General features: G+C 46.6%; 51 protein-coding genes and 1 riboswitch (1 of these 52 running past the window's edge). Of the genes, 16 read left to right on the top strand and 35 right to left on the bottom strand.

Annotated features, from left to right (window positions below):
• The 8 genes from ORJ00_RS15175 to ORJ00_RS15140 form a co-directional block, all read right to left on the bottom strand.
• Positions 1-1,340: the start of an efflux RND transporter permease subunit gene (locus ORJ00_RS15175; protein ID WP_306140263.1), read on the bottom strand. 1,753 nt of this gene lie to the left of the window's left edge; the window shows 1,340 of its 3,093 coding nt (coding positions 1-1,340); the start codon lies at positions 1,338-1,340; the stop codon falls past the left edge of the window.
• Positions 1,341-1,377: 37 nt separating this feature from the next.
• Positions 1,378-2,499, bottom strand: coding sequence for an efflux RND transporter periplasmic adaptor subunit (locus ORJ00_RS15170; RefSeq protein WP_305976006.1), 1,122 nt, complete (start codon positions 2,497-2,499; stop codon positions 1,378-1,380).
• Between the two features lie 276 nt (positions 2,500-2,775).
• Positions 2,776-4,491 (bottom strand): DUF8614 domain-containing protein, encoded by a 1,716-nt coding sequence (locus ORJ00_RS15165; RefSeq protein ID WP_306140262.1) that lies wholly within the window; start codon positions 4,489-4,491, stop codon positions 2,776-2,778.
• A gap of 131 nt (positions 4,492-4,622) precedes the next feature.
• Positions 4,623-4,973, bottom strand: a complete 351-nt coding sequence (locus tag ORJ00_RS15160) for a DUF4870 family protein (protein WP_027672840.1) — start codon at positions 4,971-4,973, stop codon at positions 4,623-4,625.
• 143 nt (positions 4,974-5,116) lie between these two features.
• Positions 5,117-5,695, bottom strand: a complete 579-nt coding sequence (locus ORJ00_RS15155) for a TMEM165/GDT1 family protein (protein ID WP_306140261.1) — start codon at positions 5,693-5,695, stop codon at positions 5,117-5,119.
• Positions 5,696-5,916: 221 nt separating this feature from the next.
• Positions 5,917-8,970, bottom strand: a complete 3,054-nt coding sequence (locus ORJ00_RS15150; protein ID WP_306140260.1) for an efflux RND transporter permease subunit — start codon at positions 8,968-8,970, stop codon at positions 5,917-5,919.
• A complete protein-coding gene (locus ORJ00_RS15145; RefSeq protein WP_306140258.1) occupies positions 8,967-12,245 on the bottom strand; it encodes an efflux RND transporter permease subunit in 3,279 nt (1,092 codons plus the stop codon). Before ORJ00_RS15145 ends, ORJ00_RS15150 begins: the two co-directional genes overlap by 4 nt.
• Positions 12,246-12,289: 44 nt before the next feature.
• Complete coding sequence (locus ORJ00_RS15140; RefSeq protein ID WP_027672836.1) at positions 12,290-13,363, bottom strand: efflux RND transporter periplasmic adaptor subunit; 1,074 nt, start codon at positions 13,361-13,363, stop codon at positions 12,290-12,292.
• A 305-nt stretch (positions 13,364-13,668) separates the two neighbouring features.
• On the opposite strand from ORJ00_RS15140, the gene ORJ00_RS15135 reads away from it, so the two are divergent.
• Entirely contained in the window at positions 13,669-15,138 is a 1,470-nt protein-coding gene (locus ORJ00_RS15135) for an OmpP1/FadL family transporter (protein ID WP_306140257.1), read from the top strand.
• A 78-nt stretch (positions 15,139-15,216) separates the two neighbouring features.
• On the opposite strand, the gene ORJ00_RS15130 is transcribed toward ORJ00_RS15135, so the two are convergent.
• A complete protein-coding gene (locus ORJ00_RS15130) occupies positions 15,217-16,524 on the bottom strand; it encodes a hypothetical protein (RefSeq protein WP_306140256.1) in 1,308 nt (435 codons plus the stop codon).
• Between the two features lie 315 nt (positions 16,525-16,839).
• On the opposite strand from ORJ00_RS15130, the gene ORJ00_RS15125 reads away from it, so the two are divergent.
• Positions 16,840-17,946, top strand: a complete 1,107-nt coding sequence (locus ORJ00_RS15125; RefSeq protein ID WP_306140255.1) for a phosphoribosylaminoimidazolesuccinocarboxamide synthase — start codon at positions 16,840-16,842, stop codon at positions 17,944-17,946.
• Positions 17,947-18,147: 201 nt separating this feature from the next.
• Here the strand turns inward: ORJ00_RS15125 and ORJ00_RS15120 are convergent, their stop codons facing one another.
• The 6 genes from ORJ00_RS15120 to ORJ00_RS15095 all read right to left on the bottom strand — a co-directional run bounded on the left by ORJ00_RS15120 (position 18,148) and on the right by ORJ00_RS15095 (position 22,127).
• Positions 18,148-18,639 (bottom strand): GNAT family N-acetyltransferase, encoded by a 492-nt coding sequence (locus ORJ00_RS15120; protein WP_306140254.1) that lies wholly within the window; start codon positions 18,637-18,639, stop codon positions 18,148-18,150.
• Positions 18,620-19,447 (bottom strand): alpha/beta hydrolase, encoded by an 828-nt coding sequence (locus tag ORJ00_RS15115; protein WP_306140253.1) that lies wholly within the window; start codon positions 19,445-19,447, stop codon positions 18,620-18,622. The genes ORJ00_RS15120 and ORJ00_RS15115 overlap by 20 nt, the downstream gene beginning before the upstream one ends.
• Before the next feature lie 59 nt (positions 19,448-19,506).
• Positions 19,507-19,971: a nuclear transport factor 2-like protein gene (locus ORJ00_RS15110; RefSeq protein WP_306140252.1), complete on the bottom strand. Its 465-nt coding sequence runs from the start codon at positions 19,969-19,971 to the stop codon at positions 19,507-19,509.
• A gap of 169 nt (positions 19,972-20,140) precedes the next feature.
• The gene (locus tag ORJ00_RS15105; protein WP_306140251.1) at positions 20,141-21,115 is read right to left on the bottom strand and encodes a DUF4097 family beta strand repeat-containing protein; all 975 of its coding nucleotides are present in this window, start codon (positions 21,113-21,115) and stop codon (positions 20,141-20,143) included.
• 9 nt (positions 21,116-21,124) lie between these two features.
• The gene (locus tag ORJ00_RS15100; protein WP_306140250.1) at positions 21,125-21,610 is read right to left on the bottom strand and encodes a hypothetical protein; all 486 of its coding nucleotides are present in this window, start codon (positions 21,608-21,610) and stop codon (positions 21,125-21,127) included.
• Positions 21,603-22,127: an RNA polymerase sigma factor gene (locus ORJ00_RS15095; RefSeq protein WP_306140249.1), complete on the bottom strand. Its 525-nt coding sequence runs from the start codon at positions 22,125-22,127 to the stop codon at positions 21,603-21,605. The genes ORJ00_RS15100 and ORJ00_RS15095 overlap by 8 nt, the downstream gene beginning before the upstream one ends.
• A 441-nt stretch (positions 22,128-22,568) precedes the next feature.
• On the opposite strand from ORJ00_RS15095, the gene ORJ00_RS15090 reads away from it, so the two are divergent.
• Positions 22,569-23,324 carry a pseudouridine synthase gene (locus ORJ00_RS15090; RefSeq protein ID WP_305976042.1) on the top strand — a complete coding sequence of 252 codons (756 nt, stop codon included), beginning with the start codon at positions 22,569-22,571 and terminating at the stop codon, positions 23,322-23,324.
• On the opposite strand, the gene ORJ00_RS15085 is transcribed toward ORJ00_RS15090, so the two are convergent.
• Complete coding sequence (locus ORJ00_RS15085; RefSeq protein WP_306140248.1) at positions 23,265-24,461, bottom strand: MFS transporter; 1,197 nt, start codon at positions 24,459-24,461, stop codon at positions 23,265-23,267. The two genes, ORJ00_RS15090 and ORJ00_RS15085, sit on opposite strands and share 60 nt — an antisense overlap.
• 106 nt (positions 24,462-24,567) lie before the next feature.
• On the opposite strand from ORJ00_RS15085, the gene ORJ00_RS15080 reads away from it, so the two are divergent.
• Together ORJ00_RS15080 and ORJ00_RS15075 are read left to right on the top strand one after the other, a co-directional pair.
• On the top strand, positions 24,568-25,935 hold the full coding sequence (locus ORJ00_RS15080) for an MATE family efflux transporter (RefSeq protein ID WP_306140246.1): 1,368 nt from the start codon (positions 24,568-24,570) through the stop codon (positions 25,933-25,935).
• Positions 25,936-26,011: 76 nt separating this feature from the next.
• Positions 26,012-26,665, top strand: coding sequence for a DUF5610 domain-containing protein (locus tag ORJ00_RS15075; protein WP_305976048.1), 654 nt, complete (start codon positions 26,012-26,014; stop codon positions 26,663-26,665).
• Positions 26,666-26,690: 25 nt separating this feature from the next.
• On the opposite strand, the gene paeA is transcribed toward ORJ00_RS15075, so the two are convergent.
• On the bottom strand, positions 26,691-27,995 hold the full coding sequence (gene paeA, locus ORJ00_RS15070; protein WP_305976050.1) for a polyamine export protein PaeA: 1,305 nt from the start codon (positions 27,993-27,995) through the stop codon (positions 26,691-26,693).
• Between the two features lie 182 nt (positions 27,996-28,177).
• Between paeA and ORJ00_RS15065 the strand changes: the two genes are divergently transcribed.
• From ORJ00_RS15065 to ORJ00_RS15030, 8 genes are all read left to right on the top strand, one after another.
• Positions 28,178-28,543 carry a DUF3718 domain-containing protein gene (locus tag ORJ00_RS15065; RefSeq protein WP_027672822.1) on the top strand — a complete coding sequence of 122 codons (366 nt, stop codon included), beginning with the start codon at positions 28,178-28,180 and terminating at the stop codon, positions 28,541-28,543.
• 150 nt (positions 28,544-28,693) lie between these two features.
• Positions 28,694-29,635, top strand: a complete 942-nt coding sequence (locus ORJ00_RS15060; RefSeq protein WP_051220040.1) for a sugar phosphate nucleotidyltransferase — start codon at positions 28,694-28,696, stop codon at positions 29,633-29,635.
• A gap of 70 nt (positions 29,636-29,705) precedes the next feature.
• Positions 29,706-29,820, top strand: a riboswitch (TPP riboswitch).
• A 115-nt stretch (positions 29,821-29,935) separates the two neighbouring features.
• Positions 29,936-31,858, top strand: coding sequence for a phosphomethylpyrimidine synthase ThiC (gene thiC / locus ORJ00_RS15055; protein ID WP_306140245.1), 1,923 nt, complete (start codon positions 29,936-29,938; stop codon positions 31,856-31,858).
• A gap of 2 nt (positions 31,859-31,860) precedes the next feature.
• Positions 31,861-32,976: an FAD-dependent oxidoreductase gene (locus ORJ00_RS15050; RefSeq protein ID WP_306140244.1), complete on the top strand. Its 1,116-nt coding sequence runs from the start codon at positions 31,861-31,863 to the stop codon at positions 32,974-32,976.
• Positions 32,973-33,170, top strand: coding sequence for a sulfur carrier protein ThiS (thiS, locus tag ORJ00_RS15045; protein WP_306140243.1), 198 nt, complete (start codon positions 32,973-32,975; stop codon positions 33,168-33,170). The genes ORJ00_RS15050 and thiS overlap by 4 nt, the downstream gene beginning before the upstream one ends.
• 2 nt (positions 33,171-33,172) lie before the next feature.
• A complete protein-coding gene (locus tag ORJ00_RS15040) occupies positions 33,173-33,976 on the top strand; it encodes a thiazole synthase (RefSeq protein WP_306140242.1) in 804 nt (267 codons plus the stop codon).
• Positions 33,966-35,567 (top strand): thiamine phosphate synthase, encoded by a 1,602-nt coding sequence (gene thiE, locus ORJ00_RS15035; protein ID WP_306140241.1) that lies wholly within the window; start codon positions 33,966-33,968, stop codon positions 35,565-35,567. Before ORJ00_RS15040 ends, thiE begins: the two co-directional genes overlap by 11 nt.
• Complete coding sequence (locus ORJ00_RS15030; protein WP_305977467.1) at positions 35,557-36,306, top strand: HesA/MoeB/ThiF family protein; 750 nt, start codon at positions 35,557-35,559, stop codon at positions 36,304-36,306. Before thiE ends, ORJ00_RS15030 begins: the two co-directional genes overlap by 11 nt.
• A 17-nt stretch (positions 36,307-36,323) precedes the next feature.
• Here the strand turns inward: ORJ00_RS15030 and ORJ00_RS15025 are convergent, their stop codons facing one another.
• From ORJ00_RS15025 to ORJ00_RS15005, 5 genes are all read right to left on the bottom strand, one after another.
• Positions 36,324-37,589 (bottom strand): Nramp family divalent metal transporter, encoded by a 1,266-nt coding sequence (locus ORJ00_RS15025; protein WP_306140240.1) that lies wholly within the window; start codon positions 37,587-37,589, stop codon positions 36,324-36,326.
• A gap of 100 nt (positions 37,590-37,689) precedes the next feature.
• Positions 37,690-38,631 carry a protein translocase subunit SecF gene (secF, locus tag ORJ00_RS15020; RefSeq protein WP_306125399.1) on the bottom strand — a complete coding sequence of 314 codons (942 nt, stop codon included), beginning with the start codon at positions 38,629-38,631 and terminating at the stop codon, positions 37,690-37,692.
• A gap of 10 nt (positions 38,632-38,641) precedes the next feature.
• A complete protein-coding gene (secD, locus tag ORJ00_RS15015) occupies positions 38,642-40,495 on the bottom strand; it encodes a protein translocase subunit SecD (RefSeq protein WP_306140239.1) in 1,854 nt (617 codons plus the stop codon).
• A gap of 91 nt (positions 40,496-40,586) precedes the next feature.
• A complete protein-coding gene (locus tag ORJ00_RS15010) occupies positions 40,587-40,901 on the bottom strand; it encodes a hypothetical protein (RefSeq protein ID WP_306125397.1) in 315 nt (104 codons plus the stop codon).
• 217 nt (positions 40,902-41,118) lie between these two features.
• On the bottom strand, positions 41,119-41,811 hold the full coding sequence (locus ORJ00_RS15005) for a tellurite resistance TerB family protein (protein ID WP_027672818.1): 693 nt from the start codon (positions 41,809-41,811) through the stop codon (positions 41,119-41,121).
• A 155-nt stretch (positions 41,812-41,966) separates the two neighbouring features.
• Between ORJ00_RS15005 and ORJ00_RS15000 the strand changes: the two genes are divergently transcribed.
• Complete coding sequence (locus tag ORJ00_RS15000) at positions 41,967-45,221, top strand: S41 family peptidase (RefSeq protein ID WP_306140238.1); 3,255 nt, start codon at positions 41,967-41,969, stop codon at positions 45,219-45,221.
• A 90-nt stretch (positions 45,222-45,311) separates the two neighbouring features.
• On the opposite strand, the gene ORJ00_RS14995 is transcribed toward ORJ00_RS15000, so the two are convergent.
• The 3 genes from ORJ00_RS14995 to ORJ00_RS14985 are packed head-to-tail and all read right to left on the bottom strand — an operon-like array spanning position 45,312 to position 47,642.
• Positions 45,312-45,989 (bottom strand): LytR/AlgR family response regulator transcription factor, encoded by a 678-nt coding sequence (locus tag ORJ00_RS14995; RefSeq protein ID WP_306125394.1) that lies wholly within the window; start codon positions 45,987-45,989, stop codon positions 45,312-45,314.
• Complete coding sequence (locus tag ORJ00_RS14990) at positions 45,983-47,485, bottom strand: sensor histidine kinase (protein WP_306140237.1); 1,503 nt, start codon at positions 47,483-47,485, stop codon at positions 45,983-45,985. Before ORJ00_RS14990 ends, ORJ00_RS14995 begins: the two co-directional genes overlap by 7 nt.
• A 1-nt stretch (position 47,486) precedes the next feature.
• The gene (locus ORJ00_RS14985; RefSeq protein WP_169338573.1) at positions 47,487-47,642 is read right to left on the bottom strand and encodes a hypothetical protein; all 156 of its coding nucleotides are present in this window, start codon (positions 47,640-47,642) and stop codon (positions 47,487-47,489) included.
• A gap of 62 nt (positions 47,643-47,704) precedes the next feature.
• On the opposite strand from ORJ00_RS14985, the gene ORJ00_RS14980 reads away from it, so the two are divergent.
• Both ORJ00_RS14980 and ORJ00_RS14975 read left to right on the top strand, forming a co-directional pair.
• Entirely contained in the window at positions 47,705-48,574 is an 870-nt protein-coding gene (locus ORJ00_RS14980) for an ABC transporter ATP-binding protein (RefSeq protein ID WP_305977002.1), read from the top strand.
• Entirely contained in the window at positions 48,561-51,758 is a 3,198-nt protein-coding gene (locus tag ORJ00_RS14975; protein WP_306140236.1) for a M1 family aminopeptidase, read from the top strand. The genes ORJ00_RS14980 and ORJ00_RS14975 overlap by 14 nt, the downstream gene beginning before the upstream one ends.
• Before the next feature lie 163 nt (positions 51,759-51,921).
• Here the strand turns inward: ORJ00_RS14975 and ORJ00_RS14970 are convergent, their stop codons facing one another.
• The 10 genes from ORJ00_RS14970 to ORJ00_RS14920 all read right to left on the bottom strand — a co-directional run bounded on the left by ORJ00_RS14970 (position 51,922) and on the right by ORJ00_RS14920 (position 57,568).
• Positions 51,922-53,055, bottom strand: a complete 1,134-nt coding sequence (locus ORJ00_RS14970) for an alpha/beta hydrolase (RefSeq protein WP_306140235.1) — start codon at positions 53,053-53,055, stop codon at positions 51,922-51,924.
• Positions 53,052-53,408 carry a VOC family protein gene (locus ORJ00_RS14965; protein ID WP_305977005.1) on the bottom strand — a complete coding sequence of 119 codons (357 nt, stop codon included), beginning with the start codon at positions 53,406-53,408 and terminating at the stop codon, positions 53,052-53,054. Before ORJ00_RS14965 ends, ORJ00_RS14970 begins: the two co-directional genes overlap by 4 nt.
• Positions 53,409-53,524: 116 nt before the next feature.
• Entirely contained in the window at positions 53,525-53,785 is a 261-nt protein-coding gene (locus ORJ00_RS19040) for a PLDc N-terminal domain-containing protein (protein ID WP_027672811.1), read from the bottom strand.
• A gap of 520 nt (positions 53,786-54,305) precedes the next feature.
• The gene (locus ORJ00_RS14950) at positions 54,306-54,527 is read right to left on the bottom strand and encodes a hypothetical protein (protein WP_305977007.1); all 222 of its coding nucleotides are present in this window, start codon (positions 54,525-54,527) and stop codon (positions 54,306-54,308) included.
• Between the two features lie 92 nt (positions 54,528-54,619).
• Positions 54,620-55,021, bottom strand: coding sequence for a hypothetical protein (locus tag ORJ00_RS14945; RefSeq protein WP_084153672.1), 402 nt, complete (start codon positions 55,019-55,021; stop codon positions 54,620-54,622).
• 131 nt (positions 55,022-55,152) lie between these two features.
• Positions 55,153-55,566 carry a hypothetical protein gene (locus ORJ00_RS14940; protein WP_306140234.1) on the bottom strand — a complete coding sequence of 138 codons (414 nt, stop codon included), beginning with the start codon at positions 55,564-55,566 and terminating at the stop codon, positions 55,153-55,155.
• A gap of 123 nt (positions 55,567-55,689) precedes the next feature.
• Positions 55,690-56,079: a hypothetical protein gene (locus ORJ00_RS14935; protein WP_305977663.1), complete on the bottom strand. Its 390-nt coding sequence runs from the start codon at positions 56,077-56,079 to the stop codon at positions 55,690-55,692.
• A 91-nt stretch (positions 56,080-56,170) separates the two neighbouring features.
• Positions 56,171-56,755 (bottom strand): L,D-transpeptidase family protein, encoded by a 585-nt coding sequence (locus ORJ00_RS14930; RefSeq protein WP_305977662.1) that lies wholly within the window; start codon positions 56,753-56,755, stop codon positions 56,171-56,173.
• Positions 56,752-57,180 carry a hypothetical protein gene (locus ORJ00_RS14925; RefSeq protein ID WP_306140233.1) on the bottom strand — a complete coding sequence of 143 codons (429 nt, stop codon included), beginning with the start codon at positions 57,178-57,180 and terminating at the stop codon, positions 56,752-56,754. Before ORJ00_RS14925 ends, ORJ00_RS14930 begins: the two co-directional genes overlap by 4 nt.
• On the bottom strand, positions 57,170-57,568 hold the full coding sequence (locus ORJ00_RS14920) for a hypothetical protein (RefSeq protein ID WP_305977660.1): 399 nt from the start codon (positions 57,566-57,568) through the stop codon (positions 57,170-57,172). The genes ORJ00_RS14925 and ORJ00_RS14920 overlap by 11 nt, the downstream gene beginning before the upstream one ends.
• Positions 57,569-57,671 lie beyond the last annotated feature (103 nt).

The following is a 57,671-nucleotide window of genomic DNA, read 5'->3' as shown; positions in this document are numbered from 1 at the left end:
ACATAAACAGAAACCAGGGTCACTGTCATCGCAATAATAGGCCCGCCGAGTTCTCTCGCTGCTACCAATGCGGCTTTAAACGGTTTTAAGCCATCTTGTATATGGCGCTCAATGTTCTCTACCATTACGATGGCATCGTCCACCACCAAGCCCACGCTTAGTACAATGGATAACAAGGTAAGCAGGTTTAACGAGAAACCAAACACCTTCATCACAAATACCGCACCAATCAGTGATAAAGGTATGGCTACTAACGGGATTAATACTGAGCGGCTAAAGCCCAGAAATAAGAAAATAACAATGACTATAATCAGTAACGTTTCAGCCAGTGTTTTAAGCACGTCATCAATGGCTGCCTGAATGTATTTGGTAGCATCGTAAGACACTTCGCCGGTGAGACCGGAGGGTAACTCCGCCTGGATCAGCGCCATCTCTTCTGTAACGGCTTTAATTACATCCAGGGAGTTAGCTGTGGGTGAAACAAACACCCCCATAAATACCGCGGTCTCGCCAGAGTAGTTAACGTTGGTATTGTAATCGTCAGCCCCTAATGCAATGTCTGCCACATCTGCAAGCCGAACTACACCGTCATCATTCTGGCGCAGCACTATGCGCCTGAATTCATCAACGGTTTTCATGTCTGTGTTGGCGCGCAAATTAACCTGGGTATAGGCGCCACGCGTCTGGCCTATAGCCGCCTGCACATTGTTATCGCTTAATGCTTTGCGAACATCAGAGGCCGTTACCTTAAACGCAGCCATTTGCTCAGGCTTCAACCAAATTCGCATGGCAAAAGTACGGCCACCTAGAATATCGGCTTTTTGCACACCAGCAATCGCAATTAAACGCGGCTGTACCGAACGGCTCAAAAATTCAGTAATTTGGTTTTGTTCAAGAATATCCGAAGAAAAACTCAAATAAGCCGAGGCAAACTGGCTATCTGCAGCTTCAACCGCAATAGACGGTAACTCAGATTCTGGTGGCAGTTCGCCCCGCACCTGATTAACCTTGGCACTTATTTCCGTCATCGCTTTAAGTGGGTCGTAGTTCAGCTGTAAATGAGCTGTGACTGTAGACACACCCATAGTGCTTTGCGACTCGATGTAATCAATACCGCCTGCAGAAGCAATAGCGCGCTCTATGGGTGTGGTAATAAAGCCCCGTACCAGCTCGGCATTGGCGCCAATGTACACGGTGGTAATTTTAATCACAGCAATATCCGAACGCGGATACTGTCGCACGGTCATATCGCTCATCGACTGGAAACCGGCTAATAAAATCAACAGGCTTACTACGATGGCAAGTACCGGTTTTCTAATAAAAATATCGGTAAATTTCATAATTATCTCAATACGTTACTTTTCAAACTAACCGATATCAGGCATCAGCCGGTGTAGGTGTAGTGCTGTACTTTGGCGCTGGGCTGTCAGTTTTAATCACACTTTGACCGTTAAACAGTTTGAATGCACCGGAGGTCACCACTTCATCACCAGCTTTCACACCTTCGAGGATCTCAACAAAATCACCGCGCGACGCACCCAAACGAACGAATTGCTGTCGTGCCACTAACCCTTGACCTTCTTTGGCTTTTTCCACGATAAAGACAGTGTCACCATAAGGTGCATAAATGAGTGCCGTCGCTGGCACCACTAACACCTCTGACGGCTGCGCCAGTGTTACATCTACGGCAACGGCCATACCAGGAACGAGTGCTTTGTCACTGTTATCCAACACCGACTGCACAATCGCATTTCGACTGACACTGCTTAATTCTGCAGCAATAGCACTCACTTCACCGTTAACGGTTACACTGCCTTGATTAAGACTAATACTTACCGGCAATCCAATCGTAATTTGACTAAGCGTATGTTGTGGAACAGGAAAGTTAACCCTTACTGTATGACTGGCCTGCAGCGATACCACTTCAGCGCCGGGTTGTAAATCGGCACCAACATCAACCACGCGAATGCCTAAACGGCCAGAAAATGGGGCTCGTAGTATCTTTTTCTCTAGTGTTGAACGCAAACTGTCTACATCAGCCTGAGCAGAATCTAACTGCTGTTTGCTGGTATCAATTTCACTTTGGGTCGCGATTTTGTCACGACGTAGCTCAACCAGGCGATCATAATTTTGTTGCGCCAGTGTTAGCCTGGCCAATGCCGCCCGATGCTGAGCCTGCTCGTTGCTTGACTCTTGTTCCAGAAGCACCGTACCTGCTTCAACAAAAGCACCATTCTTAAACATGATACGCTTAACCTTGCCAGACACTTCAGCAGATATCATCACGCCTTCGTCTGCCAGTACCGTACCCGTTGCTGAAAAACGATTATTCCAGCTTTGCCGCTCTACTGACGTCACACTTACAGATTCCGGTGGCGGTACGAATTGCTCACCTGATGCAATCATCATGGCAATTTGGTTACCTTTTACGCCAGCCAGAACGGCAAACACTACAAGAAGTAGTAAAATGGCAAGAAAAAAAGCTTTAATTTTATTCATAAATTCAACCAGATAGTACGTAAAAAATGCTATTAGCATCATCGCTGTTATGCAATGAGCAACAGGTAACGCTTGCCCGAACATTACAACCGAACACCAACAATATGTGATGCTGACATCAGGGTGGCTGCATCAGTACAGTGCAAACCTTTAACAAGATCAGATAAATTCTAACGACAGGTAGTTTACAGCAAAACCGTGATAAGTTTATGACTAAAAATGTAACAAATAAAGCAGGCACACCGCAACTAGCCTGCTTTATTTACGGATCGGTATTTATTTAAGCCCTAATACGGCTTTACCTTGATTAAATACCACATCAACAGGAATATCTGCCGCAGACAAACGAGCTAAATCATCTGCCAGTTGCGCTTTAATGATGCCTTTGTCAGCAACCAATGCCGCCACACCATCATAATCGCCATTGCCTTGTAAGGTTAAAATTAACGCCGACATAGATGCCATTGCATCTTGCATTTTCTGATAGTTAACCTGGTATGTGCCATCGGCATTGCGCACAAAAGCACCTTGCTCGGCAAAATAGTTAAAACGGATCATATTTGCTTTACCGTGTGCACTGGAAGCGCCAAACCGAACCGAGCGAAAAATGCCTGCCATAAAGGTAGTGTAATAATCTTCCAGTGCGCCATCTTGCAACATGCCCTGCTGCTTTAGTTGCGTAATCATATACAAACCAAGAATATCAGCCTTGCCCTCTTCTAATGCAGAGGCATGTTCTTTTAATGCCTGCCGCACAGTGCCATTATCGTTAATGGTATTTTTAATGCCTAAACCATGTGCTACTTCGTGGAACATGGTGTTGTTAAAAAAGGCGTCGAAGGTGACATGCTTACGTTGCTCTGGCGTAATCAGTAACTCTGCTATGGGTAGCATTATGTGATCAAATTTGGCTTGCATAGCATTTTTTAACTGCAAACGCCGCGTGCCCTTTTCCAATTGCACTTGTTCGTCATTTGGCAGGTTGATAGCAATCGTTTTTGACCCCGCGTTGGAATGCCCCGCATAATAAATAACGTCGTAGGCGTTTAAATCAGCATCCGCTCCGGGGGTTTCCGCCTTATATTCTTCAGCAACCGGTAAGCCTTGCTGCAGTGCCGGTAAAGTTGCTGCATACTTGGCCAACTTCTCACTCCAGCTTAAATCTTTTACCAACACATAAGCTTCAAAGGCAGCACGATAGCCAAACAGCTGATCTTCGTATGTCTCAATGGGGCCAATAACCAGCTCAATCGGGTTATTTTTCATTGCCATCCAGGCAAAATCTGACGGCTGATATTCATCCGTCAACAGTGCCTGTGCGCGTAAATTAAGGTAGCTGGCAAATTCTTTGTCTTGTGCTAATAAAGCCGCCTCAGTTAACAGCTTCGCTGCCGCTTCTAACTCTGTTTTATAGATTACAGAATACGGCACAGTGTGTAGCTTTCCGCTTGTATCACGCTGCACAACTGAATAAAGCCCAGTCTTATCGGCAAAATCGGCTGCTTCAAATTCCGCTTTGGTCATATCCGCCGGATAAAACTGCGCGCCAGGCGCTTTTCTATCAAACCCGGTTAAAAATACTTCATCGCCTTTTAATCTGTCCCAAGGGCCATAATTAATATCGGCAAACTGACGTATTTTCCCTTGCGGTAGTTGGCTAAGAAATGCCGCTTTGTCCTGACCAAATGCCTGGCGCCAGAACAAGTCGTCCATAATTTTTGCTGCATCAATCAGCTTTGCTAACATCAATTGTTGATTAGTACTCAGCGAGGACAAATCAGCGGTAAAGTCAACCGTGTGATAAATGTCTAAACGCTTTTCAAAGTCAGGCAACAAGCTGTAGCTGGCAGCAAGAGAAGCGTCAGAATGTTGCGCCGCATTTTGCGTAGCAGCATCGCTTTGTGGAACGCCATTATTTTCTGTAGGGGAGCAAGCAAAAAGCGTTGTTGCTCCAGCTAACGTAAGAGTAAGCCAAAGGGCGTTATAGCGCATAATGTAATCCTGTTATTATTATCAAGAAACTAATGGGTTTAGGGTAGGTAAAGCGCCCGCTGGTTGCAAGAGCCCAATTGAAAACAATAAAAAAGCGAAGCCTGTGCTTCGCTTTTTTAAAATTAACTGAGTTAGAACAGCCAGGTTTTTTCGTCTTGAACAGCTTCTTGCTTTTCAAGTTGTTTCATCCCTTTTACGCTGCGGATAATGAGCCATACAATCCATAGCAGGTATGTCAACCAACCAATAACAACCATCATTAACACAACGCTAACTAAAATATAAACCAGACCAATCCAAAACGTGCGGATCTGAAAACGATAGTGACTCTGCAGCCATTCTGGGGCATCGCTTTTGTTAATATAAGCCATAACCACACCGACAATACCGGTGACACCAAAAATTATCCCTACCAAATACAAAATATAAACCAGCTTTGCTGTTGAGCTGTTTACTGCCGGCTGTGCATTAATGTCATTCATGACACTCTCTCCTTTATACTGCTGATATTGTTTTTTTGTTAAAACCAGCGTCAACTCCATGTTAAGCAGACACCCCGGTTCCGTTTAGCAAAATAACCGCTAAAACAATATTAATCAATGGCTTCAGCCAACAACACATTTAATTAACCTGGCGTAACCAACTGCTCGGAGCAGATAATATAAATTCCCAGCACTATAAACACACCACAGGCACTGCGCCGTGCCCATTGCAAAGAGACTTTTTGCAGCAACCAACTTCCGGCATAAACCACTGGCACATTGGCCGCCAACATACCCAAGGTAGTGCCAACAATCACCAGCCATACCGATTGCTCAAAACTGGCGGCTAAAATAACCGTGGCAATTTGTGTCTTGTCACCAATTTCAGCTAAAAAGAACAATACGCAACTGGCAAAGAAGGCACCAAATCTTAGTACACCCGTGTCACCACTGTCGTCTTTATCCGGGATAAGCAGCCACAACGCCACCGCAATGAAAGAACCACCAAGCAACCATTGATGCCAGCCGCTGGGAATAAATTGACTTAACCATACCCCTAGCCAGGCAGACGCCGCATGATTTAATAAGGTAGCCACTAAAATACCGGCGATAATAGCGCCTTTAGCACGAAATCGGGCAGCAAGAAACAATGACAATAACTGAGTTTTGTCACCAATTTCAGCAATGGCAACAGCAGTGAAAGAAGACAGGAAAGCGTCCATTAACAGTACCTAAGCGGGAAACAAACAAAAGACACAGTAGCGACTCCCGCATTGGGCCACTAATGTGTCTTAAGTCTCATCAATCAATGCTTTTGCATTGATGCTCTGACCATGTGCTTGAGGCACAAGTATGTTGACCAGAGCGCAGCTAAAAAAACGCTGCAGATTACTCCCTTAAGGCTGGCGTGCAGTGTAAATACAATACACGCCAGAGTAAAGTTTCAATTAAAGACTTTATCCGCCAAGCGCCGTGATTCAGCTCGCCAATGCTTCCAACCTTGGATAAGGTTAATAAGCCCCCAGTATGTTAGCGGCACTAACACCAGGCTGGTAAGCGTAGAAAACAGCAAGCCACCGATTATGGCGATAGCCATAGGCGCATAACTTGGCCCATCACCACCAATTTGGGTCCCGCCCATTGCGAGCGGTAACAACCCCAATACAGTAGTAGCAACCGTCATTAATATCGGCCGCAAACGCGACTCGCTGGCACTAATAATCAGCGCTTTTAACGGGGCGTCAGGGTTTTCTTGTCGGTCCTGGTTAATACGGTCCACCAGTACAATGCCGTTGTTAACCACAATGCCCATTAGCACCAGCATTCCTATCATACCCATGATGCCCATGGTGGTACCCGTGAACAAAAATGCCCAAAACACCCCTACCAACGAAAACAGTAACGAGCCAATAACGGCAGTTGGCAATAATAACGACTCAAATAGCGCCGCCATCACAATATAAATCATCGCTACGGCCAACAGCATATTAATCATCATCACTTGCTGTGACTCGTCTTGACGCTGAAAACTGCCCTGAAAAGACCAACGATAGCCCGGTGGCAAGGTCAGTTGGTCCATCACTTTTGTAATATCCTCACGCGCGGTATCCATTTTATAGTCTTTGGCTAAATTCATCCGAATGGCAATGCCCGTTTGGCGATCAAAGCGTTGGATCCTATCTAAACGTGGCGCAAACTTAAGCTCGGCCAACTGCTCAAGCCTTATGACGATATTGTCTTTGGTTAATATCGGTAGCGCAGCCAGTTCCGTAACAGAATGGCTTACGCGTTCATCATACAAAACACGCATTAACAGCTCGCCTTGCTCCTCGCTCCTAAAGGTGCGCAAGTTAGTGCCTCGCAGTGCCAGTGACACCGCGTTAGCCAGTTGCTGAGCGTTTAAACCATGGCGCTGCAATTGCGGTAAATTTAACCAAATTTGCAGTTCTTGCTGGCCATGGGCAATTTCAGAGCTGACATCCTCCAGGCCGCTTACCGCAGCAAGCATAGGTTCTATTTCGTCTGCCAGTTCCAGTAATACTTCGGTAGAATTACCCAGTAAATGTACCTGCAAGCCACCATTACTGCCCCAGCCAAAGGAGGGTTTTGACCTTACCAGTGCAGGCCAGTCCTTGCGAATGGATTCTTTTAATTGCATTAAAGGCTGTGAAATAGGATCTTTTAAAATTAATATCGAATTGGCCTCTCCTGCACGGTAATAGCTGTAAACAGAGTCGATATCAAACTTATCTTTATTGGCATACAAGTACGTTTCCATAATGTTGACTTCAGCCTCAACTTCATCTTTGGAATAGTTACCTTGTATGTTGTAGTTAAGAAAAATCCTGTCGCTGGACTCATCATCGTCATCGCCGCCGGATACCATGCCAATAGGAATAGCAATACTGGCCAATAACACCAGTGCAATCAGGGTAGACCAGAGAGGATGATACATTACCCAATGCAAGGCGCGGCGGTATCCACGCTCTACTGCCCCGGATTGCACCTCTTTCACCGGTTGCACCTTTAGCATGGTGGTTAACAAAGGAATAAGCGTTAACGCCAGCAGCAAGCTAACAGCCAGACATAGACAAATCGCAATCGCCACATGTTCAAGGAAAATGGTTAATTGCATTTTTTGCCCAACAATATTGGGTAAAAATACAATGGCGGTAGTAGCGGTTCCGGCAACAACCGCCAGGCTCACTCGCCGAACACCTCTGGCGGTTGCGGCTTTAACATCCCCCCCTAAGGCTCGTTCCCGAAAAATACTTTCCGTAACAACCACGGCGTTGTCTACCAGCATACCAATGGCCAGCATTAACCCCATCATGCTTAAAATGTTAAGGCTGTAATTCAGAAAATACATCACCCCTAGCGCGATACAGATAGATACCGGCACCGCAAGTACAACCACCATGGTGGTTCCCACGTGGCGAAGAAATAAATACAGCACGGCAAAAGACAATAAGGCGCCTACCCCACCGGCACTTAATAAATCGGCCAATGATGTTGTTACTCCATCAGCCATATCGTCCATTACATATAAGCTGATACCATTAAACGCAGGATCACTCTTGGCCGCTTCAACCACTTTCATGGCTTCTTTAGCCACCGCTACCAAGTTAGCACCTGACTCCTTAAACACGTTTAAACCCACTGCATAAGTTTGATCTAAATGACGACCGTCTTCGCGTTTGGGCAATTCAAGTTCAACCGTCGCCACTTCGCGTAAACTTAAGCCGGGCCTAAGTGGCAATGATGCAATGTGTTCCAGCTGTTTATACTCGCCCACCGGCTTGACCAAAATACTTTCGAACTGGTTACGCAGCTCGCCAGCGGTCATTGCAAAGTTATTCGCCTGCAACACCTGAACAATTTGCATCGCATCAATATTAAGCGCCCGCATCTTATCCGGGTTCAGCCGTATCACCACCTGACGTTTTTCTACACCATACAACTCAACTTTTGATACCCCTTGCACCCGCTCCAGCGGCCGCTTTATCTGGCGTTCCAATAAATCATAAGCCATGGCGAGATCACGCTCGCTGGAAATGCGTAGCTGGAAGATAGGCATATCATTGGTATTAAACTGAAACACCAACACACGCTCAACATCCTTGGGTAGCAAATGACGTATGCCGTCTAAACGCTCCCGTACCTCAATGCTTTTACTGTTGATGTTTTCTTCCCAATTAAACTCCAGTGAAATCTCGGCACTGTTTTCATTTGACCAGGATCGCATTTGTTTAACGCCAGACACAGTGGCTAACGCCTCTTCAATCGGCCGGGTAATTAAACGCTCAATTTCAGTTGGTGTGGCGTTGTTATAAGGCACATTAATAAAAATTTGCGGAATGTCGATACCCGGAAACTTTTCCAGTGGCAACATGCGACTGGCTATAATGCCAAACACCAGCATCGACAAAAACATCATACAAATGGTTACCGGCCGCGTCAGGGCAAAACGCGTTAACCATAGCGGTTGCTGGCTCATAGCGACGTCTCCGCATTCACTGCGCCAGCACTGGTTTCGGTGCGTGCTGCAATGGTGTCACGACTAACCAACCCATAAAGTACCGGGATAAACAACAGCGTTAATAACGTGGCCAAAGTCAGACCAAAAATCACGGTAATTGCCATAGGTGCCCGTATTTCACTGCCATCACCGCCGCCAATGGCCATCGGCAATAACCCCAGCACTGTGGTGAGCGTGGTCATTAACACCGGACGTAAACGGCTGGCACCGGCCTCAATAATAGCCTGCGTTAAAGCGATACCTTCGCCACGTAATTGGTTGATTCGGTCGATAAGCACAATGGCATTGTTTACTACAATACCGGCCAACATGATTAAACCGATGAATACAATAACCGACAACCGGGTATCCGTTAGCCACAACCCCAATACGGCGCCAGCACCCGCTAAAGGCACGGTAAATAAGATAAGCAGCGGCTGCAGCAGATTTTCAAACTGCGATGCCATAACCAGATAAACTAAAAATACCGCCAGCAACAATGCCATCGTCAATGACGTATAAGCCCGGTGCATTTCTTCACTTTGGCCCATTACCGCAGCTGTTACGCCATAGGGCATGCTCTGCTGCGCTAATATCCGTTTTGCCAACGCAGTAGCCTGTTCTAAATCACCTGATACCAGATTAGCACTAACCACAGCTACCCGTTGCTGGCCAATGCGGGTAATTTCACTGGGGCCCGTTTCACGCTGTATTTCAGCAACAGCAGACAGTGGCAACGGTTTGTCACTCCCTGGGTTGATAATAAGCTGCGCTAATTGCTGCTCAGACTGACGGTACTGTTCAGACAAACGCACACGAATATCGACTTTGCGATCATTAACAGAATATTGTCCGGCGACTTCACCACCAATATAGGCTGCGACACGTTTTGCCACATCGTGTGATGTCATGCCTAACTGCGACAATAAATCATGATTAAAATACAGCGTAATTTCAGGCTGTCCCTGACGCAGGCTGGTTTTAACATCGCTAAAGCCCGACTCTGCTTCCAGCGCATTAACCATCGCATCGGCTGCTGTTTTCAATTGTTTTAACTCATAACCCGACAGCTCAATTTCCAGCGGGGTACTAAAGCTAAACAGTTGTGGCCGGTCAATTTTCACCAACACATCCGGCTTTGCTGCCAGGTAATCGCGCAACAGGCTGATCAATTGTTGCTCATCGGCATCGGTAGCTTCACTGGCAAGTACAATATTTAGCCTGCCCCAATGGCTGCCACCAATACTCGGGTCTACCGTCATTTGTGCGCCAGTACCTGCTTGGGCATAACTGCGTTTAACGATGCTTTGCTCTGCAGCAATACCGGCTAATGCCTTCAGCAGCTCATCGGTTTGCTCTATAGCACTGCCAACGGGCAATTGTACTTCGACATAAAATTCTCCCTGACTCATCGCGGGGATCACATCTGCACCTAAGCGGGGAAGTAAACTAAAACAACCTGCAGCAATCAATAGTGTCAACGTGATGGTTAGCGCTTTTGCTGCCAATGCGGCTTGTAAGGCTCTGCGATACACCCGCTCTAATAGCTGTAACATCCATTGCACGATGTTTAATACCGGCTTAAATATCAGACTTAACAGCCGGCTAATAAGACGAAACACCAAAGTAAATGCACTTAACAGCAGTAAAAATATCCCGCGGATGCCACGGCCTATCATAACGAACGGCCAGGTAAGCCAGTAATACCAGCGCTTAGGTGTTTTTACATCTGCCACAGGTGGGGTAAAATTATCGTGAGCCGCAACCCGTCCCTCGCGTGCCGCCATGGTGGGGATCAACGTTAACGCCACCACGAGAGACGCTAGCAAGGCAAACGTCACAGTAAGCGCTTGATCACGGAACAACTGCCCCGCAATGCCCTCAACAAATACCAAAGGAAAAAATACTGCCACAGTCGTCAATGTTGATGCCGTAATCGCCATCGCCACTTCGCTGGTGCCAATTTTTGCTGCCGTAAAAGGGTCTTTACCCTGTTCTTTGTGACGGGCAATATTTTCTAACACCACAATGGCGTTATCGACCAGCAAGCCAACCGCCAATGCAATGCCGCCCAGGCTCATCATATTTAACGTAATGCCCTGACCGTACATCAAATTAAAAGTAGCAATAACGGATACTGGAATGGAAATAGAGATGATTAACGTCGCCCATATATTGCGTAGAAACAGGTATAACACCAGCATCGCCAGCAATCCGCCCACTAGCGCTGCCGACTTCACATCGTTAATGGCTTGTTCAATAAACTCTGACTGGTCATAGACCAATGTCAGTATATAGCCCGCTGGCAGGCTTTTCTTTAAGGAATCAAGCTGACCAATAAGGTTTTTTGCGACCTGCACGGTATTGGCATCACCTTCTTTATAAATGGCCACCTCAATCGCTTCTTTGCCATCGACATAGGTAATACTTTGTCTATCGACAAAGCTGTCGCGTACTTCGGCAACATCTTTTAAACGAATTTGGCTATCACCCACCTGGGCAATATATAAGTCTTCGATTTGTTTAAGGTCGGCAAATTGATTGATCGTACGAACCAGATAATCATAACTTGATGTTTCTAACCGGCCACCTGATTGATTAATATTTTCCTGCCGCAAGCGCTCACTAATTTGACTAATATCCAGCTGTAACTGGCTGAGTTTTTCGGCATCAACCAGAATTTGTATTTCCTGGCTTAAACCACCATCAGGTCGCACTGCAGCCACGCCAGGTAAAGACTCTAGCCGACGACGCAAATCTTCTTCAGCAAAGGTACGTAAACTAACAAGCTGAGCGGGGTTAAGCGCCGCGCCTTCAGTGGCCTCACGGCTTAATGCAAAACGCACAATCGGGTCTAAATTAGGGTTGAATCGCAGCAACAGAGGTTTTTCAATTTCGAGCGGTAAAAATAACACGTCCAGTTTTTCGCGCACCTCAAGAGCCGCGATATCCATATCAGTGCCCCACTCAAACTCCATCACCACATCAGAGCGGCCTGAGCGAGATACCGACTGCACCTTGCGAACCCCTTTAACAATGCCTATGGCCTCTTCAATTGGCTTACTGACCAATTGCTCCACTTCAGCAGGGGCGGCGCCAACAAACTCGGTGCGAATGGTTAAGCTGGGGTAAGATAAGTCAGGTAACAGGTTTACCGCTAAACGCCCCGCAGCTACCAAGCCAAATAATAAAATTCCTAATGTAAACATCCATATTGTGACCGGACGGGTCACAGCAGTATCAACCAGTTTCATAGCAGCAAGTCCTGTGCATATAATTATTGTTATAAAAGCCTGACTTAGAATTCGCGAACGGCAACCACATTCACCAACGCATCATCTTTAAGTGCTGACTGCCCGGCTATAACCACTTTATCGCCCAAGCTCAGGCCAGATAAAATCTCAACGGTGTTATCTGATTGATATCCAAGCTGCACCGGTTTACGGCTGACTTTATTCTCATCATTTACGACAAACACGGTTTGAGTGTTATCTGTAGTCATTAATGCCCGCTTAGGTAGCAACAACGCGTCCGCTTTTACATCAAATTGCAACTCCACTTGTGCAAACATGCCAGGTTTAAGTTGTTGCTGTTTATTCGCTACTTTTAACACGGCACGCACTGTGCCCGACTGGCCATCTACCACAGGTGAAATACGCACTAATTCAGCGTTAAAGGCCGTCATACCGGCAAACTGCATTAGCGCTTTTTGTCCAATATGGGCTTGTGCCAGCTGCTGCTCGGGTAAATACACCACGGCCTCAAGCTGTTGATTAGAGACCACGTAAAACAATGATTGTGTCGCGTGTTGATTAACCAGCTGGCCAACCTTGGCATATCGGCGTGCCACCACGCCACTGATAGGGGCACGAATTTCGGTTTCTCTTAATGCCAATTCAGCCAAATCTACGCTAGCTTTTAACGCATCGTGTTGCCACTGTAATTTTTCAAACACATCGGCACTGATCAACTGACGTTGATACATTTCTTCCATGCGCTTTAATTCACTTCCCAACCGGCTTAGCTCAGCTTTTTCTTTATTCAGATTAAACTGCTGACGCTCATTATCCAGTTGTGCTAACAATTGCCCCGCTTCTACGGCGTCACCTTCTTCAACAAATATGCGCTGCACGATACCAGTGGTTTTACTGATCACTTCAGCCTCAGCGCGCGCTTCTAGTGTACTGGTAGTACGGTAGCTGCTGCTGATCTCACCGTTACGCGATAGCACCGCTTCCACCGGAATGGCTGCAATAGCCTCAGCCGTCGTTGTAGCCGTCGTACTATTGGCTTGATTACACCCCGTTAACAGCATACTACTGGCAACGAGCATGGCGACGATGGTCATTTTGAAAGGGGATGACGTTTTCATGATTCTTCCTTTGGAAAACAGTATTTAAGCAAGTTAACACAGACAATGCAGCTGCTATGCCATCGTCATAAAAATATTTAAATCTAACAATTTCAATGGCATAGTAAAAATATAATAAGTGTCATTATTCAATGGTCACTTTTAACTTAGTTAAAAATACTAACTATTAGTCATATAAACCACTTTAGCAAAATATGCTTTTATTACATTAACGACTAAACAATCAGCACTTACACTCTAGAGTATGTACTCTAAGGTACGACCTCTTTTATACTGCCGCGTTTTACATTCAACGGGGTATGTATATGATTAGAACAACTGCTATTTCTCTTGCCGTATTTTCTGCGCTTATTTGTCTGTCGGCACAGGCTGAAGGCTATAAATTATTCGAACAATCCGTCAGCAGCATGGGCAATGCTTATGCTGGTCGCGGTGCACAACTTACTGATGCCAGCCTGGTTTACTCAAACCCGGCTGCCATCACAAAGCTTGATGGCACACAATTAACTGGCGGCCTAACGCTGATTAGCGCTAAAACTAATTACGGTAATGCACAAGCACAAAGCGCTAACGGCCAATCAGTAGTTGGTCGTACCGAAGGCGCAAATAGTTTAAATGAATTGGTCCCTTTTGTGTTTTATGCCGACAAACTCAACAATAACATAAGCTGGGGTATCGGCTTTTATGTGCCATTTGGTCTGTCATCAGATTACGATAATGACTTTGTCGGTCGCTATTTTGCCGATGAAACAGCTATTCAGGTGCTAAGCTTACAACCCTCCATTGGCTATAACCTGAATAAACATTGGTCTGTCGGTGCTGGTATCTCAATTAACCGTGCCGCGGGTACCTTATCAAAGTACAAAGATCACAGCGGCCTGTGTGAGCTAGGCGAACAAACAACAAATGCTATGTTCGGTGCACCTGTGTATAACGCAGCTTACTGCAATAGTCATTATGAAGTAGAAGGCGATGATATTGCTTTTGGCTATACGTTAGGCATTCACGCAGAGCCGCTTGACGGCACACTCCTGGCATTGATGTACCATTCCGCAATTCGTTTTAATTTAAAAGGCGACTCTGTCATTACTAACGCCCCGATTACCGGAGCTAATGTGGTCGGTAATCTTAATTTCATGGTTGTAGCCCCTCACCTGCCTGCTATTGATTTATCCACGGGTAAACTGGCGTCACAAAGTAAGCTAACGGAAGCCAGTCAACTGGCGCTAACAACTCCCGCATCAGCGGCATTTAGTGTTGATCAGCAGCTGACAAAGGCGTTGTCAGTGCAATTTAGTGCAGTTTGGACTCAGTGGAGTGAGTTTCAGAGCATCGATATTGTCAGTAACGACGCTAATCCGAGTATTTCGCTTAACACGCAAACTGCAGCAAACCTGAACAACGAAGGGCAAATTGGCTACATTCCAGAGTATTGGCACAACGTGTGGGGCTTTGCTGTTGGAGCAACCTACCAATACCAACCTGACATTACGCTAAAAGCCGGTATGGCATATGATGAAAACCCTATATCAACAAGCCACAAAACGGCCCGCATTCCTACTGACGATCGCTTATGGATTACTGTAGGTACACATTGGCAGTTAAATCAGCATCTTAGTTTTGATATTGCGTACGGTTACTTGTTTACTGGTGACGTTAGCGTGAATGAACACGAATATAATGTGCAAAATGAGCGGCTTTATCAAAGCGGTTATCAAGCCGACTACCGCAATAAAGGCCAATTGTTTTCGCTTGGCGCCAGCTACAGCTTTTAACTTCCTTTAACGTTGATAACGCAAAAGGCGATCTGATGATCGCCTTTTGTTTATTTATTAAACTATTTTACAAGTTCATTACTGCACCAGTTTTAAACGATATCCTGATGGTGCGGCGTCATCTTTTTCTGCCAACAGTGAATAGTGAACCCCTGGCTCTAACATCATGCTGGGTGTTTTATCCAACAAGGTCGTGCTGCCATTGTCCGCAACCTGAACCAATGCAATAGCGTAGTCATCTTTGGGTAAGTTAATGCTTTGCTGCTTTTTAAATTCCAGGTTTTTAATGCTGTATTTGGCCGTACTAATGGTTTCATTTTGACGGACAAAATAAAACTGTAGCTTGGTAAAATCCGGCACCAGATTAGCCACCAGCACATCATGCGCTTGAAGTTGCGGCGTATCACGCTCTAGTACCGTTAATGCTTCAGCCGCTTGGGCTTCATTGTTATACAGCAACACCGCTTTGCTATCACCAGCAGCCAAGCTTAGCAAGGCACTGTTTAATAACACATCACCATTTTCAGTACGCACCGACAGGCTGTAATCACCTTGCTCGCTGCTAACATAAGCCCCCATTTGTCCAGCCGCAACACTGGCCACAACGGTGTTGTCTAAGGCAAGCTGTATATTTTGATCCAAACTGTTGTACAGGCGGAACTGCGCACTGGCATCAACATTGTTGTAGGCAGTAACACTAGATGAATTCAGTACAATATCCAGCGATAACTGCTCAGCAAGCGGGCCATGCTTATCACGCACAATCATGACGTAAGTATTTTCATAAGCAAAATGTACTGACTGCGCCGTAAAAATTGGCGTCGTCTGTCCGGCTTCTGTCAGGAACAGGTTAAACTTACCAAGATCACGACTTTTTGCTTCCGTTGTTACTTCGTGCAGGCTAAGTGATTCAAGTAATTCAGCGTCTGAAAAACTGGTATTTTCAGCACCAATATAAATATCTAACTGCGGATATTGCTCCGATAAATTAGCTATATGCAGATTAAATTTATCTTCCAGTTCAGCATCGCGCTTAAAACTCAGGCTAAGGTGATCATACTGCTGGTCTTGTTGTGTCAGGATAAACAGTGTTTTCATGTCTTTGGCTAGCGCAACATTTTCCTCTAACAAGTCATCTGTAGATGCCACATCCACAAACTTAACGGCATAAGTATCAGCCTCTAATGCAACCAGCGAGCTAACGTCACCGTAAGCTGCATTGCCAATACTTGTATCACCGGCCTTTAACAGTGTATTGCCCGCTATTGCCGCACCATTATAAAATTGCAGATAACTTTCTGCCGTTGCCTCGTCTTTACTGCTGCCACCGCAACCTGCCAACATAGTTGTTAACAGCACAAGTGAAGATATATAAGCTAATTTCATGAAGTCCTTCCGAAGGGTAGTATTTAACGTCCTCAGGGTAAGGGCTTCACTGGGATAACTCTATGCTGTTTCACCATTTCAAACAGTTGGTTACACTTAATGACAAAGTAAAAAACCAAATTACAATAAAGCATTAATATTGATTGAACTTAATCACTTTAACACCGTTTTTTTATGATGATTTTTTGCTCATGAAGTATTTAGCGCCACCGGCAAAAAGGATAATCTTGCTGCGCTCATTACGCAGACCGATTCAGTTAAGCAATAGAATCTGCTAAACTCTGCGCGCCTTTCTCAGCCTCAGAAGACGTAAAGATGACTTTTGCAACTCAGGTTCTGGCAGTCAACGATGACTTGCCAATTCGTACAGATTTACCGGTACATTCCGGCAAGGTGCGCAGTGTTTACTGGTTAACGGCCGCAGACAGCGCACGGCTTATTCGTGAAAAAAACTACCCTGTTGCTATGGACACGCCGCTGGCTATCATGGTGATTAGCGATCGCATCTCTGCATTTGATTGCATCTGGCATGGCGAGAACGGCTTAAATGGCGTTCCGGGCAAAGGCGCTGCGCTAAATGCCATTTCTAATCACTGGTTTTCGCTGTTTAAGCAACATGGCTTAGCCGACAGCCATATTTTGGATATTCCGCACCCGCTGGTTTGGATTGTTCAAAAAGCCCGGCCGGTAAAAATTGAAGCCATTGCCCGTCAGTATATTACCGGCTCAATGTGGCGCGCCTATAGCAAGGGCGAGCGCGAGTTCTGTGGTATTACCTTGCCAGAGGGCCTAAAGAAAGATCAAAAACTGCCGGAAATTTTAATTACGCCCTCTACTAAAGGCATTCTCACTGGCCTTGATGGTGTGCCCGAGGCGGATGACGTTAATATTTCCCGCGCCGATATTCAGCGTCATAGCGCGGCCTTTGGCTTTGAACAGGCTGCAGATATTGACCTGTACGAAAAATTGCTAAAACAAGGCTTTGGCGTTATCAGTGATGCACTGGCTAAATTAGACCAGATGTTTGTTGATACCAAATTTGAATTTGGCTATGTAAAAGATACTAATAACCAAGACAAACTCATTTATATGGATGAAGTAGGCACACCCGATAGCTCACGCATATGGGACGGTGCCAGCTGGCGCAGTGGCAACATTGTTGAGCAATCAAAAGAAGGCTTCCGCCAGTGGCTACTTAACCACTTCCCCGAGCCGGATATCTTGTTAAATAAAGACCGTATGCCAGAGCGCGCAGCGTTGGCGCGCGACAACGCGCTGCCCACGAGCGTGATGATGGATATTTCTCGCACCTATCTGGGCATTGCTGAAAAAGTGATTGGTAAAAAAATCAGCCTGTCGGATAACCCTAAAGCTGAAATTATCGACGTGCTGGATAAACACTACGGCTTAATTAACAACTGATAACGGTGCTTAAACTCAGCATGACCGGCGTGCCCTAAATCAACCGTGGAGGCCATGGATGGCCGGACAAATATGTCAGGACATATTTGGACAGTTAAGCTGGCCCGACGGGAAAAGGACAGGAGTTCTTTTCAATCGAGCTTCAAGGATGATTTATGGCGTATTCATGTGGGTAAACCGCGTCATGTTGAATGACAAATATCACAACGTTTTAGTCATAAAGTATTTAGCCCCACCGGCAAAGGGGTAGTCCTGTTGCACCCACTTAACTTGATAACCATGGCGCTGATAAAACGGTTTTGCCTGAAACTCCACAGTATCCAAAACAACAAAACGGCAACCGCGCGCTTTTGCCATAGCTTCGGCGTCTGCCAGCATAGCACTACCAATACCTTTACCGCGCTCAGTCTCGGCTAGCCAGAACGACTCTAAATAAAACCAGTTACCAAAAGTGCGCCCGGCTAATGCCGCGACCAGTTCACCAAAAGCATTTAATTGCTTAAGCCCCAATGCCTGGCGCTTACTAGCATCCCAGTGCTGCGCATTAAACTCGGCTATTTTCTGTTTTGCCTGATCCGCGAACTCAGAACTGTTGTCTTCTGTAAAGTTGCTCATTTTAATACCTCCCTCGGCGCGAGTTCCTCCGCATACCACCACTGCATCGGTATAATCGTCATTGTTTTTTAATGCCATAAATCCAATCCAGCCCCTGAATTGCAGTAGTTGGAAAGGCCGTGGCATGACTGGCGCCAGATACAACTGAAAATCGCAAGTCAATATTACCGCTGTTCAGTGCCAAAATTTTGTCTGTTAACTGTTTAGCCCCGGCCAGCATATCCTGGCCTTCGCCGTAAGCCGGTGTCTCGTATTCCCCAACAGAAATATACACCCTGGTAGCCGCCTTGGGTTTAACCACCGACGCAGCCAGAATCATATTATTATCAAACCAGACTGACGGGCTGCCAAGTATGTAGTTGGCAAACAACGCTGGCTCAGTAAATAAAATATAAGTGCCGAATAAGCCGCCTAACGAATTGCCGACAAAAGTGCGGTTAGTGTTGCTGGCACGGTAGTTTTGCTCAATAAACGGAAAAACCGTATCACGGATAAAGGCCATATGGCCGCTGGCATTACCGGTTTCCTGCCGCCACGCTTTGGCATTTGACGGTGTGTAATCGCGAACTCTGCTGAGGGCACCTTTTGAACCTTGCTCATACGATACAGCAACAATAATTGCCTGCTGCATGACGCCGCTGTTCATCGGAAAACGTGTCGCGCCGCTTATCAGCGGAAAGCTGTAATGCGCATCAACCAGATAAATTACCGGATACACTTTATCCGGCTGTTTGTTATAAGAAGCGGGCAGTTGAATAAACAGCGGGTAAACACGGCTGCTGGATTGCTCTTTAAGCTCAATAACCGCGCTGCGCGGTATTTCGTAAGCGGTATTGCCGTTTGCTTCAACGCAAAATAGCAGCAAAACCGCTAATAATAATTTCATTTGCTTAACCCTATTTGTAACGGCAATGTTTAACGCAACCATGCGCGGAAAAATACATATTACTGATGATACTTACGGATTACTGCAACCTTACCGTTTTCCATCTCCAGCACTTCCATCATGACTTGGCTGTAAGAAATGGCTTGCTTATGCTGCGGGTGAATTCCTTTGGCGCTGTTACTGTAGCGAATGGCGATGGCCGACTGATTAAAGGTAAACACATCCAGCAGCTCGGCTTTATGTTCGGTGTGGGCGCCTAAATAAAACGTCATGCCTTTTCGCATCGCCTGTTTGCCATCAGGCTGGCGCGAATCGTCGGTAACATAAGGTAAATGCGAATGGCCGATATCATCGGTTAAAAGCGCCAGGTAGTTTTCCAGATCCTGTGTTGTCGCATCAGGTGCCTGCGTCGCCACCATCGCCTTAAAATACTGCTGTGCAAAAGCATTTAAGTCTATTTCTGTCTCAGCTGCTACCGATAATGACAAAAATACTGCAAACGCAGCAAGTAACTTATGTTTCATAGCAAGCTCCATATCTACTTATTCAAAGCATCTAATTTATCAATCCAATCTATGCTGTTATCTAAATGAAAATCAATCATTTTTTCTAAATTAGCCTTTGATGCAACAAATAACAAAGACCGCTATAGCGGCCTTTGTTATTTTCAGGAAAAGTGACTTTTAATACGGTTTACAACTTATCCAGCTCGACATCACCGCTTACCGTGCTTAACTCAACACTGCCATCACCACTGCCCAGCGTAAACTGCAAGCTGCGAGCCGGGCCGTATTTAGCTTTACTGGCTTTGTCGTCACTCAGCTTATTGTCGATACTGCCACCGGCTGAGGCTTTAATATCAAACCGGGCGCTAACATTCGTATCCAGCTTTAATTCAATATCACCGCTTACACTGCTGCCGCTGATGCGTGGACTAACCGAATTAGCTAGCTCTGCTTCAATCTCGCCGTTAACAGTGCTTAATTTCAGCTGTTTTGTACTGGTCATTTTCAGTTTAGCATCACCATTTACCGTGCTTACCGTCACTTCCTCGGCACTGGTTCTGGCTTTAATTTCGCCGTTAACCACGCTGTACTCCAACCGGCCAGATGAACCTACATCGGTTATTTTTCCATTTACTGAGCTCAACGAAATTTGGCCACTAATGTCTTTACTATTAATTTCACCGTTTACCGTACTTAACTGCACCAAATTTGCCAGCTCTACTGCCGCAATGGTGCCATTAACTGTGCCTATATTGCTGCCACCTGTGATGCCGATGAGGCTTACATCGCTGTTTACACCTTTAAATTCAATGCTGCTGCCAATGGGCACTTCAATACGCAAGTCAGCGGCATTTGATTTTTCGCTGCCGCGGTAATTCACCTGGCGTGGCATGGTCATTTCAAAGCGGGTAAAACCGTCTGCTGATTCCAGCGTGTAACCGGTGGCCTTTTCATCCAGTTTTCCAACAATCTTAAACTGGTTGCTGTTTACGGCTTTAATGGCTATCTCACCGCTCATAACTTCGAGATAGATTTTTTCATTGCCGGCCACGCTGCGGCTTTCGTTAACTGTTTCACGCGAGTCGGCAAACGCCGGTAAGCTGATGTTTAACAGCATTAGCGCCGTAAGCGCTACCTGCCATGGTTTTGTTAATGTAAGCATAAATTACTCCTAACTGATCACTGAATTGTGCTGCAGTGTCGCCCGCTGAATATACGACAACTGCTGCTGATATAAGCGTTGCAACTGCGCTAACAGCTGCGGTTCATCCGGATAAAATTGTAGTGCCCCTCGCACCTGCGCTATGGCCTGGTCCCATACCTGCAATTGTTGCTGCCAGTTATCAAACCCCTCATTTACTTCTGCCATTTGGCTTAACTGGCGGGCTTTTTGCTGCTCAAACACTTGCAATAGCATCAGCTCTGCTGTGGGCATTTTCGCCAGGCTGCTCTCAGGTGCGGAAGGTAACAATAAAAGTTGCCAGCCCATTACACTGACCAAACCCAACATGGCTGCTGTTGCCCATGTCCATTGCCTGAATTTCCCGGCCTTGCCGGGTGATGTCAGCCGACTTTCAATCTCCGGCCACAAGTTACGTTCGGGTGTTATTTGCTGTGTCAGGCCCTTAATAGCCTGGTCAAGTTGCTGTTCATTCATCAGCTAACCACTCCTGTAACAATTGTCTGGCCCTAAAATACTGCGCTTTAGAGGTACCCTCTTTAATGCCAAGCAGCCTGGCAATCTCCTGATGCTGATAACCTTCCAGCGCAAACAGCACAAATACGGCACGCGCTTGCGGTGGTAGGCGCTGTATGGCCTGCTCTAAAGGCACATCTTCACTACTGCAAGCAACTGTTTGCTCGATAAGCTCGTTCTGTGTGTCGCTGCTGTCGGTTAAACGCAGATATTTTTCACCGCGCCATAAATCAATTGCTGTGCGGGTGGCAATACTGTGTAACCAGGTCGCAAAACTGCAGTCGCCACGAAAAGCAGGCAACTGCTGCCAAACCTTAATAAACACGTCCTGACAGGCATCTTCCGCCTTTTGCCTGTTTGCCAAAAGTCGCCAGCAAATAGCATATACCCGACCGACAAACTGCTGATAAACATGATGAAATGCTTGCTTATCGCCGTGTTTTGCTGCCGCGATTGCCTGCGCAATCTCCATTGCCATAAACGCCCTTAGTGGGTTCGGAATATCTTATTCAGAACATCTTTTTTGTTTGTATTGTCAGCTTAGTCGGTAGGGTAATTCGAAAGGTTTAAAGGTGAGTAAAATTTTTTTAAAAAAGAAATTCGGGAGCTTAGCTCCCGACACTAAATAGTGCTGAAATAATCCAGGAAGGAAGGTGTAACTGCAACCATTATGCGCGAAATTGATTTCAGTTTTGTTACTGTCTGGGGAAGCTTTGATGAAGCTGGATTATCCGGCGAAAAAAAACCGGGTAAAACCCGGTTGAAGAAAAAGCACTAGTTTTCTACGTGCAGTGCACGTAAGAAGGAACAAATTGCCGTTGAAGGCCATTGCAGTATTACGCTATTTTGTTACAACACAATGATTTATTTGCGACAGATCAGTTACCATTACCAGCTTACCTTGAAATGAGTAAACGTTGTGACACAACATAAACAAGCAGAACAGCATCGGCTTGCAAAGTGGATTGCCCGCAGCGGCTTTTGCTCCCGCCGTGCTGCAGAACGTCTTATTACCGCTGGCAGAGTATCCGTTAATAATACACTGGCAGGACACACGCTACAGGTGTCACAACACGACCTTGTCTGTATTGACCAACAGCCGTTAGCTGCGCCGCCTCCTTTACACTACGTGCTGTACCACAAGCCTGTAGGGATAGACTGCAATGTCAAAGCTGACAATCCTGCTAGCCTTTATCAGCTAATACACCATTTACCACATCGGCTATTTGCTGTTGGCCGGCTGGATAAAGACTCCAGCGGTTTATTGCTGCTCACCAACGATGGAGCCCTGAGCCAGCAGTTAATGCATCCCGATTTTCTGCATGAAAAAGCTTATCTGGTAGAGACGGATAAAAGCATTGATGCACAGTTTATTCAGCAAATGGCATCAGGTGTAAGTTGGCAAGTGGGTGAACGGCACTATCAGTCCCGCCCCTGTAACGTGATTGCCCTTGGCGAAAAACAATTCCACATTACTTTGACACAAGGCCTACATCGGCAAATTCGTTATATGAGTAAGGCCTGTGGTTACAAAGTTACGGCATTAAAACGCATCCGCCTAGACTGTATTGAACTGGGTAATTTAGCCGTTGGTGCTATGCGCGACCTTACCGCATCAGAACTTCAGCAATTGCAGGCGCTTCGCCTTAACGTACAGCCAGATACAGAGCAATAGTGTCACGCCATACATTAGCTCTGCGCCAATAACCACACCTTGCCAACCTAACCACTGCCAAAAGGGCTGCAGGTAAATGCCGCCGGTACTGGCACCAACATAATAAAACACCAGATACAATGCGCTGGCACTGGCTTTAGCGCGGCTAGCGCAGTGATTAACCCAACTGCTGGCTAACGAGTGGCATAAAAAGAAGCCAAAAGCGTTAATAAAAAAGCCCAGAACAATACTAACTAAGCTGCTATGTAAGGTAAATAAAGTACCCAACATCAATATCACCACGCCAGCGGCCATGCCCAGTGGCGGCGCTATTTTCAGCGCAACCTTGCCTGACAAGGCTGAACCTAAAGTGCCCGTAAAATAGGTTACAAATAGCAGCCCAATCCAAACGCTACTGAGCGAGTAAGGCGTGTCTGAAAGGACAAAGGAAATATAGGTGTATTGATTTAGAAAAATAAAGAAATTTAAACCACCAATCAGGAATGTCAGCAACAGTAAGGGCTGCTTAAGGTGATACAGATTATCGGTAAGCGCCTGCTTAGCGCTAAAATGCCTGGTACTAAAACGCGCCGCACTGGGTAAAAAACGCCAGACAAAATAACAACTTAACAGACTAAGCAATGCTACCGGCCAAAATACCCATTGCCAATGCCCAATATCGGCCAGCGCGCCAGCCATTAAACGCCCACTGATGCCGCCCAGCGAATTGGCACTGATGTAGTACCCCACTGCCGCGACCACCGCAGGCTTAGTAAACTCCTCGCCCATATAGGCGATCGCAATGGCCGGTAACCCACCCAGAAAAAAGCCTTGAAGCGCGCGCCACAATAGCAAAGCAGTAAAGCTTTCTACCTGTGTTAATGCCAATGTCGTCAATGTCATGCCAGACAGGGTAAACAGCAACAGTTTTTTCCGGCCCCAGGCATCAGACAACGCCGCATAGACTAAAAGCGATAAGCCGAGGCTAAGCGTACCTATGGTATAAGCCCAGTTGGTTTGAAGTGGCGTAAGATTAAAATCGCGACTGAGCACCGGCAGTAAAGGCTGTAATAAATGCAGGTTGGCAAATACCACCACTGCCGCCAGACACAAGGCAAAGGTGGCACGATAAAACGCCGGGCTTTTATACTCAATCAAACATTTCACCCTGACAACAAACCACCGAGCGCTTAGTATAAAGCCATTTGACTACGCTTAGAAGGTCGCATTAGGTTATCACAGCTTGTATCATCAGCGTTTTAGCTTGAGGTTATCTCGTATGCTGGCGGTGTTTTTTAATCTGTCGCGCCAACGTCAAATTGCGGCTATTGCGCTGCCGATGGTGCTGTCTAATCTCTGTGTGCCGCTGCTTGGCTTAGTTGATACTGCCGTCGTTGGCCATTTAAATGATGCACGCTATTTGGGCGGGGTTGCACTGGGTGGCAGCGTGATCAGCTTAGTGTATTTTTTATTTAGCTTTTTACGCATGAGTACGACAGGGCTTACCGCTCAGGCGCATGGTCGCAATAGCGAAGCTGAAACAATCCATTGTTTACAACAAGGCATTTCGCTGGCATTAGTTCTTAGTATCGTGTTGTTGTGCGCACAGCAGCCCATAGCGCAATTACTTATCTACTTTAGTGACGCTAGCACCGACGTGACATCACAAGCGGTTATTTACTTTAAACTTCGGATTTGGAGTGCTCCCGCCACCTTGGTTAATTTAGTACTTATGGGCTGGTTTCTTGGCAAGCAAAATGCGCGTTACCCCATGTGGATGTTACTGTGGGGCAACATTATCAACATTGTACTTGATCTGTTGTTTGTCATGGGGTTGGACTGGACCACTGAGGGTGTTGCTTTGGCTTCGGTACTGGCCGATTATGCGACGTTATTGCTGGCGATGTATTTACTACACAAAAGTGCTGGTGCGCAAATATTTTCAGCACTTAAACCGCGTGCTTTTAACTTACAAGGCAGTCGTCAGCTGCTGGCATTAAACCGGGATATTTTTTTACGCAGCCTGTGTTTACAAGCCGTGTTTGTCTTTATTGCCTTTCAGGGCGCTACCTATGGCGACAATATTGTCGCCGCTAATGCCGTACTACTGAGCTTTTTAATGCTGGTCTCCTATGCATTGGATGGCCTGGCCTATGCTGCAGAGAGTTTGGTCGGCCGTGCTATTGGCCGTAATAATGTAACCGAACTCAGCGCCAATCTTGGCATTCTTGCACTATGGTGTCTTATCCTTTCGTTACTCTTTAGCCTGAGCTATGCGCTGCTTGGCCATAACTTTGTTGCGCTGTTAACCAGTATTGTTAGCGTGCAACAACAGGCGGCTCAGTACCTAAATTGGATGATACTGCTACCACTGGTCGCCAGTTGGGCGTATTTATTGGATGGCGTATTTATTGGTGCTACTCAAGGCAAACAACTGCGCAACAGTATGCTGTTAGCTTTGCTTGGGTTTATGCTGTGTTTTTACCTGCTTTCGCACTGGCAAAACCATGCTTTGTGGGCTGCATTATGTGTATTTATGGCCTTACGCAGTGTCATACTGGCTTATTACCTGCTTCAGCAATGGCGGCAACAACTCTTTTTTGGTATTCGATTAAAATCAGCTAATGTTTAGCCCGTCGCTGCCGATAAGCAGTAACGGGCTATACTTAACTCAGTGTTTATATGCCAGATTAATCAGGAGCTGCACTATGTCGATCACTTCCAGCAACAATGCCTCTGTCGTCGGCATTAACAAGCGAAATGCTAACGCCGTAAAAACCGATCAGGTTCCGGTCGAGAGCGATAAAGCCCAGGCGAAAAAAGCACAGAATGTGGCCATATTGCGGGCAAATGAAGAAGTCTCGCTGCGCAGTAACAACGATTCATTAAGTTTATTATTTAAAACCGCTTTAGAGGGTATCAATGCCGAGTTAGAGCCAGTGTTGGGCGAAAACGCAGCGCAAAAAGTGTATGACTCGGGGATTGATACCTCGCCTGAAGCCACGGCAGATCGCATAACGGCCTACGCCACAGCATTTTATAGCCGCTATAAAGAACTAGACCCCGACACAGCTGAAGAACAGCGGCTAGACAACTTTATGAGCTTGATAAGCGAAGGCATTGAAAAAGGCTTTGCAGACGCCAAGGATATTTTAACCAGCTTGAAGGTGTTTGAAGGTGATATTGAATCTGATGTAGACAAGACCTATGGTCTGGTAATGCAAGGGCTGCAAAACTTTAGAGAAAAAATGCTTGAGCTGGCCGCCAATCCTCCAGCGCAAGATGATAACGGCAGTGATAAGCCAGTTGAAAATGAACTAACTGACAAGACCAATAACGTCATCAACAACCCAAAAGCCTAAACGCTATCCGGCGGCTGATAGCTTATTACTTTTCAGCCGCTTCAATTTTTGCCAAACGGGTGACCAACAGCTGGTCAATCTTATAGCTATCAATATCAACCACTTCAAACTTATAGCCGCCGTGCAAAACAAAGTCGGTACGTTTTGGAATTTTCCGCAACGTAAACATCATAAAACCGGCGATAGTTTCATAGCTCTCGGGGTTAGGGAAATTATCAATATCCAACACCCGCATGACATCTTGTAACGGCGTTAACCCCTCAACCAGCCAGGAGTTCGCATCACGAGCCACTATCTGCTCTTCTTCTGAGCTCACCAGTTCTCCCATCACAATACTCATTACGTCTTTCAGGGTTATTATGCCTACTACTAAGGCGTATTCATTCATGATGATGGCAAAATCAACGCCGGCTGATTTAAAGTGCTCTAAAACTTCATAAAGCGATAAGGTGTCAGGAATAATCAGCGGTGCCCGTACTATACCCTCTTTTTTTAATGAAATAGGCTGGTCATGTAGTACCTGTAGCAAGATATCACGCGTATCAACGTACCCAATGACTTTGTCCAAAACGCCATCCACCACCAAAAATTTAGCATGCGGATGCTCTGCAAGTTTCGTTTTAATGTTGTCCTGCGATTCATTCAGCGTAAAGAAAATTAAGCTTTCACGCGCCGTCATAGCCGATGTTACTGTGCGTGATTCCATATCGAACACGTTTTCCAACAATTGGTGTTCATGCTCTTGCAATACACCGGCTTGGGCGCCAGCTTCCATCATGGCAATGATATCGTCGGGTGTAATATCATCTTTGCGCATCGTTGGCACATTAAACAAACTGAAAAACAGGTTGGCCAGGCTATTAAATAACCAGACTAAGGGTTTGAATACAGTAATAAGAAACAGCATTGGCGACACCACTCGGGTGGCAATTTTTTCTGGCGCAATCATGGCCAGGCGCTTTGGCATAAGATCGGCAAACAAAATAAATAAGGCTGTAACAAAAAACACTGACACAGCAAAACCAATATTGGCCGCGAGAGTCGGGCTAAAAAACAAAGAAAATAAGGCGGTAAAATAAGGGGTAAAGGCTGACTCACCTAAAATACCACCCAAAATCGCTACGGCATTTAAACCAATTTGGACAATAGTAAAAAAGTTACCCGGATGCTCCTGCAAATCCAGCACCTTGGCAGCATTAATATCGCCTTCGGTGGCCATTAAACGCAACCGCATCTTGCGGGATGCCGCTAGTGCAATTTCAGATACGGAGAAGAATGCACTGCTGCCCACCAGTAATAACATCAGTAGCATATATTCCAGTGTAGTCATGGTATCTCCTTGGCATTTTTCGCAACGGACGCAGCTTACTTAAACGCCGCTATTATAGCGCTTGTTGTCGCTAAACATTGCTAACTATCTGAAAATATTCATCGTATAATGCTTTTTTTTTACTCCTCATCCTAAAAGCTTGGCTATAATTTTGCAGCAACCCCCTTTAATTGGAGAATCCAATGTTAAAAACAGTACTCTGTGTTAGTGCTTTATTCTTAGTTTCTTCGTTGTCTACGGTGCAAGCAAATGAACAATTGGCAGGCACTATGTGCGGTTATGTTAAAGACGATAACCGCAATCAGCTACGTAAGCTGTTGTCAGATAATAAACTAAACCTACGCAATATTTTTGATAGCATATCCTGCAACAACGAAAATATGCTGCAGTTCGCTATTAGAAGTGACGCCTATGAATCAGGTACCTTTATTGTAAAACAAATGCCGTCTAAAACCTTAGCCGCGTTTGATTATCCACAATGGGCTGATGCAAATGGCTTTGCTTCATCGCCATTGGTAAACGAAATACGTACACGCATTGGTGAATAGCCTGCTGGTTGCCGGGCTGAAAATGTTTAACTAACTTAAGCGCCGTTATGGCGCTTTTTTTATGTTCGCTTTTCATTTGATATATATCAAACCAACTATGAAGTTATCAGCTAAGCTTGCTACACCTTGTTTACATCGTAAGAGCGGCTTGTGTGTAAATTGCTTAGCATCGTATTGGCGGGCGGCACAGGTAGCCGTTTAAGGCCGCTGACACAAAAACAGTGTAAGCCTGCGCTAGCTTTTGCGTACCAGCGCAGAATTATTGATTTTGTGTTAAGTAATTTATGGCACTCTGGCTTTCACCAGGTCATGGTGCTAACACAATACCGCCCTGCAGCTTTACACCGGCATTTAAACACCTTTTGGCAGCCTCGCTTTAACCGTGATGGCCAGTTAAAAGTGCATCAGGCGCCATCGCATCTTCAGCAAGGTACAGCCGGTGCCGTCGCTAGCTTACTTGACGTTATTCAACACTATCACGCCGATGTTATTGCCATTCTAAGTGCTGATCATATTTATAAAATGGATTATCGCCAGATGCTGGCGTTTCATCAACACCATAAAGCAGCCGTTACCGTTGCCGCAGTCGCCGTACCGGTCTCGCATGCTCATCAATTTGGCATTATTACAACCGACAAGCAGCAAAGAGTTTGTGGTTTTGCTGAAAAACCGAGTGGTAACATTAAGCAGATAAAAAACAAGCCGGGTTATGCTCTTGCGTCAATGGGTAATTATTTATTTAATGCTAACTATCTGTGTCAACTTTTAGCCAAGCTTGCTTCAGATAAACCTCACGATTTTGGCCATGACATCCTGCCAAAACTATTTAACCAGCAACAAGCCTGTGTATACGACTTTAGCAATAACACCATTCCCGGCCAGCAAAGCCTGCCCCAGTATTGGCAAGATGTCGGTACGCTGTCAGCCTATTTCCAAAGTAAACTGGATATTCTACACCACCCCGAATGGCTTGAGGGTAACACGCAGTTATGGCCGATTCTTGCATCAGAGTTACCCAAATCAAACACTAAACACTGTGTCAGCAAACTGCAAAGAAATAGCCTGGATTTAGCTCATCCGCTTTATTTTTAAGCTGCCAGATACGTAATTTCCGTGCAATTACCTCTTGCCGATAAAAATAAAGCTGTTTATGCTAACCACACTTAGCTTGTCGGAGTGCTGCACAAACCTGGTTTGTCAGCTGAGACCGCCTCTGGGCGGAATCCGTGGAACCTGAACAGGATAATACCTGCGGAGGGAACAAGAGCGCCAACACCGTCACAGATCCGTCTGCGTGTTGGTGCATTCTTTCAGTTCATCGTCAGATGAGCGTCCACGCTTTTCCCAAGCTCTGTTGAAAATTAACTATTTAATTATTTCATCGGAGTCTTTATGTCAAAACCACACAATCGCCGTTCCGCCCGCGCTGACGCTGAACAATATATTTTGCAGCGTCAAGGCCAACCCTATCCTGCCAGTCGTAAAATCTACATTGCTGGCAGCAATGCCGGTGTTAACGTCGCCATGCGCGAAATTGCGCTACAAGACAGTGTTATTGGCGGCAGTAACGTTGCCCCCCTGTTACAGGCTAATGCGCCGGTACGGGTGTACGACACGTCTGGGCCTTACTCGTGTGCAGATGCTGACATTAATATCCGCAAGGGCTTAGCCCCCTTGCGGCAAAACTGGATTACCCAGCGCGGTGACACTGAGATAATTCAAGACTTTAGTTCGGCCTACTCCCGCCAGCAATGGCAAGATGACAGCCTGCAGGCACTGCGTTTTGAGCAACAGGCTCCACGACGCAAAGCCAGCGGAAACTCACCAGTTACTCAACTGGCCTATGCCCGTCGGGGCATTATCACGCCAGAAATGGAATACGTCGCCATTCGGGAAAACTTAGGCCGAGCCAACGCAGAGGCCGCAGCGGATGCCAGAATACAGCACCAGGGGCAAAGCTTTGGCGCAACCCTACCACAGCAAATTACTGCCGAGTTTGTCCGACAGGAAATTGCGGCTGGCCGCGCCATATTACCTGCCAATATTAATCATCCAGAGCTAGAGCCGATGATTATTGGCCGTAACTTCCTGGTAAAAGTTAATGCCAATATAGGCAATTCGGCGGTTAGCTCTTCAATTGAAGAAGAAGTGGAAAAGCTCTTGTGGGCCACACGCTGGGGCGCAGATACGGTAATGGACTTATCTACCGGCCGCTATATTCATCAAACCCGCGAGTGGATTATCCGTAACAGCCCGGTACCCATTGGTACTGTGCCCCTGTATCAGGCGTTAGAAAAAGTTGGCGGCATAGCGGAAAATCTGACCTGGGATTTATTTCGCGACACCCTGATTGAACAAGCAGAACAAGGCGTTGACTATTTTACTATCCACGCCGGCGTGCGGCTGGCCTACGTGCCACTTACAGCAAAACGCTTAACCGGTATCGTGTCACGCGGTGGGTCTATTATGGCCAAATGGTGTTTAGCACATCATCAGGAAAACTTTCTCTACCAGCATTTTGATGATATCTGCGACATTATGCGCGCTTATGACATCAGTTTTAGCCTGGGTGATGGCCTGCGTCCGGGGTCTATCGCCGACGCCAATGATGAGGCGCAGTTTGCTGAGCTAAAGACCTTAGGAGAACTAACACACCGCGCCTGGGCAAAGGAGGTACAGGTCATGGTTGAGGGCCCTGGACACGTGCCCATGCAACTGATCCGCGAAAACATGCAGTTACAGCAGGAATACTGCGCTGATGCACCTTTTTACACCTTAGGGCCACTGACCACCGACATTGCCCCTGGTTATGATCATCTAACATCCGCCATTGGCGCCGCGCAAATTGGGTGGTACGGCTGTGCCATGCTGTGCTACGTCACGCCAAAAGAACACCTGGGCTTGCCAGATAAGAACGATGTAAAAGAAGGTTTAATTGCCTACAAAATTGCAGCACATGCCGCCGATTTAGCCAAAGGCCACCCTGGTGCGCAACTGCGTGATGATGCCCTGTCTAAAGCCCGGTTTGAATTTCGCTGGCAGGACCAATTTAATTTAAGCCTGGATCCTGAACGCGCACGCGACTATCACGACCAAACCTTGCCGCAGGAATCTGGCAAAGTTGCTCATTTTTGTTCTATGTGCGGGCCGAAATTTTGTTCGATGAAAATTAGTCAGGATGTACGCGACTATGCAGAGAAAATAGCGGTGCAACAACTAGATGCCGAACAAGGTATGCAAACCAAAGCCCGCCAATTCAGACAGCATGGCGCCGCCTTGTATCACAAAGCCGATACAGAGCTTGATGGAGATTAAACATGCGCCCACAGTTGATTATAGCGGGTGGCGGCTTGATGGGGCGCCTTTGTGCGCTGGCGTTATCTGAACCAAATCTATGGCCTGCAACACCTCGCATTCGGTTGTTAGAACAAGGTAATTTCAGCCCCAATACAGCAGCGTTTCAAAACGCTGCTGCTCACGTTGCTGCAGCGATGCTAGCGCCATTGGCAGAGTCAGTATTGCTTGACTCGTCACTAGTGGATTTGGCTTATCGCAGCATCGCGCTGTGGCACAATCTACAACAGCAACTGCCCGATTTTGCCTTACAGCAGCGAGGTTCAATACTATTAGCTCATCCGCAACAGCAACATCTGTTACAGCATTTTGTCAGCCAAATAAAACATCATGCGCAATACCAGCCACAATGGCTAAACAAAACAGAGCTAGCCGCTTTAGAACCTGCATTGGCGGATCGCTTTTTACATAGCTGCTTGTTGCCGGCAGAAGGCCAGCTGGACAATCAAGCATTTATGTCGTTAAGCCTGCAACTACTAAAGCAACGTGGAGTGTCGTTGGAGGCGCAATCTCACGTCGACATGCAGGCCAATCAACTACGTTGTAACGGTAAACTGCAATCGGCCGACCTGATTATCGACTGCCGTGGTTTAGGCGCCAAGCCGCAAATTAGTGCGTTAAGAGCCGTTCGTGGTGAGGTATTACGCGTGCGGTCAACCGCGGTTAAACTATCGCGCCCGGTGCGGCTCTTACACCCTCGTTATGCTTTGTATATCGCCCCTAAACCTAACAATATTTTTGTTATTGGCGCGACAGAGCTTGAGTCAAACGAGCAAACTGCCCCCTCGGTGCGCTCTGCACTGGAATTATTATCCGCATTGTATGCCATCGACCCGGCGTTTGCCGAAGCTGAAATTTTAAGCCTGCAAGCTTCTGCGCGCCCGGCATTGCCTGACAATAAACCTAACCTGATACAACAACCTGGCGTAATCCGCGTAAATGGCCTACACCGGCATGGTTTTTTATTAGGCCCGGCACTGGCAGAACAGGTCGCACAAGCTGCGATAGCTCAACTGCAGCATAAGGAAGCTGCGCAGTGCTCACCGATGCCTGGCTTACTCAAAGGAGTCAATCAATGACTAAGCTAACCATCTGGTTAAATGGTCAGGCTGAAACCTTAACATCTAACCAGTTAACAGCGCTGCTAACGCGTTTTAACGCGCCATTCGCCGTAGCGTTAAACGGCCATTTTGTCGCAGCAGCTTCCTATGAGGATATTTTGCTACAGGCCGGTGATCAGCTGGATATTGTCAGCCCAATAGCTGGAGGTTAACGATGTCTGAAACACTTGATATTTATGGTACAGCCTTGCCTAGCCGACTGATTCTTGGCACCTCGCTATACCCCAGCCCGGCAATAATGCAGCAAGCAATCACCGCCAGTGGCTGCGCTGCCCTAACGCTCAGTTTGCGCCGACAGGCCCCTGAGCAGCGCGGTGGCGAACAGTTTTGGCAAGGGCTACGCAGTTTTAATCTGCATTTGCTCCCCAACACTGCTGGCTGTCATACGGTACAACAGGCCGTAACACTGGCACAGATGTCGCGGGAAATATTCCATACCAACTGGATTAAGCTAGAGCTAATTGGCGATGACTACAACCTGCAGCCTGATGCTGTTTTACTGTTAAGCGCTGCTGAGCAATTACTCGCAGCAGGTTTTAATGTGCTGCCGTATTGCACCGATGATCTGGTGCTGTGTAAACGCTTGTTTGAACTGGGTTGCAAAGTACTGATGCCCTGGGCCGCGCCCATCGGCACGGGTTTAGGCGTGCTAAACCCATACGCGTTGCGCACCTTAAGAGAGCGACTGCCTGAGGCGACGTTAATCGTGGATGCAGGCTTGGGTTTACCCAGCCATGCTTGCCAGGTAATGGAAATGGGGTTTGATGGTGTGCTATTAAATTCTGCTGTGGCGCTGGCTAAAAAACCGCCATTGATGGCCTTAGCTTTTGCCAACGCGGTACATGCCGGTCGGTCTGCGTTTTTAGCTGGAGCCATGCCACCACAACATTTAGCCAGCCCATCTACCCCGGTACTTGGCATGCCATTTTGGCTGCAGGAGACACAAAATGGACACTGAGCCGCTGCATAACGCCATTATCGTTTGGAGCATCGCAGGCTCTGACAATAGTGCTGGAGCGGGTATTGCCGCCGATATAAAAACGCTACAGAGTTTTTCCAGCAAAACGCAGCCGGTACATTTGTGTACCCTAATCACGGCGGTGACTGCTCAGCACAGCAATGGCGTTGACGCAGTAATGGCGATGCCGGTAACACTGTTACAGCAACAAGCCGACGCATTACTTAAAGACGCTTGCCCGGCCGTGATAAAAATTGGTTTATTGGCAACTGCCGAACACGTGCGTTGGTTAAGCCTGTTGCTGGTTCAACTGCGTCAGCAAAATCCGACATTACTGGTACTTTACGATCCGGTTGCAATAAGCAGTAGCGGTGACAGGTTGGCAGGCGCGACACTGTATCAGGCGGTGTTTAAGTATTTGCTACCTCAATTGGACATACTCACCCCTAATCTGCCAGAACTTTGGGCACTTACACTGCAAGCCCCTGCCCTAAGCCATAAAACAGCGGCACTGCAGCAATTGTTTCAAGCAGGTGTTAAAGCCATCATCGTTAAAGGGGGTCACAGTGCATCGCAAAGTCAGGTAGTTGACGAGCTTTTTATAGCAAGTCCCTTTCGCTATCACGGCCACAGTGCCTATACCCACTATGTCGCCCTTAGCAGCCCGCGCCAGCATCATGCTTTTAGTCGTGGAACTGGTTGTTGCTTTAGTAGCGCAGTGGCAGCGGCATTGGCGCTGGGTTATCCGCTGGAAGATGCTTTTGTGTTGGCAAAAAGTTATATCAACCAGGCGTTGCATCAACCTATTGCCATTAACGCTAACACGGGGTGTCCGGGGCACTACGGCATACCCAGCGACAGCCGCTATTTACCCACATTATCTGAAACTAACCCTGTTGCTGATGTCACGCCCAGTTTAACGCAAGTTACACCATTGACTCTTTCGCCCGCGTTTAAACCGCTAAAAGCCCCGCTGGGGTTGTACGTTATTGTGCCGTCGGTTGAAGCATTAAAACGGGCCTTGGTTGCTGGTGTGAAAACCCTACAGCTGCGGATAAAACAGGCAACAAGTACTCAACTAAAACATGACATTATGCAGGCAATACACCTGTGTCAGCAGCATGATGTGCAACTGTTTATTAATGATCACTGGCAGCTGGCTTTGGAGCTGGGAGCTTATGGTGTGCATCTTGGGCAAGAAGATATCACCACTGCCAATCTGCTGGCTCTGCAACAAGCAGGGCTTAGGCTTGGCGTATCCAGCCATGCCTTTTACAAATTATTGCGGGCACAGCAGCTACAACCAAGCTATATCGCCATTGGTGCAATTTTTAACACCCAAACTAAAAACATGGCGGGTAAAATTCAGGGCCTGCATAAACTTAAATATTACTGCGCGCTATTCAACACAGTTCCACTGGTCGCCATTGGCGGCATTAATGCTGACAATGCCCATCTTGTGCTTGGCAGCGGTATTACGAATTTGGCAATGGTACAAGCCTTTGCTAATGCCACTGAGCCGCAACAATGGGTAAAACAAATGCAGGCATTAATTAGCCAGCACGTTAAAGGAGCACATCATGCTGAGTAACGCTGAGTTTATGCGTTATAGCCGCCAGCTAATGCTGCCTGATATAGCAGAAGCAGGTCAAATTACGTTAAAACAGAGCAAAGTATTGCTGATAGGTTGCGGTGGGCTGGGAAATGCGGCAAGTCAGTATTTGGTGTCCTCCGGTATTGGCCAGCTGACACTGGTCGATGCCGATACTATTGAACTGTCTAATTTGCAGCGCCAAATCCTGTTTCGACAGCAGGATATCGGCCAGAACAAGGCTAAAGTGGCGGCAAAGCAATTACAACAGCTTAACCCGCATGTAAATGTTATTGCCATAGATACGCATTTTAACAGCAACAACGCCACGGCGTTACTTGCCAAACAGCATTGGGTCCTAGACTGTACTGACAACTTTGCCAGTAGGAAGTTGATCAATATGCACTGCCAGCAGCAAGGTATTAGCTTACTCAGCGCAGCCGCAATTGCACAACAAGGCCAGTTAATGCTCTGGCCCTTTGCCCGTCAATCTTACCCGTGCTATCAATGCCTGTTTCCTGATCTGACAGACTCGGCAGGGAGTTGCAGCAGCTTGGGTGTATTAGCGCCGCTGCTTGGTGTTATCGGCTCGCTACAAGCCATGCTGTTAATTCAGCAGATTATTTCTCCCACTTTCAACGCCCGGTTGTGGCAATTTACCGGCACAGCACTTGGGCTAAGCTCGTATCAGGTAAATACCTCGTCTGCTTGTCCCCGCTGCTGTCATCAAACAGAGTGATACCAATGTAATGATTGTTAAACCAGGGCAAACGCCAAGGCCAGGCTGCGGCCACTAAGCACCAGGCTTACCAGTAACACCATGATACCCAGCGCATTTTGCCAACGGCTATTCTTATAATTGCCCAGCATAGTGTGGTTCATTGCCAACAACAAACACAGACAAATCAACGGCAATAAAATACCGTTAGCGACCTGAGCAAACCAAATAACCTTGACCGGTTTAATACCCAGTGAAGACAACAAAACGCCGCTGATAATAATGAGCAACCAGGTAAGACGAAACACCGGTTGCTTTAAATTTAACGGTTTACCCAGAATACCCGATAACGCATAGGCCGCCGCCAACGGGGCAGTAATGGCTGACGACAAACCCGCTGCGATTAACCCCAGCGCCAAACACCAGGTAGCGGCACTGCCAAATAACGGCGTAAGTGCCTGCGCCAGCTGGGTCACATTCTCCAGCGGTTGCTGTTGGCCAAAAAAAGCCGCTGCAGCGGTGGACACAATAGCGATGGAAATTAAACCACCCAGTGGAATGGCCAGCGCAATATCCTGCCGCGCAGCGTGTAAGGCGTCGGCTGTGGATATTGTCGCTTTTGGCCATTTTTGCGCTGATGCAGCTGCATGTAAAAATAACGAATAAGGCACCACAGTAGTGCCAATTAATGCCACCACACTTAGCACTGCACCGCTTGGGATCACCGGCCAAAACGCACCTTGTAACAGTGCAAAAATATCCGGTTTTGTTAGCAACATAGTGCCAATAAACGCCAGACTCATCAGCAACACTAACGCAATTAAACAGCGTTCAATCAGCTTGTACTGACCAAACCATAACACCAAGGCCGCAACAGCCCCGATTAGCAATGCCCAAAGGTTAAGCCCGGTATGGGCTTTCCATGCCAATAACAAGCCGATATCGCCAAACACCGCATCGGCGCCCAGCCCGGCACCGCTGATATTGCCGCCCTGATAAGCACTATTACCCAGCACTATTGCCGCCACCACTAACAATAACAATGGCCAACGCAGCAGAGGATGCTGCACCAGTGCGCGCAGGTTTTCACCCAGCCCACGCCCGGTAACAATGCCCAGCCTGGCAGCCATTTCCTGTAACACCATCGTAGCGAACACCGAAAACAGTAGCGCCCAAACCAGACCATAACCATAGTTAGCACCGGCCAGTGAAGCCGTAACCACCGTACCCGGGCCAATAAACGCCGCAGTAACTAAAGCAGCGGGGCCAAAGAAGGTTTTGTTAGGATTTTTAGTACTTTGCATAAGGCATGACACATAAAATAACCATGGCGCTACCTTAGCATAAGGCAGCGCCAGCGGGTCAACTGTTCATGCTAGCCGTGGCGGATTTAACATTAAGACATTACAGCACAGCGCCCTCGCCGTCTTCCGCTACGGGTGCTGGTGGTAACATATCCTCTCTACTGATACCGAGAATTTCAGCAATCGCACTGGCAACATAAATAGAGGAGTAGGTACCTACAGCAATACCAAACAACAGCGCGGTAGCAAAACCATGAATTAACGCACCACCAAGATAAAACAACACAATTAATACCAACACCGTTGTTAGTGACGTAATCACCGTGCGGTTTAGTGTTGAGGTAATAGCACTATTAATAACCTCGTCAGTACTAACATCACGAAGCTTGCGAAATGTCTCCCGAATACGGTCAAACACCACGATGGTATCGTTGATGGAGTAGCCTATTAGCGCCAATATTGCTGCCAGTACGGTTAAATCAAACTCCAGTTGCAGTACTGAGAACAAGCCCAGCGTCAGGATCACATCATGTGCCAACGCCACGACTGCCCCCACCGACAAGCGCCATTCAAATCGCAGAGCGACATACAGCAATATGCCGACCAGGGCCGTAAGCATGGCCAGGCCACCGTCTTGTTTTAACTCCTCACCGACGCTTGGGCCAACAAACTCGACCCGGCGCATGGTTACCGGTTCGGCCTGCTGCGCATTGAGTGCCTGTAATACTGTGTCGCCAACCACGGCCTGAGCAATTTCTGCGCGCAGCGGTATACGGATCATCACATCACGGCTGGTGCCAAACAACTGCACAACAGCATCGCCATAACCGGCGCTGTTAAGCGTTTGGCGCACGGCAGCTAAATCTGCGGGTTGGCTAAAACCGGCTTCAATCACCGTACCACCGGTAAAATCCAATCCCCAGTTAATCCCATTGATGAAAAACGAGGCTAAAGAGCCAATAAGAAGTAGTATCGATAGCATTACTGCTGGCCACTTTAACCGCATAAAATTCAGCGGTTGTGAAAGATTAAATACCTGCATGCTGAGCTCCTTATACTGGTAATGACTGCAAACGGCGGCCACCCCAAATTGCGTTAACCACTAAGCGCGTTCCCACTACAGCGGTAAAAATTGACGTTAAAATGCCAATGGCCAGTGTCACCGCAAAGCCTTTTACCGGCCCGGTGCCAACACCAAACAGCACCAGTGCCACTAATAAGGTTGTAATGTTAGAGTCGGCAATAGTGGCAAAAGCACGGTCGTAGCCCAAATGTATGGCTTGCTGCACCGACTTACCTTCAGCCAGCTCTTCGCGAATACGCTCAAAAATAAGGACGTTGGCATCTACCGCCATGCCCACGGTTAGCACGATGCCAGCCATGCCAGGTAAGGTTAATGTGGCACCGGGGATCAGCGACATAACACCGACTATTAGTACCAAATTGCCCAGCAGAGCCACATTCGCCACTAAACCAAAGGCTTTGTAATACAGCGCCATAAACACCAGCACCGCTGCCATGCCCCAACCGATAGCCGTAAGCCCCAACTCAATATTTTCCTGACCAAGGCTTGGCCCTATGGTACGTTCTTCAATAATTTGCACCGGTGCAATCAGTGCGCCGGCTCGTAGTAAGGTTGCCAGATTTTGCGCCTCTGCCGGGGTGTTGATACCGGTTATGGCAAAGTCCCGCCCTAATCGCGTGGTGATGGTAGCGTCGTTTATGACTTCCTGCTGTTTCACCAGAACCCGGTTGCCGTCAGCGGCAATCTCGGCACCGGGCTTGTATTCGGTAAACACGGAAGCCATGCGCCGGCCAACCGCATCTTTGCTGGCTGCTGACAACATAACGCCGCCTTTGGTGTCCAGTTTAATATTGACCTGTGGCCGGCTGTAGTCATCATAGCCCGACATGGCGCCACTAATATGATCGCCGGTCAGCATAATACGCTTTTCCAACAACAGCGGCTGGCCATCACGGCTATAAAACAACTCAGATCCCGGTGGAGTTCTACCATCAATGGCGGCACTAATATCGCCCTCGGTATCTACCAGGCGAAATTCCAATGACGCAGTAGCGCCCAAAATTTCTTTTGCCTGCGCCGTATCTTGCACACCCGGCAATTGCACTACTATGCGGTCCGAACCTTGTCGCTGCACTAATGGCTCTGCCACACCAATGTCATTGACGCGGTTGCGGATAATGCTAATGTTTTGTTCCATAGCATAATCACGAATGTCTTTAATTTGTTGCTCGCTAAAACTGAATTGCAGGCTCAACGCCTCAACATCGGCGTTAAATATCAGGGCTCGGTCACGCTGCTTCAGTGCGGCTTGTGCTTTGGTTACCTCTTCAGCAGTGCGAAACTGTAGCAAAACCTGGCCAGTGGCAGGCTCTGCTTCAATGCTGCGGTAACGGATATTATCTTCGCGCAAGTTAGCCCTAAAGGTTTGCGCCATATCATTCAGGTTTTTGTCCAGCGCGGCTTTAATGTCTACGGCCAATAAAAAATGCACGCCGCCGCGTAAGTCCAGCCCCAGTTTCATTGGCGATGCGCCTATCGCGGTTAACCAGTCAGGCGTGGCAGCTGCCAGATTCAACGCAGTGATGTAATCATCACCCAGTTGCGTAGTGGCGATATCACGGGCCTGCAGTTGATCTTCTGTGCTGTTAAAACGTACCAACAGTTGACCGTTGCTAAGCATGTCAGAAGTTGACGCGATACCTGCAGCCGTAAAATGTTGCTCCAATGCAAGCTGGGTTTGCGCGGTGATAACACCGCCGCGTGTTGCGCTGATATTTAAGGCGGGATCTTGTGGATATAAGTTTGGCAACGCATACAGCAGTGCCAGTAATAACATGCCCGACACCAGGATATAGCGCCAAAGCGGGTTTTTATTTAACATGATTTTTTCCTTCACATAGCCTTAGCCGGTAAAGCGTCGCCTTACCGGAAAAGCAAATACATAAACAGCTAGCTTGTAGCTGGATTAAGCGTTAAGGGAAGGAAAGTTGCGGTGGAGCCCGCGCTTGAACTGAAAAAGTGAATAGCCGGCCAACTTGCACCAGAGCAACAAAAATAACCGGAAAATCAGCGTATTGTGTAACGGTAAGTGGTTTTGGCAACAACGCGACAGGTGCATCATCAATATCCTGCAGCGTGCTCAGTATCGGTTGTGGTAGCGTTGGTGTAATAGCATAAAGTTGTGAGTCTGCCAGCGGCGATAAGCGCACATCATGCACGGCCAACGCTTGTGGCATGCACAATAAACTTAGATAAAACAGTATGGCGACACTACTTAGCCAGCGCATAACACCTCATTTGCTACTTTTTATCGTGCGCTGCTAAGCAGTACAACGTTAAAGCATAATGGGCATTAGTGTGTTACAGCACAAGCCTTAGCTGCAGAAAAATATCAGTAAGTACACAAAGCCAGCCGGCTAAGTAGCACCGGCTATCGCTTTTCGCTGATATTTTATACAAACAAGCTGTATCGTTCAGGAATATACCTATTGCAGAGGGTTATTTTTACCCTGACGCATGCCGGGCTTGCTGCTCTAGCTCTGCTTTTAATGCCGGTTCTAGCTTTAACTGCCGAGCCAGTTCAGTTAAATAACTTCGCTCCATAAAATTTTCTTCATCCACCACCAGCACACTGGCCAGATACATTTCGGCTGCCATCTCGGGGGTTGTTGCACTACTGGCAATCTCTGTCGGATCTAACGGTTTTTTCAACTCAGCGTCAAACCAGTGCAATAACGCACCGTCTGACGTAAGTCGGGCAACTTCGTTATCAATAAGATCCCGTTCGCGATCATCAATATGGCCATCGGCTTTAGCCGCACCAATAATGGCACGTAAAATGGCATGACAGTGCTGCTCTGCTTGTGGTGCGGGTAACCTATCTACGGTTTGTGGCTCGGCTTGCGATACCTTACTACCCTGCTGCTTCTGCCAGTTGCCGTAAGCTTTATATGCCACTACGCCCAGCGCAGCTAAACCACCGTAAGTTAATATCTTACCGCCCATTTTTCGGCCTTTTTTACTGCCAAGCAGCAAGCCAAGGGCGCCTCCACCTAGCGCGGCCCCGCCTCTGCCTGCTAAGAAACCACTTACACCACCACTGTTATCATTCTTACCAGACGACGCGTGGCTTGTGTTACCCGCTAACAAATCAGCACCTTGTTTAAACAACTGATCCAATAAACCTTTTGTATTCATCGCAGCACCTTTATTCGTTTATCTAACAGCGTCTGACCCGGCATAAGCTAAAAAATTCCCTGCTGACATTAACTGTTACAACCTGATGTTTTGCCCTACTGGGTTAATGTGCTTTACTTGTTGTCGAATTAGCACCATAACAACAGGGATCTCTCATGTTTAAACCACGTTATCTTGCCTTGTTTTGCGCACTGGCAACCGGCTCAGCCTTTGCCAGTGACGGCACCCGCTTACTGCGCGAGCCAGATATCTCAGCCGAGCATTTAACCTTTGTCTACGGTGGCGACATTTGGCTTAGTGACCGCAGTGGCAACAATGTACGCCAGCTTACCAACCACCCGGCAAGCGAATTTGCACCGCACTTTTCCCCCGACGGTAAATGGATTGCCTACTCGGCCAGTTTTGATAACAACACCGACGTATACATCATGCCCGCAACCGGTGGCAGCGCTACCCGGCTAACCTTTCACCCGGGTGCAGACGTGGTAAACGGCTTTAGCGCCGATGGTAAAAAGGTTCTGTTTGCCTCAAACCGTGAAATTGAAAATAGCCGCAGCAATCAGCTATACGAAGTACCGGTAACAGGTGGCTTTGAAGATAAATTAATGCAAGCCGTAGCCTATGAAGGTGACTTGTCGGCAGATGGTAAAAAACTGGCTTACCGGCCTAATAATATGGCCTACAGTGGCCCAAGCGGTTGGCGCCTGCACCGCGGTGGCAGCACACCACCGGTGTGGATTATTGATTTAGCCGAGCAAAAACTGGAAAAGATCCCCCACCCTAATGCCAACGATTTCAACCCGTTTTGGCTTGGTGACAACGTTTATTTCCTGTCCGACAGAGACAACAAAGCCACTAACCTCTACCGCTATGCCGATAAAAAAGTGCAGCAGCTTACCACCAGTACCGAATGGGATTTAAAAAGTGCCGCCGGTTTTGGCGACACTATTGTTTATGAAGCCGGTGGATATTTAGCCCAGTTTGACGTTAAAACAGGCAAGGTTAGCCCGCTTAGCATTACTATTCATACCCAGTCAGAGCAAAAACGCCCGCAGTGGAAAGACGCCAGTAAAACCCTAACCTCAGCACGGTTATCCGCTACAGGCCAACGGGTTGTAGTTAGTGCCCGTGGAGATGTATTTTCCGTACCGGTAAAAGATGGTAGTACGCGCAACTTAACGCAAAGCAGTGGCGTGCGTGAATTTGACGGCCTATGGAGCCCGGATGGCAGCAAGGTTGCCTATATTTCGGATAAAGGCAATAAGCATCAGCTGGTGCTGCAAAGCCAGGATGGTTTAAGCGCACCGCAGCAGTTTGAACTGGCAGATACCGGCTACTTCAACCTGTTAAGTTTTTCGCCTGATGGCAAGCGTATTGTCTATCACGATAACCATTTAAACCTGTACGCCTTTGATATTGCCAGTAAGCGCAGCCAAAAACTGGATACTTCACAGCGGCGCGGCGGCTTTGAAGTGTCCTTCTCGCCCGACAGCCGCTATCTGGCCTATACGTTAAGTGGTGCAAACTACTTTAGCCAAATTAAGCTGTTCGACTTTAACAGCAACAAAGCCACGCTGATTACCGACGGTATGAGCCATGCCGAAAGCCCGGTATTCAGCCAGGACTACCTGTACTTTACTGCCTCGGTTAACACCGGTCCGTCGCAGGTGGGATTAGATTTATCTACCCAAGAGCGCCCGGTACGAAAAGGGATTTATGCCTATGTGCTGTCGGCCAAAGGTAAATCACCGTTACTGCCAAAAGACGGTGATGAACCGGTAGAGAAAAAGACCGACAAAAAAGATGACAAGAAAAAAGACAAAGAAAACGATACGGCTGTGAAACCAGTACAACTGGATTTTACTGGCTTGCAAGACCGTATTGTCGGCCTGCCGGTTGCCGAACGTAACTACGACAGCCTTGCGGTGGCAAGCGACGGTGCCTTGTTTTACGTTGAGCGCGTGCAGCCGGGTATTAGTAACGAGCCATCTGGCAACGACGACAATGACGGCACCTTATATCGCTTTGATTTTGAAGAGCTAAAAGCCGAAATAGTTAAAGAAGGTATAGCCAGCTATAACCTGAGTAATGATGGCAAAAAAATCTTACTGCTGAATATGCCTAACGCATTGCAAGTGTCAGATGCCGGCGCCAAACTGGATGCAAAACCGGTTAGCCTAAGCGATGTGCGCAGCTTTGTTACCCCGGCAGAAGAGTGGCAACAAATTTTCAATGATGCCTGGCGCATGCAAAAAGAGTATTTCTACGATGCCAAGCTGCACGGCATTGATTGGCAAGCGATTTATGATAAGTACCAGCCAATGCTGGCTCATGTGCAGCGTCGCGAAGACTTAAACGATGTGTTAGTTGAAATGATTGCCGAGCTGCAAGTAGGCCATAACCGCATTGGTGGCGGTGATGTCTACGCTGGCGTGTCCAGCAAAATGGGTTTACTCGGGGCCGATTACCAAATTAGCAATGGCAAACACCAGTTTAAAACCGTGTATCAGGGCGATCGCTGGAGCCCGTTTTTAAAAGCACCGCTTGCTACCCCGGGTGCCAGTGCCAAAGCCGGTGATTATTTATTGGCAGTTAATGGCCAGGAACTTAGCGCGAACGACAACATTTACGCCTTTTTCGACAACACACTTGGCAAGCAAGTGGTACTAACCCTGGCTGACGATGCCAAGGGCAAAAACCGTCGCAATATTACCGTCGAGCCGGTGGCGAATGAGCGTGAACTGCGCTTATGGCACTGGGTAGAACGCAACCGGCAGTACGTGGCAGACAAAACCGATGGCAAAGCGGCCTACGTTTACCTGCCCAATACCGCAGGCGGTGGTTTCTACTTCTTTAACCGCATGTTTTTCGCCCAAACCGACAAGCCCGCCGTTATTATTGATGAGCGTAAAAACGGTGGCGGCCAGGCAGCGAATTACATTACCGAAATTCTCGGCCGGGCGTTTTTATCCGGCTGGAAAGACCGTGATGGTTTAACGTTCTCTACTCCAGGCGGCGGTATTTATGGCCCTAAAACTATGCTAATTGACCAGGATGCTGGCTCGGGTGGCGATTTCTTACCTTGGGCATTTAAGCGCTTAGGCTTAGGTAAAACCATTGGTACCCGCACCTGGGGTGGGCTAATTGGTATTTCGACCAACCCACCGATGATCGACGGCGGCTTCCATGTAGTACCGTTCTTCCGCTTCTATACACCAGATAATGAATGGCGGGTAGAAAACGAAGGCGTCGCGCCGGATATCGAGGTAGAGCTAGACCCTATCGCCGTAAACAAAGGCATAGACGTACAGCTGGATCGCGCTATCGAGCATACGCTTAGCGAACTAAAAGCAAACCCACCTGCAGACCATAGCAAAGCCCCGGCGATGCCGACCAAGCTAGGTATGTAAGCTTCGGGCTTAAACGCAAAAACCGCTGCCCTGCAGCGGTTTTTTTATGATTAACATATTAAAATGGTTTACGGCGCCGCATACGCACGGTTACAGCAATCCAACCAGTGATTGTTTGAACAATCGCCCTACTTTAACGACAAGTCCCCCTTCAATTCGAACATGATCATTGTCCACTGCAACCACTTTATCTCTGTTGACAATAAATGACTTGTGAACCTGAACAAACTGCTGCCGTGGTAGCTGTTGAACCAGCCGTTTTAACGTACTGCTAACCAGCGTCATGTGTTCACCTTGCCATACTTTTACGTAGTTACCGTAAGCTTCTATCCAGGTGATGTCACCCAGCAGGAACTTACGTTTTTCGCGATCAACTTTAAGCATAAGATAAGCATTTAACGGTGAAACAGGAACATCGATTCGACGATGCACTTTGTTTAACGCCTCGATTAAACGTTCAGCGCTAACCGGTTTTAACAGATAATCGACCACGTCCAGCGCAAAGCCATCAATAGCATACTCTTGATAGGCGCTAATAATAATCACATGGGGCCGATTGCTCAGTACTTTGAGCATGTCGATCCCACTTAATGCCGGCATATTGATATCCAGCAGGATCAAATCAACCCGGTGGTGAGCAAGATAACTCAGGGCCTCAGTCGCGTTGTAGCAGTTTGCTACTATTGCAATATCATCACGCTCATTTAAATGATGTTTAATCACGTTATGGGCCAGCGGCTCATCATCGATAATGACCGTGTTTAACATGGCTCTAGTTCCATTGTTAGCTCGGCACACCAAAATGCACCTTGTCGTTGCGCCATAAATTGGTGCTTTCCGCCATAGAGTAACGCCATGCGCCGCTTCAGGTTATCAAGCCCGATGCCTGGAGCATGCGAAATGGCTTTGTCATGCAAACTATTAACACAGCGCATCAGCAGTAAGCCGTTCTCAACAGAAATGTTTAGATTAATTGTACATGGCGATTGGCTAGGTTCAACGCCATGTTTAAACGCATTTTCAAGCAAGGTAATCAACAATAACGGCGCTATTTTCCACTTATCTGCTTGGTCTGGGAACGATGTGCTGAGTTGGCATTTATCCGGGCTGCGGATCGCCTGCAGCGCCAAAAAATCCTGCAAATACCGGATTTCCTGCGATAGCGTTACGCGCTGCTGTTGACCTTCGTATACGGTATAACGTAGCAAGTTGGCTAATTGCAACACCAGATTGGGTGCTTGCTTAGAACCGGTTAATGTTAGCGAATATAAGTTATTCAAGGTATTAAATAAAAAGTGTGGGTTAACTTGTTGCTGCAGCAGTTGTAGTTCAGTCTGGCTTTGGCGCTGGGCAATTTCGGCTAAGGCCTTGTCTTGCTGTTGTCGTTCAAACGCCAAAATGATGGGTGCACTGATCGCTAAAACGAAAAAACAAACGCGAAAATTAATCGGCGCAAAGACATTGTAGTCTTGCGACGGTATAAGGGTAAATTCCGGAATATTAAGCGGCAACCATAACACCACAGCACACAATATTGGCGTCATCACAATAATGCTAATCAGGCAACTTGCGACATAGGCAAACACACCGCTACGGGCCAATATTCGACGGATCAGCACATAGCGGTTTAGCCAAAAGACGAATAAAAAAGTCGAACCTATTACTATAAACTGCCACAAGTATTGCATAAACAATTCAAAATTCATGATAACAGTGTCACTGTGAATAACGGCTTGTATCGGTTGATTTCGTAGCGGATCATCGGTTGAAGCAAAGATACCGGCCATCATCACCGCCCAGACAACCATCATCAACAACAGCACTGAATTCAGCGAGAACAACCTTGATATAAACAGGGTATAACGGCTGCCATGACTTCTGGCCAATAGCTGGCTTAAACCAAAACCAATACTCGCGATGGTTAAAAACAGCCAGGCTTGCATCTCGAACAGTGTCCATTTTGCATACACAAGACTCATGTCAGCCAACATAAAACACAGCATTGGATAAACAATAAAGCCAATACACCAGATTACCGCTGCATAGCGTTTCGATGGTTGAAATGCGACATAATGAGCAAGCAGCAACGGTGCGCTTTGCAGCACCAGCTGGAGAAAGGTTGTGATAAATACCACCGCGCTTTGGCTATGCACAGAGAAATTGCGAATTGATGTTTCAAGTAACAACGCCGCGATTAATCCCAGCTGATTCTCCATGATGGCGGTTAACTGTTGTTTAAACCTAACTGACAACTGAAATTGCATCTTAGTCTCCTTGGCGCACAATACCGCCAGCCTGACTGCAAATACGGTAGTTGTCATCGATTACATGACAAAACACCAATATCACTGACAAAAGGAGCATTTTCCAGATAAATAAGCGGTGTGATTCATTCATCATCATCACTGGGGGTTTCGTCATAGTGTGCTTGTTGGCGGGTATCGGGCTGCCTATGCTGAAGCACGATTCTGAAGGAAAAAGCCATGCTATCAATAAACAACCTCTGTGTTACTTATGCAGACGGTACCCAAGCGTTACGTGATATTAATCTGCAGTTGCCCACAGGTATGGTGGGTTTGTTAGGGCCAAATGGTGCCGGTAAATCTACCCTAATGCGCACACTCGCCTGCTTGCAAACGCCGGATAAAGGGCAAATACACTTTGGCGACATTGATACACTAAAACAGCCGATGGCCCTGCGCAGCCAGCTGGGTTACTTGCCACAATATTTTGGTGTTTATCCGCACATGAGCTGCTATGCAATGCTGTTGCACATGGCCATATTAAAGGGCATTAACGACAAAGCACAACAACAGCAGCAAATTGAAACCTTACTTGAACTGACCAATCTTAGCAGCGTTGCCAATAAAAATGTCGCCACATTTTCTGGTGGTATGCGCCAGCGGTTTGGCATTGCCCAAGCCTTGTTAGGCGACCCTCACCTGTTAATCATGGATGAACCCACCGCAGGGCTCGATCCCGCAGAGCGTGAGCGTTTGCATGCGTTGCTGGTGAATATCAGTAAAGACAAACTTATTTTGCTCTCTACCCACATTGTTGAAGACATCGAAAATTTATGCCCGTTTGTAGCACTCATTAACACCGGCCGAATTGTTGAAAGTGGCAAAGTACAAAGCTTGATAGCACCGCTGCAAGGACGGATCTGGCAAAGTCCGGTGCGGCCAGCAGATAGCAGTACCGTTCTCAGTGAAAGTTACCGCTTTGGTTTGCCCGTATACCGCCTGCTAAGTGAGCTACAACCTTGTGATGAAGCCATCCCCGTCGTTGCCAGCCTGCAAGATCGCTATTTTTTTGAGTTATCACACAAGGCAAATGCTAATGATGTTTTATAACGAATGGCGCTATTTAGCCAGGCAACCCGTGGTGTGGCTAGCTTTTGTGCTACTGCCGCTTGTCGCCTATGTGTTTGCTGAAGGTATGGGTGGAATTGACACCTTAGCCGACAAACGATTGCAAGTTCTGCAGATGACGCTGTTGATGATGGCCCTGCCGCTTTTATGCGGCGCTCTGGCGCCAATAGTGTTTTTACGTGATCACACTCACAGTATGTCAGAGTTAATTTTGGTGACACCGCAAAGTCCGCTGCACCGGTTGTTTTATCGTTTCATTGTCATGTGTTTGCTCTGTGCCGGCCTCATGCTGCTTGGCTTTTTTATTATGTGGATTACGCTCAGCCTGGAATACGGTTTTCAGCCGCTACTGTTGGCCTTAAACCTCTGGGGTTTTGCGTTAATGGCCCTGCCAGCCTGCGCGTTTTTTACCGCATTAGCATGCTACATCGCCCAACGTTTTAAATCTGTCGTGGTGATCTATGCAATATTTTGCAGCTTATGGCTAATGTATCTGGTGCTGGCAAGCCTGACTGGCGCCCCCATGTTAGCCGGCAGTAGCATTCGCTCTGTGTGGTTGTTTGATGCAATGCGTCTGCTGGACCCATTTGGCAATACGCCCCTGATCGCTATGTATAACAACATTGCACCAAACACTGCACCAGATCTTTATGGCGATGGGCATTTTTATCTAAACCGACTGTTCTACTGCCTGCTGGCTATCGGGCTTTTTGTACTCAGTCTCAGGTTTAAACCCCAACGCAACAGCGTTAAACTAATGCCTGGCAAGGCCGAACAGCCAGCCAATCTAAACAGGCATTACCAAACAGTAACTGCCACGCCAAAAGCGGCATGGCAACTAGGGCAACTTACGCGAATGGCACTGTTATTTATGCTTAAGCAGCGCTTGAACCAACTTATCCTGCTTGGTTGGACCTTTATTATGTTCAATGAGGTATTGTCGGGTATTAACTATGCAGAGCCACTATCCGTTATCAGTGCCACTAGTTTGGGTGCGCTAAATCGCATTACTGATGATGTTCTGCCATTACTCGGTAGCTTTTTAATCGCGTTGTGGGCGTGGCAACTCAGTTGGTATAACCGGCAAACCGCCATGGCTGAACTGATCTCGGCAACACCCGTGCGCTCCGGCATACTGATCGCCAGCAACATTATTGCGCTGAGTGGGCTTATTTTATTACTGATGTTGCTCAGTGGTGTTGGCAGTATTACGGCTGAACTAGTCGCCAACAGTGACATCAGACTTGAGCAATATCCGGCGCAATTGAGCAAGGTTGCCTTATCGTTATGGCTGCTGGGGGCACTGTTTAGCGTTTTTCATAGCATTTGCCGCTCACCGCTTATCGCAGGGGCTTGGTGTGCAGGCATACTACTAATGAAATACACGCCGCTAAGTGGAAAATTAGGCCTTACCCACACACTGTGGAATATTGCTGCGTCGCCACTGCAACCGGCCGATGCCTTTTGGGGGTTAGAGCAAAGCCAATCAGTGTACTGGCCCTTTATGACATTCTGGATAGTGTTAACCATAGCCTTGCTATGGCTGGCGGGGCAGTGGTCACACCGCAGCACTGGGCTGGTTAATCATAAACATCGCAGACTGTCGTTCAGTTCTGCGGTGTTTATGCTTATTGCATTAATCACCGGCATTAATTTACATAATCACATCATCGATGAAAGACCACTGATGAGCTCAGATTTGCGCCAGCAATGGCGTGCAGAGTACGAACAACACTACGCCGCCTGGGAGTCAGCCGCTCAACCTGTTATCAGCCATATTGACGCCAATGTGGATTTCTTTCCGCAAGCTGGTAACGCGGTTTTTGTGCTGAATTACACCCTGGAAAACCGAACAACAAAGACTATCGATAAACTCCTTATTGGACATGCTACGGCAACGCCGATTGAGCAACTTGAGCTATCTGTTGCTTACACCTCGCACTATGATCAACGGCTTAGCCAATACACACTGACATTAGCAAACCCACTCACCCCGGGCAGCACGGTGCATTTGCGCTCGCGCTTAACATTCACTCAACCACAGCATTGGCCAGCGGTAACACCACAATTTGTCAAACCGTCGTTTAGTTATATACGTGGCTTTCCATTGTTACCCACAGTTGGGTTTCAACCGCAGTACACCCTTCGCGATAAACAGCTGCGCCAACGTTATGGTTTAGCGCCGCTTAATCTGGCCAAGCCATCAACCTTGTTCGCTAAGCCAGACGCAAACCACGCCAGTTACGACTGGGTAACGTTGCATTCAGTGGTATCTACCGATGCCTCGCAAACACCACTAGCGCAAGGGGAGCTGGTTAAGCAATGGCAACAACAGGACCGCAGTTATGCCGAGTATCACACTATGGCGCCCATTAGACATGCCGCAGCCTGGTATTCCACTGGCAATACGGTGCTCACTGAGCAGCACGATAATGTCACGCTGTCGGTTTACAGCCCGGAAATAAACGCGGCGGCAAGGCTTAATATGCTGGCGATGCAAGATACATTGAGCTGGATGGCACAACACATTACGCCATATCGGGGATCGAGGCTGAACTTGTTGGCAACGCCCAGCGTGGGCCCCAGTGGCTATGCATTGCCCCAGATGATAATGATTGACTATCAGCTGGGTTTTCTCGCAACACCTGCAAAAGATGCAGGATTCGATCAACGCTATCGACGGGCGGTACACGAAACCGCGCATCAATGGTTTGGCCATGATTTAGGCAATGGAGTACTGGAAGACCGCGCCTTTCTGGTGGAATCTTTGGCGAAATACATCGAACTGGTGTTAATTGAGCAGCGCTATGGTACCCAGGCCATGCAAGCACTTGTTGATTATGAACGGCAGCGCTTTCAACGTGCGATGATAGGCTCCAGCGTTAAAACGCAAGCGTTAGTGGATGCGACAGAGCAGCATGATATGTATTCACGCGCGACCTTAGTCTTTGCCATGCTACGTCAGCAATTAGGTGATGATGTGTTAAGCCATGCACTTCGATTGTTGTGGCAACAACATGCGTATCCAAACACTCCTGCCACGTCGATGGACTTTGTGCGGACACTGAAAAGCTTAATCGATGCGAAACAACAGCAACTGGTTGATGCGTTATTACTGGGAACAGATATTAAGCTGCTGCAGCAAGTGGCAGCAGTTGAAGAATAATCAGCGCCGCGCTCTTTGAGCTGTCACTTAAATAAAAACCGCTGCCCTGCAGCGGTTTTATCGGCCATTAATAATGTTGCACGACAGTTTTTAATCACTCAAGGCTAGCGTTAAACAACACACATGAAATCAATATCTCTGGCCACATTGCTTAAGCTTAATGTTAGGTAAATAAGCCTTCAAGCTGCTCTTTTTGTTCAGTGCTAAGTCCACTTACCGACTTTAATGCAGCTTCAAGTGCTGCTTTAGCCGCATCCGGCAAATTAAAATGTAAGTAGGCTTTTATTAACGCACTATGCGCATTTAACGATTGCGGATACGTTTTAATATTCCACTTAAGCAGCGCCAACGCATCTTCTTGCCGGTTTAGGTATTGTAACCACTGGCCATATCCAGCGGCTCTATCTTCTGGGATCACCAATGTTTGGTTGAGTAGCGCCGAACGGGCCTTAAAAACAGCTTGAAGATCAGCCAGCGTTTGCGGTGTTTCAGGTATTGCCCAATTTGGAAATAAATGTTTTAAACCATAATATTGCCCCAGCAATGTTGTTGAATTATGGCTTTCATCACTAAAGGTTTTTACTAACACATTTAGGTTTTTACTTGGGTATTTATTAGTTAATTCAACCAGCTGTTGAAACGGTTCAGTCATAGTAGGTTCTTCATTCGCAATAGACATGAATAAACGCCCTTTTAGCGCCTGATTTTTAAGCGCCTCTTCAGCTAAATTCAGTAGTTGTTTATCATTCCAATACAATGAGGGGCTTATCGCAATAACACCATTGAACAAATTTGGGCGTTTAATTAAGGCATTTACTGCAAATTGGCCGCCATGCGATGTACCAGATAATGCCTGGTAAGCTGAGGTGCGATAGCGGCTTTTAATGAATGGAATAACCTCTTGTTCAATATAACTAAGAAAACGATCGGCCCCGGCCAAATGTTCAGGCTGTTCGCTGCTGTCTTTCGTTAACGTTAAATCCTCTGCCCGCTTATGCCGTGGATTGACGATTCCAACCACTATCATGCTGGGTGCTACATCAAACTTTGATAAATAATCTAGCGTTGCAGCGGTATGAGGTCCTTGTATGTCACCGTCTGTAATATATAAAACCGGAAACGATTGCGTTGACTCTTCATAGTCCGCTGGCAGGTACACAACCAACTCGCGCGTTTCAGTTAAAATTTCGCTCTCAATAGTCGTTTGTTCAATTTTGCCAAATTTTTCAGCAGCAAAAACGCTAAAGTGAAAAAAACACATCATCACAAGTATTAAATTTACGGTTATTTTTTTCATTTGTTGAACTGACGAAGTTGAATGTGGTTACCATCACGATCTGCGATGTTTGATACTTTAAATATTGGATTGCTCCACTCGCCCTCGAATGATTGACCACCTAATTTAACAGCCTTCTCACGCGACATAGTCATATCATCTACTGTGAGGAAAAGCTTAATGGGGCTGAAGGCTTTAGTCGAAATATCGAATGGTGGTACATGAATGATTAAGTTGAAGCCATTCGTTTCTAAGCTAATAAAATCATTGGTTTTGCGAACAACTCGCATACCAAAAAGTTTCTCATAAAACTCTGATAGGTTGTTCAAATCGCCAGAATAGATAAGAACACCGTTTTGCGCTGGCCCTGACATGTGTTGTTCCTATTCATCCATAAAGCGGCAAGCACCTGTTGCTAGCCGCTGTCCGCAATATTTTCGTTACTTGCTATGTGCGCGCTGGTATTTTTTGTTTTGCCGTATTAAGTACATCATTTTAAATACATTTTTATAGGCATACCGTTATCATTTCTCAAAATCCTCGTGGGTTTATTTTCATCCATTCGTGCTTTCCACTCAGGTTTAACTACGAGGTAGTAATAGACAATAAACCCAAGCCATGACAGGAAAAAGGAAATTAAGAACCAGATTATTTTATTTTCACCAGAGGCCTTCTTTGACATTAACGCTGTAACCCAAGGAAGTACATTGAGAATAAAGAAAAACAAAAGAAACAAAAAAAGTATGTCCATAAATACCTCTTACTTATAAATTTTCATGTAAGCAAACAACGAATCTTTAGAAAACTCTCTTGAGCACACAGCATTACTACCCAAGCCATTCTGTTTATTATTTGTTACGAACTTTGCATGCTTTTGGTGGGAATTTCAAGACAATATTTAGTTAATGCTATTTCTTTAAAACCTAAGGTTAATCAGTCATGTCTTTGCGATATATGCCCCATTACTCTGCTAACTTAACGTATCGGCTTACCTTCTCTAGTCTATGCACCATACAATAGAACTGCCATTGGCCTTGCACCTTGGTTTTCCCCCTTAAACTAAACCGTTTTAACCCTTTATTGGTGCGGTGGTAATACCCCAATTGGAAGATTGTTCAGAAACTTAAATTTGAATAGATGCCGGTAACAGATTATTCGGGCACAGCAAAAGCACAGCGGGATATTAGTTTTTATCTGATGGATTACAGCTGGCGCAGGCCACATCTGTTCAACAAGGTGTGTCGCCGTGGCTCGCCATGCTATAAAGCACCTTACTCACTTACTGCAGCCGATGTTGAACCTACATCTTTTTTAAGCACCAACACGACCAAATACACCAGCCCTAATATTGGAATTAAAGATAAAACGACACCTAGCAAACCGGCAAGAACTGGAGTTTGAGTTTTACGACGGCCCAGGTAATAACAAACCGCACCCATGATGAGCGCGAATATGAAAATGAACTGGCCGAGTAACGTAGCATTAATATTCAACTGAATTTTCCTTGTGGTTTATAACGCTCGCAGCACTCGCGAGCAACTTGTTGCGAGTCGGCGTCGCAGCCAGCGCTTTTTGCTGGCGTTTGTTATGCCTGACTCGGACCATCTCGATATTTAGATTTTTCAATGATTAAAGGGACTTGTGATGCGAACCACTCTCTTTCTTTGGCTCCAAATGTCGTTTTACGCCCATTTAACCTGTAGTGATAAACAATCGAACCTTGATGTTCTTTTATCGTGAGTTGATGTTTTCCGATATTATCTGTAACAACTAACTCGATCTGAGCACTTTCGGGTAAAAATAATAGTTCGGTTTCTTCAGCGTTAAAACGAATTTCTTCGTTTATAGCACGTGAAGAGGCCGTGATATGTAAATAGAAGTTTTCTTGATCTATTGTATGACGATATCCGGGCCACGTAATACATGCAGAAAGACCAAGGCTTAGGCAAGCTAAAATCACTAGCCGAAATTTAAGAAATATTGACATTTGCTTTCCCTGTTTCACTGTTGTTGTTCCTTAGACTAACGGTAATCGTTCAACCGGCATAACGCCGCCAGCAGCAGCCGAGTGAAACGAGGTCCAGCCCCAACTTGTTGGAGCGTTGCTGACTGGCCTTGTTAGGCACTTGCCTGCTTAGTACTACGAACTAAAAAGTAGAAGCATACAGCCAATAACAAATAACGTGGCAGCGTTGTAATGATGTTATTGAGCATCTGAGGCTGTGATTGAGCAACAAAATACAGTTGCAATAGCACCAGAGGCGCAAGCAACAATGCATAAAAAGTGAAATCTGGTTTGCTGATTACCAGCTTACTAACGAAAGCTACCACTAAAAATGCTGCTGCCAGCGGCACCGCGATGGTGAACAAGTCGACCAGAGTGAAAGCAAGCAAGCCTGATACTTGTGCAACCGGTTTTAAAATGTCAGCCGGTATTGCTACTGCAGCAACAATGCCAGCAATAGCAATCGACGCATAAGCTAGTGCAACACCTAAAATGACGGCAATTACTCGATTTTTGATTTGATCCATCTACTTACTCCTTGTTTTGCCTAACGCCCTGTTAATGGGCAAAATATAGTTGGCTAAAATTAAGCGACGAAGGAGCAAAAGCCAACTGTATTTTGTCCTTATTTAACAGTTTTTTAGAGAACTTTAATTGAACTCTTTATACAACTCATCCAAATATGAGTCACCCAAAATAAAAGCTGAGTCATAATCTGGTTTAATAAATATGACCACTTTTTCTTTAAGCTTAAATTTCCTGCTGCAATGGGTATAAGCCTCTTCGATGATTTCGAAATTTTTCCCTTTCAAAGTCTCACTAACCGCAACACGCATACTAAAAGATTCAGGAACCATAATAATATCGTCACTCTTTTTTAAAGTAACATGAGATTCGAATGATTTGTTGGTTACACCTGTCACATAACCTACATGAACAGAAGTAGACTCATTAATGTGCTCTGCGATTGTTCTAAAAGCGGGTCTACAAGCATTAGCTGACACACTAAATAAAGTAAAAATAATTAGAATTAATCTCATAACTCCGAGTGCTCTCTAACGCTTGCAGCAGCGGCCGAGCGTAGCGAGGTCCAGCCCCAAAGGGGCGTTGCTGACTGCACTTGTTACATGCCTACCACTCAATTTGAATTTTTGTACCGACATTTACCAATTCCATAAATTCATCCATTTCGGAGTTTGTAATGGCAATACAGCCGTTGGTCCAATTAAATCGCTGCGCAATTGGAGCAAGCCAACCTAACCAATTACGCTGCCCATGAACCATAATAAAACCACCAGGCGAAACACCATTTTTCTCAGCTTTAGCTATATCAACTGCGTTTGGATAACTGACATGCATAGCCCTATAGAATGAAGAGTCTTCTTTCTTGTAATCAAGCGTGTATTCACCTTCAGGGGTCTTTTCATCACCTTCTTGTTCTTTATGCCCTTTAGGATTGGCGCCAAGGGCAACGTCATAAACCTTTACTATTTCACCGGCCGACAATAAGTACATTTTCCTTTCGGATTTGTCGACTTTAACCAGATCTACTTCTGCAAAAGCTGCTTGAGTAGCGAACATAAAAATTAGCAGGATGTATTTCATAGCATGTAACGCCCGCAACAGCGGGTTGGGTGAGATGGCGATATTTTTGCGGCTTTTGCAAAAATGACGACAGCTCGCCCAAGTCCGATTGCTTGCGTTTGTTATGTTCATTTTACGATTTCTTTAGCGCCGTCAATCGCTTCTTTGGGAGTCAAAATACCAAAACCAATTGCCAACACAACAATTAAACCGACTGCAACTATAATAGACACTGTTAATTGCCTGAATTTAAGATGTGCCGACATTACGCATAAAGTTGAAATTAAAAGACTACCCAACAGCATCAAATTGTACGCAGTGCCTTGCATGGCGAATATCTGCTGTAAAACAACCAGCCCAAATAATGAAAAAAGAGAAAGCAAAAATGCGATTAAAGGCCAGTCAAATAATTTTGGACTGTTTCCTGGCACAATTGAAACGCTAAATAGATTTGAATTGAATCCGTTATTTAGCGCTTCATCTTGGAACCTTTCTATTGTTCTTACATCTTCAGCTACTTTGGAGATTTGATCTAATGACAATTTTTCAAGAGGCATTACGAGCACCCCCTTGGGATGTAGATACAACTCGAAGAACATCATTTTGTACCGCTGTACCTGACCACTGCTTGGGCTCGTCCTCACCTTTTATAAGAAGTAACCTATTTCCTTCCATGTAAATATTGGTACCACCAAAGGAAACTCCTTCTAGATTACCTGCCACCATTCTCTGAGGAACTTTGCTTAGAACAGAACCGACCGTAGGGCTTAGAGATTCAATTTTCTCAGTTTTATCATTATTAGTGTTGAATATAAATTCAAACACAGCCCCTTCAGAGTCTACTGGATATATCGTAGTTTTAATGCATACATTACTAGCGAGGTATCCTTCGATATTTCGCCTAAATAATTCTACGTATTTCTGTAGCCGTGTCGTTTTCTTCATCGATTACTCATTTTCTGACTTGAACATAGACATAATGACTCCCCACGAGGTGCTGACCTCCGAGTTCGTGGGTTAGTTTCGCAACCAGAGCCATACTGTATTT

The sequence above is a fragment of the Rheinheimera baltica genome (genome assembly GCF_030731985.1).
Lineage (GTDB): Bacteria > Pseudomonadota > Gammaproteobacteria > Enterobacterales > Alteromonadaceae > Alishewanella > Alishewanella baltica.
Note: the sequence above shows the minus strand (reverse complement) of the source record. Positions and strands in the feature narration are given on the sequence as shown.

Bases quoted from the DNA above. Each gene is read 5' to 3' on its own strand.
- ORJ00_RS15160 (WP_027672840.1), bottom strand. From the start codon at position 4,973: ATGAATGACATTAATGCACAGCCGGCAGTAAACAGCTCAACAGCAAAG.
- secF (WP_306125399.1), bottom strand. From the start codon at position 38,631: ATGCAGGTATTTAATCTTTCACAACCGCTGAATTTTATGCGGTTAAAG.
- ORJ00_RS14945 (WP_084153672.1), bottom strand. From the start codon at position 55,021: ATGTCAATATTTCTTAAATTTCGGCTAGTGATTTTAGCTTGCCTAAGC.
- ORJ00_RS15120 (WP_306140254.1), bottom strand. From the start codon at position 18,639: ATGGCATTAAAAAACAATGACGATTATACCGATGCAGTGGTGGTATGC.
- ORJ00_RS15115 (WP_306140253.1), bottom strand. From the start codon at position 19,447: ATGAAATTATTATTAGCGGTTTTGCTGCTATTTTGCGTTGAAGCAAAC.
- ORJ00_RS14965 (WP_305977005.1), bottom strand. From the start codon at position 53,408: ATGTCAGGGCCAGCGCAAAACGGTGTTCTTATCTATTCTGGCGATTTG.
- ORJ00_RS14930 (WP_305977662.1), bottom strand. From the start codon at position 56,755: ATGAACATAACAAACGCAAGCAATCGGACTTGGGCGAGCTGTCGTCAT.
- ORJ00_RS15145 (WP_306140258.1), bottom strand. From the start codon at position 12,245: ATGAAACTGGTTGATACTGCTGTGACCCGTCCGGTCACAATATGGATG.
- secD (WP_306140239.1), bottom strand. From the start codon at position 40,495: ATGTTAAATAAAAACCCGCTTTGGCGCTATATCCTGGTGTCGGGCATG.
- ORJ00_RS15150 (WP_306140260.1), bottom strand. From the start codon at position 8,970: ATGAGCCAGCAACCGCTATGGTTAACGCGTTTTGCCCTGACGCGGCCG.
- ORJ00_RS14995 (WP_306125394.1), bottom strand. From the start codon at position 45,989: ATGTTAAACACGGTCATTATCGATGATGAGCCGCTGGCCCATAACGTG.
- ORJ00_RS15050 (WP_306140244.1), top strand. From the start codon at position 31,861: ATGCGCCCACAGTTGATTATAGCGGGTGGCGGCTTGATGGGGCGCCTT.
- ORJ00_RS14970 (WP_306140235.1), bottom strand. From the start codon at position 53,055: ATGAAAAAAATAACCGTAAATTTAATACTTGTGATGATGTGTTTTTTT.
- ORJ00_RS15075 (WP_305976048.1), top strand. From the start codon at position 26,012: ATGTCGATCACTTCCAGCAACAATGCCTCTGTCGTCGGCATTAACAAG.
- ORJ00_RS15040 (WP_306140242.1), top strand. From the start codon at position 33,173: ATGTCTGAAACACTTGATATTTATGGTACAGCCTTGCCTAGCCGACTG.
- ORJ00_RS15010 (WP_306125397.1), bottom strand. From the start codon at position 40,901: ATGCGCTGGCTAAGTAGTGTCGCCATACTGTTTTATCTAAGTTTATTG.
- thiC (WP_306140245.1), top strand. From the start codon at position 29,936: ATGTCAAAACCACACAATCGCCGTTCCGCCCGCGCTGACGCTGAACAA.
- ORJ00_RS15065 (WP_027672822.1), top strand. From the start codon at position 28,178: ATGTTAAAAACAGTACTCTGTGTTAGTGCTTTATTCTTAGTTTCTTCG.
- ORJ00_RS15030 (WP_305977467.1), top strand. From the start codon at position 35,557: ATGCTGAGTAACGCTGAGTTTATGCGTTATAGCCGCCAGCTAATGCTG.
- ORJ00_RS14935 (WP_305977663.1), bottom strand. From the start codon at position 56,079: ATGAGATTAATTCTAATTATTTTTACTTTATTTAGTGTGTCAGCTAAT.
- ORJ00_RS15140 (WP_027672836.1), bottom strand. From the start codon at position 13,363: ATGAAAACGTCATCCCCTTTCAAAATGACCATCGTCGCCATGCTCGTT.
- thiE (WP_306140241.1), top strand. From the start codon at position 33,966: ATGGACACTGAGCCGCTGCATAACGCCATTATCGTTTGGAGCATCGCA.
- ORJ00_RS15130 (WP_306140256.1), bottom strand. From the start codon at position 16,524: ATGAAATTAGCTTATATATCTTCACTTGTGCTGTTAACAACTATGTTG.
- ORJ00_RS14975 (WP_306140236.1), top strand. From the start codon at position 48,561: ATGATGTTTTATAACGAATGGCGCTATTTAGCCAGGCAACCCGTGGTG.
- ORJ00_RS15100 (WP_306140250.1), bottom strand. From the start codon at position 21,610: ATGAATGAACAGCAACTTGACCAGGCTATTAAGGGCCTGACACAGCAA.
- ORJ00_RS15170 (WP_305976006.1), bottom strand. From the start codon at position 2,499: ATGAATAAAATTAAAGCTTTTTTTCTTGCCATTTTACTACTTCTTGTA.
- ORJ00_RS15105 (WP_306140251.1), bottom strand. From the start codon at position 21,115: ATGCTTACATTAACAAAACCATGGCAGGTAGCGCTTACGGCGCTAATG.
- ORJ00_RS15095 (WP_306140249.1), bottom strand. From the start codon at position 22,127: ATGGCAATGGAGATTGCGCAGGCAATCGCGGCAGCAAAACACGGCGAT.
- ORJ00_RS14925 (WP_306140233.1), bottom strand. From the start codon at position 57,180: ATGCCTCTTGAAAAATTGTCATTAGATCAAATCTCCAAAGTAGCTGAA.
- ORJ00_RS14940 (WP_306140234.1), bottom strand. From the start codon at position 55,566: ATGGATCAAATCAAAAATCGAGTAATTGCCGTCATTTTAGGTGTTGCA.
- ORJ00_RS15135 (WP_306140257.1), top strand. From the start codon at position 13,669: ATGATTAGAACAACTGCTATTTCTCTTGCCGTATTTTCTGCGCTTATT.
- ORJ00_RS15110 (WP_306140252.1), bottom strand. From the start codon at position 19,971: ATGAAACATAAGTTACTTGCTGCGTTTGCAGTATTTTTGTCATTATCG.
- ORJ00_RS15005 (WP_027672818.1), bottom strand. From the start codon at position 41,811: ATGAATACAAAAGGTTTATTGGATCAGTTGTTTAAACAAGGTGCTGAT.
- ORJ00_RS14990 (WP_306140237.1), bottom strand. From the start codon at position 47,485: ATGCAATTTCAGTTGTCAGTTAGGTTTAAACAACAGTTAACCGCCATC.
- ORJ00_RS15025 (WP_306140240.1), bottom strand. From the start codon at position 37,589: ATGCAAAGTACTAAAAATCCTAACAAAACCTTCTTTGGCCCCGCTGCT.
- paeA (WP_305976050.1), bottom strand. From the start codon at position 27,995: ATGACTACACTGGAATATATGCTACTGATGTTATTACTGGTGGGCAGC.
- ORJ00_RS15155 (WP_306140261.1), bottom strand. From the start codon at position 5,695: ATGGACGCTTTCCTGTCTTCTTTCACTGCTGTTGCCATTGCTGAAATT.
- thiS (WP_306140243.1), top strand. From the start codon at position 32,973: ATGACTAAGCTAACCATCTGGTTAAATGGTCAGGCTGAAACCTTAACA.
- ORJ00_RS14980 (WP_305977002.1), top strand. From the start codon at position 47,705: ATGCTATCAATAAACAACCTCTGTGTTACTTATGCAGACGGTACCCAA.
- ORJ00_RS14920 (WP_305977660.1), bottom strand. From the start codon at position 57,568: ATGAAGAAAACGACACGGCTACAGAAATACGTAGAATTATTTAGGCGA.
- ORJ00_RS15000 (WP_306140238.1), top strand. From the start codon at position 41,967: ATGTTTAAACCACGTTATCTTGCCTTGTTTTGCGCACTGGCAACCGGC.
- ORJ00_RS15165 (WP_306140262.1), bottom strand. From the start codon at position 4,491: ATGCGCTATAACGCCCTTTGGCTTACTCTTACGTTAGCTGGAGCAACA.
- ORJ00_RS19040 (WP_027672811.1), bottom strand. From the start codon at position 53,785: ATGGACATACTTTTTTTGTTTCTTTTGTTTTTCTTTATTCTCAATGTA.
- ORJ00_RS14985 (WP_169338573.1), bottom strand. From the start codon at position 47,642: ATGACGAAACCCCCAGTGATGATGATGAATGAATCACACCGCTTATTT.
- ORJ00_RS15125 (WP_306140255.1), top strand. From the start codon at position 16,840: ATGACTTTTGCAACTCAGGTTCTGGCAGTCAACGATGACTTGCCAATT.